Origin of the sequence: Bacillus sp. BP-3 (genome assembly GCF_028401955.1) — a bacterium.
Classification (GTDB): Bacteria; Bacillota; Bacilli; order Bacillales; family Bacillaceae_G; genus Bacillus_A.
Window position 1 is genome coordinate 449,823 of sequence record NZ_JAQOTJ010000001.1, and the last position, 57,149, is coordinate 506,971.

Annotated in this window: 63 protein-coding genes, 1 pseudogene and 1 other annotated feature (2 of these 65 cut by a window edge); of the genes and pseudogenes, 49 read left to right on the forward strand and 15 right to left on the reverse strand. The window is 36.3% G+C overall.

Annotated features, from left to right (window positions below):
- From PLX19_RS02405 to PLX19_RS02470, 14 genes are all read left to right on the forward strand, one after another.
- Positions 1-117: the end of a hypothetical protein gene (locus PLX19_RS02405; protein ID WP_272186902.1), read on the forward strand. It extends 288 nt beyond the left edge of the window; the window shows 117 of its 405 coding nt (coding positions 289-405); its start codon lies off the left edge, out of view; it ends in the stop codon at positions 115-117.
- 118 nt (positions 118-235) lie between these two features.
- On the forward strand, positions 236-703 hold the full coding sequence (locus PLX19_RS02410) for a hypothetical protein (RefSeq protein WP_272186903.1): 468 nt from the start codon (positions 236-238) through the stop codon (positions 701-703).
- 112 nt (positions 704-815) lie between these two features.
- Positions 816-1,037, forward strand: a complete 222-nt coding sequence (locus PLX19_RS02415; RefSeq protein WP_272186904.1) for a hypothetical protein — start codon at positions 816-818, stop codon at positions 1,035-1,037.
- 117 nt (positions 1,038-1,154) lie between these two features.
- Entirely contained in the window at positions 1,155-2,495 is a 1,341-nt protein-coding gene (locus tag PLX19_RS02420; RefSeq protein WP_272186905.1) for a WXG100 family type VII secretion target, read from the forward strand.
- A 24-nt stretch (positions 2,496-2,519) separates the two neighbouring features.
- Positions 2,520-2,972, forward strand: coding sequence for a YrhA family protein (locus PLX19_RS02425; protein WP_272186906.1), 453 nt, complete (start codon positions 2,520-2,522; stop codon positions 2,970-2,972).
- 22 nt (positions 2,973-2,994) lie between these two features.
- Positions 2,995-3,201: a bacteriocin immunity protein gene (locus tag PLX19_RS02430; protein WP_272187006.1), complete on the forward strand. Its 207-nt coding sequence runs from the start codon at positions 2,995-2,997 to the stop codon at positions 3,199-3,201.
- Between the two features lie 277 nt (positions 3,202-3,478).
- Positions 3,479-3,643, forward strand: a complete 165-nt coding sequence (locus PLX19_RS02435) for a hypothetical protein (RefSeq protein ID WP_272186907.1) — start codon at positions 3,479-3,481, stop codon at positions 3,641-3,643.
- A 114-nt stretch (positions 3,644-3,757) separates the two neighbouring features.
- Positions 3,758-4,849, forward strand: a complete 1,092-nt coding sequence (locus PLX19_RS02440) for a hypothetical protein (RefSeq protein ID WP_272186908.1) — start codon at positions 3,758-3,760, stop codon at positions 4,847-4,849.
- 452 nt (positions 4,850-5,301) lie between these two features.
- Positions 5,302-6,819, forward strand: coding sequence for a phage major capsid protein (locus PLX19_RS02445; protein WP_272187007.1), 1,518 nt, complete (start codon positions 5,302-5,304; stop codon positions 6,817-6,819).
- 91 nt (positions 6,820-6,910) lie between these two features.
- Positions 6,911-7,315, forward strand: coding sequence for a phage major tail protein, TP901-1 family (locus PLX19_RS02450; RefSeq protein WP_272186909.1), 405 nt, complete (start codon positions 6,911-6,913; stop codon positions 7,313-7,315).
- Between the two features lie 150 nt (positions 7,316-7,465).
- A complete protein-coding gene (locus PLX19_RS02455; protein ID WP_199667881.1) occupies positions 7,466-7,693 on the forward strand; it encodes a hypothetical protein in 228 nt (75 codons plus the stop codon).
- Positions 7,694-8,887: 1,194 nt separating this feature from the next.
- Positions 8,888-9,085 (forward strand): hypothetical protein, encoded by a 198-nt coding sequence (locus tag PLX19_RS02460; protein WP_272186910.1) that lies wholly within the window; start codon positions 8,888-8,890, stop codon positions 9,083-9,085.
- Between the two features lie 28 nt (positions 9,086-9,113).
- Positions 9,114-9,413 carry a hypothetical protein gene (locus PLX19_RS02465; RefSeq protein ID WP_272186911.1) on the forward strand — a complete coding sequence of 100 codons (300 nt, stop codon included), beginning with the start codon at positions 9,114-9,116 and terminating at the stop codon, positions 9,411-9,413.
- A gap of 16 nt (positions 9,414-9,429) precedes the next feature.
- Positions 9,430-10,416 (forward strand): DNA cytosine methyltransferase, encoded by a 987-nt coding sequence (locus tag PLX19_RS02470; protein ID WP_272186912.1) that lies wholly within the window; start codon positions 9,430-9,432, stop codon positions 10,414-10,416.
- A gap of 29 nt (positions 10,417-10,445) precedes the next feature.
- Here PLX19_RS02470 and PLX19_RS02475 read toward each other — a convergent pair whose 3' ends face one another.
- Positions 10,446-11,198 carry a hypothetical protein gene (locus tag PLX19_RS02475; protein WP_272186913.1) on the reverse strand — a complete coding sequence of 251 codons (753 nt, stop codon included), beginning with the start codon at positions 11,196-11,198 and terminating at the stop codon, positions 10,446-10,448.
- 206 nt (positions 11,199-11,404) lie between these two features.
- Here PLX19_RS02475 and PLX19_RS02480 point away from each other — a divergent pair, with 206 nt between their 5' ends.
- Positions 11,405-12,241: a hypothetical protein gene (locus PLX19_RS02480; protein WP_272186914.1), complete on the forward strand. Its 837-nt coding sequence runs from the start codon at positions 11,405-11,407 to the stop codon at positions 12,239-12,241.
- A gap of 327 nt (positions 12,242-12,568) precedes the next feature.
- Here the strand turns inward: PLX19_RS02480 and PLX19_RS02485 are convergent, their stop codons facing one another.
- Positions 12,569-12,715 carry a YycC family protein gene (locus tag PLX19_RS02485; protein ID WP_081904752.1) on the reverse strand — a complete coding sequence of 49 codons (147 nt, stop codon included), beginning with the start codon at positions 12,713-12,715 and terminating at the stop codon, positions 12,569-12,571.
- A 562-nt stretch (positions 12,716-13,277) separates the two neighbouring features.
- On the opposite strand from PLX19_RS02485, the gene PLX19_RS02490 reads away from it, so the two are divergent.
- Positions 13,278-14,006, forward strand: a complete 729-nt coding sequence (locus PLX19_RS02490; protein WP_272186915.1) for a glycerophosphodiester phosphodiesterase — start codon at positions 13,278-13,280, stop codon at positions 14,004-14,006.
- Positions 14,007-14,244: 238 nt separating this feature from the next.
- On the opposite strand, the gene PLX19_RS02495 is transcribed toward PLX19_RS02490, so the two are convergent.
- Complete coding sequence (locus tag PLX19_RS02495) at positions 14,245-14,478, reverse strand: DUF2627 domain-containing protein (protein WP_272186916.1); 234 nt, start codon at positions 14,476-14,478, stop codon at positions 14,245-14,247.
- 138 nt (positions 14,479-14,616) lie between these two features.
- Between PLX19_RS02495 and PLX19_RS02500 the strand changes: the two genes are divergently transcribed.
- The 18 genes from PLX19_RS02500 (at position 14,617) to PLX19_RS02585 (ending at position 32,190) form a co-directional block, all read left to right on the forward strand.
- Complete coding sequence (locus tag PLX19_RS02500; RefSeq protein WP_272186917.1) at positions 14,617-16,689, forward strand: sigma 54-interacting transcriptional regulator; 2,073 nt, start codon at positions 14,617-14,619, stop codon at positions 16,687-16,689.
- A 197-nt stretch (positions 16,690-16,886) separates the two neighbouring features.
- Positions 16,887-17,786 (forward strand): phosphate butyryltransferase, encoded by a 900-nt coding sequence (yqiS, locus tag PLX19_RS02505; RefSeq protein WP_272186918.1) that lies wholly within the window; start codon positions 16,887-16,889, stop codon positions 17,784-17,786.
- A 104-nt stretch (positions 17,787-17,890) separates the two neighbouring features.
- Positions 17,891-18,991 carry a leucine dehydrogenase gene (locus PLX19_RS02510; protein WP_090913935.1) on the forward strand — a complete coding sequence of 367 codons (1,101 nt, stop codon included), beginning with the start codon at positions 17,891-17,893 and terminating at the stop codon, positions 18,989-18,991.
- An 87-nt stretch (positions 18,992-19,078) separates the two neighbouring features.
- Positions 19,079-20,182, forward strand: coding sequence for a butyrate kinase (gene buk, locus PLX19_RS02515; protein ID WP_272186919.1), 1,104 nt, complete (start codon positions 19,079-19,081; stop codon positions 20,180-20,182).
- Between the two features lie 5 nt (positions 20,183-20,187).
- Positions 20,188-21,609 (forward strand): dihydrolipoyl dehydrogenase, encoded by a 1,422-nt coding sequence (gene lpdA, locus PLX19_RS02520; RefSeq protein ID WP_272186920.1) that lies wholly within the window; start codon positions 20,188-20,190, stop codon positions 21,607-21,609.
- Between the two features lie 81 nt (positions 21,610-21,690).
- Positions 21,691-22,692: a 3-methyl-2-oxobutanoate dehydrogenase subunit alpha gene (gene bfmBAA, locus PLX19_RS02525; protein ID WP_272186921.1), complete on the forward strand. Its 1,002-nt coding sequence runs from the start codon at positions 21,691-21,693 to the stop codon at positions 22,690-22,692.
- Between the two features lie 13 nt (positions 22,693-22,705).
- Positions 22,706-23,689 (forward strand): 3-methyl-2-oxobutanoate dehydrogenase subunit beta, encoded by a 984-nt coding sequence (bfmBAB, locus tag PLX19_RS02530; protein ID WP_035429503.1) that lies wholly within the window; start codon positions 22,706-22,708, stop codon positions 23,687-23,689.
- 15 nt (positions 23,690-23,704) lie between these two features.
- Positions 23,705-25,018 (forward strand): dihydrolipoamide acetyltransferase family protein, encoded by a 1,314-nt coding sequence (locus PLX19_RS02535; RefSeq protein ID WP_272186922.1) that lies wholly within the window; start codon positions 23,705-23,707, stop codon positions 25,016-25,018.
- Between the two features lie 253 nt (positions 25,019-25,271).
- Positions 25,272-25,976, forward strand: coding sequence for a DUF421 domain-containing protein (locus tag PLX19_RS02540; RefSeq protein WP_272186923.1), 705 nt, complete (start codon positions 25,272-25,274; stop codon positions 25,974-25,976).
- 76 nt (positions 25,977-26,052) lie between these two features.
- The gene (locus tag PLX19_RS02545) at positions 26,053-26,514 is read left to right on the forward strand and encodes an NUDIX hydrolase (protein WP_272186924.1); all 462 of its coding nucleotides are present in this window, start codon (positions 26,053-26,055) and stop codon (positions 26,512-26,514) included.
- 140 nt (positions 26,515-26,654) lie between these two features.
- A complete protein-coding gene (locus PLX19_RS02550) occupies positions 26,655-27,062 on the forward strand; it encodes a YjdF family protein (RefSeq protein WP_272186925.1) in 408 nt (135 codons plus the stop codon).
- Between the two features lie 152 nt (positions 27,063-27,214).
- Positions 27,215-27,628: a BrxA/BrxB family bacilliredoxin gene (locus PLX19_RS02555; RefSeq protein ID WP_272187008.1), complete on the forward strand. Its 414-nt coding sequence runs from the start codon at positions 27,215-27,217 to the stop codon at positions 27,626-27,628.
- A 234-nt stretch (positions 27,629-27,862) separates the two neighbouring features.
- On the forward strand, positions 27,863-28,642 hold the full coding sequence (locus tag PLX19_RS02560; protein WP_272186926.1) for a transporter substrate-binding domain-containing protein: 780 nt from the start codon (positions 27,863-27,865) through the stop codon (positions 28,640-28,642).
- Positions 28,643-28,678: 36 nt separating this feature from the next.
- Positions 28,679-29,338, forward strand: coding sequence for an amino acid ABC transporter permease (locus tag PLX19_RS02565; RefSeq protein WP_272186927.1), 660 nt, complete (start codon positions 28,679-28,681; stop codon positions 29,336-29,338).
- Positions 29,331-30,053 carry an amino acid ABC transporter ATP-binding protein gene (locus PLX19_RS02570; RefSeq protein WP_272186928.1) on the forward strand — a complete coding sequence of 241 codons (723 nt, stop codon included), beginning with the start codon at positions 29,331-29,333 and terminating at the stop codon, positions 30,051-30,053. Before PLX19_RS02565 ends, PLX19_RS02570 begins: the two co-directional genes overlap by 8 nt.
- Positions 30,054-30,156: 103 nt before the next feature.
- On the forward strand, positions 30,157-31,125 hold the full coding sequence (locus PLX19_RS02575; protein ID WP_272186929.1) for an aromatic acid exporter family protein: 969 nt from the start codon (positions 30,157-30,159) through the stop codon (positions 31,123-31,125).
- A 17-nt stretch (positions 31,126-31,142) separates the two neighbouring features.
- The gene (locus tag PLX19_RS02580; protein ID WP_272186930.1) at positions 31,143-31,730 is read left to right on the forward strand and encodes a L,D-transpeptidase; all 588 of its coding nucleotides are present in this window, start codon (positions 31,143-31,145) and stop codon (positions 31,728-31,730) included.
- Between the two features lie 220 nt (positions 31,731-31,950).
- A complete protein-coding gene (locus PLX19_RS02585) occupies positions 31,951-32,190 on the forward strand; it encodes a DUF3894 domain-containing protein (protein ID WP_272186931.1) in 240 nt (79 codons plus the stop codon).
- Positions 32,191-32,215: 25 nt separating this feature from the next.
- Here PLX19_RS02585 and prli42 read toward each other — a convergent pair whose 3' ends face one another.
- Positions 32,216-32,308, reverse strand: coding sequence for a stressosome-associated protein Prli42 (gene prli42, locus PLX19_RS02590; protein WP_090914459.1), 93 nt, complete (start codon positions 32,306-32,308; stop codon positions 32,216-32,218).
- 400 nt (positions 32,309-32,708) lie between these two features.
- Here prli42 and PLX19_RS02595 point away from each other — a divergent pair, with 400 nt between their 5' ends.
- Entirely contained in the window at positions 32,709-33,827 is a 1,119-nt protein-coding gene (locus tag PLX19_RS02595; protein WP_272186932.1) for a tripeptidase T, read from the forward strand.
- Positions 33,828-34,099: 272 nt separating this feature from the next.
- On the opposite strand, the gene PLX19_RS02600 is transcribed toward PLX19_RS02595, so the two are convergent.
- The gene (locus tag PLX19_RS02600; RefSeq protein ID WP_272186933.1) at positions 34,100-35,020 is read right to left on the reverse strand and encodes an MBL fold metallo-hydrolase; all 921 of its coding nucleotides are present in this window, start codon (positions 35,018-35,020) and stop codon (positions 34,100-34,102) included.
- Positions 35,021-35,381: 361 nt separating this feature from the next.
- On the opposite strand from PLX19_RS02600, the gene PLX19_RS02605 reads away from it, so the two are divergent.
- On the forward strand, positions 35,382-36,620 hold the full coding sequence (locus PLX19_RS02605) for a DNA polymerase IV (protein ID WP_272186934.1): 1,239 nt from the start codon (positions 35,382-35,384) through the stop codon (positions 36,618-36,620).
- 235 nt (positions 36,621-36,855) lie between these two features.
- Here the strand turns inward: PLX19_RS02605 and PLX19_RS02610 are convergent, their stop codons facing one another.
- On the reverse strand, positions 36,856-37,143 hold the full coding sequence (locus tag PLX19_RS02610; protein WP_272186935.1) for a hypothetical protein: 288 nt from the start codon (positions 37,141-37,143) through the stop codon (positions 36,856-36,858).
- Positions 37,144-37,414: 271 nt separating this feature from the next.
- Positions 37,415-37,663, reverse strand: coding sequence for a DUF3932 family protein (locus PLX19_RS02615; protein ID WP_272186936.1), 249 nt, complete (start codon positions 37,661-37,663; stop codon positions 37,415-37,417).
- Between the two features lie 169 nt (positions 37,664-37,832).
- Between PLX19_RS02615 and rnz the strand changes: the two genes are divergently transcribed.
- From rnz to sdaAA, 3 genes are all read left to right on the forward strand, one after another.
- Positions 37,833-38,756 carry a ribonuclease Z gene (gene rnz, locus PLX19_RS02620; protein ID WP_272186937.1) on the forward strand — a complete coding sequence of 308 codons (924 nt, stop codon included), beginning with the start codon at positions 37,833-37,835 and terminating at the stop codon, positions 38,754-38,756.
- Between the two features lie 362 nt (positions 38,757-39,118).
- Positions 39,119-39,778, forward strand: coding sequence for an L-serine ammonia-lyase, iron-sulfur-dependent subunit beta (sdaAB, locus tag PLX19_RS02625; RefSeq protein ID WP_272186938.1), 660 nt, complete (start codon positions 39,119-39,121; stop codon positions 39,776-39,778).
- Positions 39,779-39,796: 18 nt separating this feature from the next.
- Positions 39,797-40,675, forward strand: a complete 879-nt coding sequence (gene sdaAA, locus PLX19_RS02630; protein WP_272186939.1) for an L-serine ammonia-lyase, iron-sulfur-dependent, subunit alpha — start codon at positions 39,797-39,799, stop codon at positions 40,673-40,675.
- 32 nt (positions 40,676-40,707) lie between these two features.
- On the opposite strand, the gene proI is transcribed toward sdaAA, so the two are convergent.
- The gene (proI, locus tag PLX19_RS02635; RefSeq protein WP_272186940.1) at positions 40,708-41,547 is read right to left on the reverse strand and encodes a pyrroline-5-carboxylate reductase ProI; all 840 of its coding nucleotides are present in this window, start codon (positions 41,545-41,547) and stop codon (positions 40,708-40,710) included.
- A 174-nt stretch (positions 41,548-41,721) separates the two neighbouring features.
- Here proI and PLX19_RS02640 point away from each other — a divergent pair, with 174 nt between their 5' ends.
- Together PLX19_RS02640 and PLX19_RS02645 are read left to right on the forward strand one after the other, a co-directional pair.
- The gene (locus PLX19_RS02640) at positions 41,722-42,672 is read left to right on the forward strand and encodes an MBL fold metallo-hydrolase (protein ID WP_272186941.1); all 951 of its coding nucleotides are present in this window, start codon (positions 41,722-41,724) and stop codon (positions 42,670-42,672) included.
- A 9-nt stretch (positions 42,673-42,681) separates the two neighbouring features.
- Positions 42,682-43,476 carry an SDR family oxidoreductase gene (locus tag PLX19_RS02645; RefSeq protein WP_272186942.1) on the forward strand — a complete coding sequence of 265 codons (795 nt, stop codon included), beginning with the start codon at positions 42,682-42,684 and terminating at the stop codon, positions 43,474-43,476.
- A gap of 165 nt (positions 43,477-43,641) precedes the next feature.
- Here PLX19_RS02645 and PLX19_RS02650 read toward each other — a convergent pair whose 3' ends face one another.
- The 4 genes from PLX19_RS02650 to PLX19_RS02665 all read right to left on the reverse strand — a co-directional run bounded on the left by PLX19_RS02650 (position 43,642) and on the right by PLX19_RS02665 (position 46,531).
- On the reverse strand, positions 43,642-44,907 hold the full coding sequence (locus tag PLX19_RS02650; RefSeq protein ID WP_272186943.1) for an FtsW/RodA/SpoVE family cell cycle protein: 1,266 nt from the start codon (positions 44,905-44,907) through the stop codon (positions 43,642-43,644).
- Positions 44,908-44,914: 7 nt separating this feature from the next.
- Positions 44,915-45,322, reverse strand: coding sequence for a PadR family transcriptional regulator (locus PLX19_RS02655; protein WP_272186944.1), 408 nt, complete (start codon positions 45,320-45,322; stop codon positions 44,915-44,917).
- A 4-nt stretch (positions 45,323-45,326) separates the two neighbouring features.
- Positions 45,327-45,860, reverse strand: coding sequence for a sigma-70 family RNA polymerase sigma factor (locus PLX19_RS02660; protein WP_272186945.1), 534 nt, complete (start codon positions 45,858-45,860; stop codon positions 45,327-45,329).
- Between the two features lie 485 nt (positions 45,861-46,345).
- Positions 46,346-46,531, reverse strand: a complete 186-nt coding sequence (locus tag PLX19_RS02665; protein ID WP_272186946.1) for a YqzH family protein — start codon at positions 46,529-46,531, stop codon at positions 46,346-46,348.
- Between the two features lie 234 nt (positions 46,532-46,765).
- Between PLX19_RS02665 and argC the strand changes: the two genes are divergently transcribed.
- The 7 genes from argC (at position 46,766) to PLX19_RS02700 (ending at position 52,801) form a co-directional block, all read left to right on the forward strand.
- Entirely contained in the window at positions 46,766-47,803 is a 1,038-nt protein-coding gene (argC, locus tag PLX19_RS02670) for an N-acetyl-gamma-glutamyl-phosphate reductase (RefSeq protein ID WP_272186947.1), read from the forward strand.
- Between the two features lie 12 nt (positions 47,804-47,815).
- A complete protein-coding gene (argJ, locus tag PLX19_RS02675; protein WP_272186948.1) occupies positions 47,816-49,039 on the forward strand; it encodes a bifunctional glutamate N-acetyltransferase/amino-acid acetyltransferase ArgJ in 1,224 nt (407 codons plus the stop codon).
- Between the two features lie 11 nt (positions 49,040-49,050).
- Complete coding sequence (argB, locus tag PLX19_RS02680; protein WP_272186949.1) at positions 49,051-49,845, forward strand: acetylglutamate kinase; 795 nt, start codon at positions 49,051-49,053, stop codon at positions 49,843-49,845.
- Positions 49,814-50,968: an acetylornithine transaminase gene (locus PLX19_RS02685; protein ID WP_272186950.1), complete on the forward strand. Its 1,155-nt coding sequence runs from the start codon at positions 49,814-49,816 to the stop codon at positions 50,966-50,968. The genes argB and PLX19_RS02685 overlap by 32 nt, the downstream gene beginning before the upstream one ends.
- 13 nt (positions 50,969-50,981) lie before the next feature.
- Entirely contained in the window at positions 50,982-51,932 is a 951-nt protein-coding gene (gene argF / locus PLX19_RS02690) for an ornithine carbamoyltransferase (RefSeq protein ID WP_272186951.1), read from the forward strand.
- A 104-nt stretch (positions 51,933-52,036) separates the two neighbouring features.
- Positions 52,037-52,588: a DUF2062 domain-containing protein gene (locus PLX19_RS02695; RefSeq protein WP_272186952.1), complete on the forward strand. Its 552-nt coding sequence runs from the start codon at positions 52,037-52,039 to the stop codon at positions 52,586-52,588.
- A 54-nt stretch (positions 52,589-52,642) separates the two neighbouring features.
- Positions 52,643-52,801: a hypothetical protein gene (locus PLX19_RS02700; protein WP_272186953.1), complete on the forward strand. Its 159-nt coding sequence runs from the start codon at positions 52,643-52,645 to the stop codon at positions 52,799-52,801.
- Between the two features lie 24 nt (positions 52,802-52,825).
- On the opposite strand, the gene PLX19_RS02705 is transcribed toward PLX19_RS02700, so the two are convergent.
- Positions 52,826-53,272 carry a MarR family winged helix-turn-helix transcriptional regulator gene (locus tag PLX19_RS02705; RefSeq protein ID WP_272186954.1) on the reverse strand — a complete coding sequence of 149 codons (447 nt, stop codon included), beginning with the start codon at positions 53,270-53,272 and terminating at the stop codon, positions 52,826-52,828.
- Positions 53,273-53,416: 144 nt separating this feature from the next.
- Positions 53,417-54,196 (reverse strand): GDSL-type esterase/lipase family protein, encoded by a 780-nt coding sequence (locus PLX19_RS02710; protein ID WP_272186955.1) that lies wholly within the window; start codon positions 54,194-54,196, stop codon positions 53,417-53,419.
- A gap of 301 nt (positions 54,197-54,497) precedes the next feature.
- On the opposite strand from PLX19_RS02710, the gene PLX19_RS02715 reads away from it, so the two are divergent.
- A complete protein-coding gene (locus tag PLX19_RS02715) occupies positions 54,498-56,696 on the forward strand; it encodes a bifunctional 2',3'-cyclic-nucleotide 2'-phosphodiesterase/3'-nucleotidase (RefSeq protein ID WP_272186956.1) in 2,199 nt (732 codons plus the stop codon).
- Here the strand turns inward: PLX19_RS02715 and PLX19_RS02720 are convergent.
- Positions 56,685-57,023: pseudogene (locus PLX19_RS02720) on the reverse strand (Na+/H+ antiporter NhaC family protein); the annotation flags it as partial. The gene PLX19_RS02715 and the pseudogene PLX19_RS02720 sit on opposite strands and share 12 nt — an antisense overlap.
- Before the next feature lie 10 nt (positions 57,024-57,033).
- Positions 57,034-57,149, reverse strand: a binding site (T-box leader) (it continues 106 nt past the right edge of the window).

The window sequence follows — 57,149 nt, forward strand, 5'->3', positions numbered from 1 at the left end:
AGTATGATTGAAAACTTAGAGAATGAAGAACGTTGGAAATTACTAAATGAGATGTATGATTTGTATTACAATAAAGATGAATCAAGAAAAGGAATTCCATTAGACTTAGATTATTGATCAGGCTATCTAGCCTAATTTTATTTTTTGAAAAAATTTTTTGTGATTTGCTTTACGTTCTTTATCGAGAATATATAATAACCGCAGCAGAAAACAAACTACTGGAGGTTATTCAATCATGGAAACTAAACAAACTATTCAAATTTCAATTTACAATTCTAATCAAGATCGTACTAAACAATTGATAAATTCTGGTTTTGGCTCTTATTACCCACTTTCAGAATATGAATTTGTTTATGAAGCAGAAATTAGCAGTGTGGCAGACTTTATCGCCCTAACTTATCGATTCGATAAATTTGTTAAATACAAAAAGCCAACCGACAAAAATTGGTATAATGCTAAAACTATGGTAAAGCGTTTGTTTAAAAATGAAGTTGTGAATAACAAACCAATAATTAAAATTATTGAAGTTAATTGCTGGAAAGAAAAACGAGAGAAAGAATATCAAAAAAAATTAGCAGCAGAAAAACGTAGAGAAGAACGAGAAGCTCTTGCCACTAAAAAATATTGGGAAGAATTTAGAAGAAATCCACAAATGCCTGAATTTGGTGAAGATACACAAAGCTATGGTTTTGATCGAGCTTAATGCTCGGTCTTTTTTCTAGGAGATAACCCAGTTTTGCTTTATATAAACTGTTGATAAAGAGTACTAAGAAATTACAAGACACTTTATAATAAACGAATAGGAGTTGTTGAAAATGGAAAAACAAATTCTTAAAATGTTAGAGGAAATGCAAAAGGAACAAGCAGAATTTCGAGAAGAAGTAAGAATTGGTTTCTCTGAGGTAAACAGTCGTTTAGACAGAATTGAAAAAAGACTTGATGGCACTGGCTATCAGTCTAAGCAAGTAAGAGTTGAGGACATTAAAAAAAGATTAACAACAGTCGAAAGCGATATCTATCGAATAACAAGAAAATAAAGCTGAAAGCACTGGTTGAAAAACTGAAGGATTCGGTTTTGCTTAATATCCGTACCAACTCTATAAATCTGTTATACTTATACTGGAAGTTTTATACATAAAAAGGGAGGAAATAAATTGGGACAAGTACGCGTTGACCCAGATAAATTAGAAGCGGCCGCAGATTCTATATCAAGAAACAGGCAAGATATAGAAAGAATCATTCAAAGACTTTTGCAAGTTACATTCGAACTGCAAATGTCATGGGAAGGAATAGCACGACAACGCTTTTTTGATGAGTTTTTCTCAAAAAAGAAGAGTATGGACGATTTAGTCCAACTTTTACAACACCTGGAACTCGAATTAAAGAAAACTGCGAAAACATTCCGTGAAGTTGATGAGAAAGCCGCTGGAGATTTTAATCAGATGGGCAAGTTATGGGACGCTTTTCAGCGAGGTGGCGGGAGAGCAGCAGGAGACACTATTTTTGACCCACTTAAAAAAGCATGGAACCAAACATCAGACTTTTTCGGACACTTAGTTGATGATCCAATGGACGCACTGGAAGATGCAAAATATGGGCTTACGGACTTTGTGGAGAGTTATGTTGATGGCAAGAAAGAGAAATTTAAAGATACATACGAATTTATTGGCGACCTATGGAATGATCCCATCGGAACATTGAAAAGTGAGTGGGACGAGGAAGTCCAAGAGATGTACGCTATACGAAATGTTTTGTCTGATTGGTATGTGAAGAACGTAGAATACGGAGATGCAGAAAGCTTCACAGAAGCAACAGCATACGGATTGACTTCTTTTGCAATTGCTGCACTTGTCACAAAAGGTGCTGGTGCTGTAGGCAGTGGCGCGAGATGGGGAAGCAGTTTGTCGTCTATGTCCGAGATTCAGTTAGGAAGTCGTTTAGAACCGGCTTTTGCAGGTGGAAGCTCCTTGGAATATAAACTAGGTAATGTTTATCAAGAAGCTAATAATAAATTATCACCTTATCAATATACAAAAAGCAGCAGCGATGGTGATACTTTTGTTGGGAAATTATATGGTGAGGATGTACACCTGAAGGATGTCAAAGTTGAAGATATTACTTATTCTAAGAGAGCAAGAGAAGAAGCTGAGCAACTTAGAAAAGAGTTCGATAGAAGTGTAAGAAAAGATTTTCTTAACTCTTTAATAAATGACCCTATTAAGCTTGTCGAACTTAAAAAAGCAGGACTAACGGATGCTGATATAGAAAGGATGAAAGAAGGAAACAATCCAAAAGGATGGCAGGTACATCATAATTTTCCTCTGGATGATGGAGGAACAAATGACTTTGAAAATTTGACTTTAATACAAAATCATCCATATCATAAAGCGATAACTAATACACAACGTACGTTAACTAAACACTTAGAACCCGGAGATAGTGTAGACATAAGCTGGCCTATCCCAAAACACAATATTTATCCTAAAGGGGAATAAACAAAATTAGAAAGAGGTTTTTATATGTGGAAAAATTTGATTTTAGAAATTGAAAAAATAGAGAAAAGATTTAATGATAAATTGAATACACCAGCAACAAATACTGAAGTTCAGAAATTAAAAGAACATATGAAAAAGAATTTTAATGTTGACTTGCCGAGTGAATATGAGGAATTTCTTAAAACTGTGAATGGCTTAGATTTTAATGGACTGGTACTTTACGGAGTTGATTCTTCTTTATTAGAAAAAGAAAAAGATGAACAAGTTTGCGGACTTATAGAAACCAATGAGATTTGGTATGAAAATGAATTTCAAAAAGAGTATCTTTTCCTTGGGGATTCAAACATAGCATGGTTCTGTAAAAACTTATCTGATGGCACTTATCTAGAACTGGACAAACCATCTGGTACAGTAATGAATACATATAATGATTGCAATACAATGCTTGTGGAAGCATTAAAAATAACTCTCCTCTAAAAAGCGCATTAAAATGAACAGAATGACGAAAGAAGAACTTATTGAACTTGTAGAAAAAATTTATGATCTTGATTTACCTGAAGATGAACACAGTAAATATGTTCATCAATTTAATAACTCTGGTGTACCTCACCCTGCTCCAAGTGACTTAATCTTTTGGAACGATGAAGAGTTGACTCCAGAAGAAGTAGTAGAGATAGTATGGAATTACAAAGAAGAAGAAAAGTAGAATAATATATGAATGATAAGATGGCTCCCTTGTGGGGCCTTTTTTGTTTTCTTCTCATACATTTCCCCCATTTTTGAAATGAAATTCTCATTTTATGATATGGTTTCAGGCGAAGCTTAATCGCTTAAATGGTACTATTTTAGAAAATATTTCAAAAAATCCCTTCGTTTGATTTACGTTTTTTATAAGGCAGATAAAATACATACAGATAATTGAAGCGCTTGCGGAATTGTAGGCGTTTTTAGTTTGGTCAAAAACGTTCAAAGGAGACATCCAAATGAGAAAAAAACGTATATTCAAAAAATCATTCGCAATTACACTTATGCAAATGGGTTGCAGCTTAGTGAAAGTTGAACCAAACAAATACAACAAAAATCTAGAAGTTTACTCATTTGAAGATAATGAAATGCTTAGAAAAGCTTTAGATACATTGATGAATTAACGAAAGTATTCCACTCCACTTACCAATATATTATTAATATTAACTGGTAACTCAACTGGAATACTTTCGTGTATAACATGCTAACCAAATTAAACACGAGAGGAAATTGCAACCATGCTAAATAAACAGTACTACTCATTCGAAGATCTTGAAAATATTATGAACGTTCAATTTACAAAAAAGAACAACAGAGTGAAACTCCTAAAAAGAAATATTGAACCTTACTATGAATTTGAGATGGTAAAAGAAGGACGAGCCCAAGTTGGATTAAATATTCTTTCTTATAAAGAACCAGAAAAATCTGAGTTCATCAAATTATGTGAACAGATTGCTGGAAAAGAAGTGAAGTTCCCAAAAGAAGAAACTGCTGAGAAGCTTATAAAAGTTCTCCTGGAAGATGACTATACAATCAACAATTACGATGATATTGGTTGGGAAGTCCCAAATAGATTAGAAAGGCATACAATCAGTAAATACATTGAGCTTTTTAGAGAATACAATATTCTTCCAAAGAAGTTGGATGAAATTGAACGTATTTCTTTTGATAAAGAAACAGGTGAATTATTCTCAAAATCAATTGACCCTAATAAATACACTTACTACAAAGTTTTTAATGCTACTGAATTCAGAGAAGAAATTACTAAAGAAGAATGGCTTGAGATGCATGAGTTCATCAGAGAAACCTACGAAGAAAATCTGAACGATCAATTAGAATTATGTAAAGGCGATTCAGAAGCAATTAAAAAAGTAAAGAAGTTTGCTAGGGATGAAGCTCATAAAGCTTGTGTATATGAATATGGAGGGGTTCCAAGAAAATCTATTTCAAAAGCTCTTACAAAAGAAGCTTATAAATTATTCTTACAATATTTTAAAAAGGATGATGAAACTTTTGGAGTAGTGAAAAAATATTATAATGCTGATGAAGCAAAAGAAAGAGAACAAGAGAGAAGTTTCTGGAATCACTCTTCTCATAGTCTTCCTACTGGCTGGGCATGGAAAGTTGAAGAGAAAGCAAAAAATTTTACAGGAGCAGTAGTAGTTAAGTATAACGATGAAGCAAAAAGAATGGTTGCTGTTAATGATGGAGAGATAATAAATTTTGATGTTTTAAAAGGAACAAGATATAAAACTCCAGCTGAAGCAGTTTGGATAATGGCTCAGTCCAAAGATGAATATGATATTAAAATTTTAGAAGTATTTGTTTAAATGGAATTTGAAAAAATCTTTAGGAAAATTGTTTAAAGAGCAAACTCGTACAGAATCCTTGCTTTGTATATATTATTTATTGAGAGAATTGTTTCAATAAGCAATATTTCGTCTAAAATCTTCTAGTTATATATATTATAGTATAGAGAGACGTTTGCTCCGAGCGTCTCTTTTTCAATTTCAGCAGTTGAGTTTGAAAGTTTTGTAAAGCTTTTAAGGTTCATTGGGGAGTTGGTTAATCCTATTTCCACCTCCTCCTTCTTCTTTTTACAATTGTCATCTAGGGCTACTTCAAGTAGCTACTAATAATATAAAATGACAGAATGAGTTCTATCGTTTCCTATCGATTTTTTCTTGTTGAAGAGGCGTATCCTTCGGGATACGTCTTTTTATTTTTGCCATTTTTCAGGTTTGCTTCGGCAAGCAAATTTTATATGGGAGTGAAAGAGATTATGAAAATGGAACTACGTGTTGCTAGTGCCAAGTTGGATGCTAACCAAGATGGTTCATTGAAAGTGTCCGGCTATGTTAACAAGACTGAACAGTTGAGTGAAGTTTTAGGTGGCACAAAAAGATTCGTTGAAAAGATAGCTAGAGGTGCATTCACCCAAGCAATTAAGAATGCAAAAGAAATCAGTTTTTTAGCAGAGCATGATTCGAAAAAAATCTTATCTAGTACCCGAAATGGAAGCTTACAACTTCGAGAAGACAGTCAAGGTTTATACATGGAAGCAACAATTGTTCCTACAAGTTATGGAACAGATACTTATGAACTAATCAAATCTGGAATCTTTCAAAACATGAGTTTTGGTTTTCGTACAATTCGTGATTCATGGAAGTCTCTTGGAAATGGTCTCCATGAAAGAACTATTGAAGAGATGGAATTGTTTGAAGTCTCTGTTGTTAAAAATCCTGCTTATTCTCAATCAACGATATTCGCTAGGGGTATTGATTTAGTAGAAGAAGTTGAGATTCCGAATTTAGCAGAAAACAAAAAGAAAGAGGAGAAACACAAAATGGAAAAAACAAAATTTAGATATGGTAGTTATAAAAATGAAGTAGAAGTTCGAAAAGAAACAGAAATTCGTGAGTTCAATGATAGCTTTCGTAACTTACAACTTACTTCTGGAAATGAAGCGGTGATTCCGACCGCAGTTGCGGACATTATTGTTGAAAAGTTAGAAGAAACTTCTCCAATTTTCCAACGTGCTCGTAAGATTCCATCTGCAAGCGGTTCAGTAAAGATTCCAAGAGAAACTGCTGTTGGAGTTGGTATGTTCGTGGGCGAAGCGCAGAACTTATTAGAAGAATCAATGTCTCTTGGAGAAATTTCTTTGAATCAACGGCGTGCAGGAGCCTACATTGCTCTTACAAATCAGCTAATTAATGATGCGGCAACAAACATGCATGAGTATGTTCCAAACTTACTTGCAAAACGTACTTTCAAAGCAATTGAAAAATCAATCCTTCGTGGTACTGCTGCTGAAGAATTCCGGGGGATTGTTCCTGATGTCACGATTGAAAAGAAAACTTTATCTGTTGCAGCTACCGATGCTCAGTTACTAGATACATTGTTAGACATTGTTCTTAACGTACATCCCGAGTATCTTCAAAAATCTCAGTTCATTATGTCTAGACCATTCTACAATCGAGTTGCTAAGTTGAAGGATGCTTCGGGTCACTTTTATGTGCAGAACGGAATCGTCAATGGCAAACCAACTTATACTTTGTTCGGATTAGAAGTAGTTATCACTAATTCTTTAGATGCTGGTGATGTTGGACAAGTTCCGTGTATTCTGGGGAGTCTTGAAGATGGATACGCTGTACTTGTTAAGAACGGTCCTAAAATGACTATGGTTCAAGATACTGACCATGCGCTTCGTGGTTCAGTTGGTTTCTTGTTCGATGTTTATCTTGATGGAGCAGTTTATAATCCAGATGCGTTCACTAAATTAGAAATCATTGCGTAGTTTTATGTGAAATATTTCACAAATAAAGAAGTCGGAATTTTCGTATTTTGACTTCTTTTTATTTTAAAAAATCGAAACGAGGTAATTATGAATGAAAATTTCTGGTATGAAAGTAAAACTTTATATAGAGGATGCTACAACTGGAAAAGTACTCGGAGGGCAGAGGAATGCGACCCTTTCTCGTTCTGCAGAAACAATTGATGCTACGTCCAAAGACACCCTGGGATTCTGGAAAGAAAGCTTACAAGGATTTAAGGAATGGAGCATCGATGCAGACGGCTGTTTCATCGAATCTGATGCGGCTTACGGTCTTTTAGAAACAGCTTTCTTAAATTCAGAAAACGTTAACGTTTATATCGAATTACCTTCTGGAACTAAGTACACAGGAAACTGTACTATCACTGATTTCTCGTTGGAATTTCCTTATGACGACTTAGTTACGTACAGTATCTCGTTGCAGGGGTCAGGTGCATTAACAGTTACAGCTGGAGCTTAATATTAGATAAGGCTAGGAGTTATATGCTCTTAGCCTTAATCTTTATCTGATATTTATAAGCTGCTGTTTTTTCACAGACAGTAATACAGGTGCAGCTAATTTTAGGCTGATTGCAGTAGCACAATTAAACGATAGAGAGGAGAAATACTAATGAGTGTTCATAACAAGCTATATCACTTAATACAAGTGCGAGAGTATTTAAACTCAACACAGTATAGAGAAGCGGCAGCATCAATCATTGCTCAAGACTTAGTTGGGAAGATACAGGAGAGAGAGATTGAAGTTAAGAGAACAGTTGTATTAGATCGTACTAATCTACAGTTACGCTCGATGAAGTTGCCGGACGTCTCATACGGGTTTATACGTAAGTTCCTTTGATGATGAAGATGTAGATGCAGTAGATGATGATGCAACAGTCGTAGCAACAGTGGTGTTGTTGTTGATGTAGTGAAGTGATTGAGTAGTGAAAGTGTTTGTGAAATGATAAAGAGATTGTAGTGAGATAGTGGTGAGAAAGTACAAACTAAAGTGAGCGAGCTTGTGGCACACCGCCTACCTCGTTTGAAAAAAAGCTAAAATCTCATGTAATAACGCGGAAATATACATTTTTATCATCGGGACCTAAACTCCAAATGGTGGTGAACTCAATTTACATTTTTTACAACATTTAACAAGTTAATAATGGAGGATATATGTCTAGGCTAACAATTGAACAAACAAAAAGTATAAAGTGCAAATGTACTCCGAAAGAAATCTCCCATAAAGATGACTTCATTACTCATCTTTCCTACAATCTAAGATTGAAAAGAAAACAGCCTTATTTATCATACGGTTCAATGGTTGAACTCTTCATAGAAGAAGCGGACATTTCATATTTGTAAGCTCACCAAATGGACGCTTACAAACTCAAGAGAATTTATCGTGAGCTTTGTAAGAAAGAAGAAGTTCCTGAGAATAAATTTACAATGAAATATCATGTAGATGGGATAATTACTATTGGAGGATTTTAGATGTTGAAGCAGTACAATATCATTCTACAAGGAAAGCTTATTTACGTTACAGCAGAAAGCTTTGAGCAAGCTGAAAAGTTGGCTCAATTAATTGTAAAACAGTTTGAAAACAAAGAATAACTTGGTCATATCTAAAAAAGGATATGGCCATCTTATTTTTTTGCCTTTTTTATGCCTTCTACGTCGTATCGAGTAATAATACTACACATAAAGTCATTTCTAATTTTTTCACAGGCTTAATCTCCAACAATCAATTATTTAAAAGTTTTTAAGTAGAAGATGGAAAAATATGCTGAATTGATTACTCGATTATGTGGTGATTGGTTCAAATGGAAGATTTGTTTCGTTGAAAGACAAAGGGTATGTTTGAGACGATTGCTGCAACAGTTGCCCCAAGTAATTAACATGTTAAAAAAAGTATAGCAAGAGCAAGATTTTTCTGCAATATGATATATTGAAGCCCTGACATTTAATTGTTGGGGCTTTTTTATACGAACATACGTGTTGAAACATTATGTTACATAATGTATAATTTATGTAACATGATAAATAGGGTGATGTAATGAGCAACTATACAACCGTTCGCATTGATAATGAAACAATGAAAAAACTAGAAGATATTGTTAATTCTTTACAAGAAAGGAATATAGGGAAAATTTCAAAAGCACTCGCTATAAAATACATTGTTGAGTGTGAATATGAGCGTATTTTAGTTAGTGAAGAGAAAGATAAATATTTAGTAACTAAGAAGACACGGTAATTTTAATACTTGAGTAGGAGGAACATAGTTGATTTCAGATAAGAAGGATTTTGTTAAGAAAAATTGGGGTAGTCTTACATTAGATGAAATATGTAAACATCTATCAATAAATCTTTACCAATTACTAGAGATTTCTTATGAACTAAATCTCCATCGGAAGAAGACTCCAGATGTAAAAAGGAGATGGACAGAAGAAGAAGACAGATTCTTAAAAGAATATTCGAATCGAATAAATATTAGAGAAGCGTGTAATTTACTCTATCGTTCAAGATATGCAACTTATCAAAGGATAAAATTTTTGAATCTTTATGAGATGGTTGGTAAATAATATAGGTGGTGTTTTTATGAGTAGTTTTACTTTTATAGATTTATTTGCAGGGATGGGTGGAATTCGAATTCCTTTTGATAGGCTGGATGGAAATTGCGTGTTTAGTTCGGAATGGGACAAATTTGCACAGCAGACATATGAAGCTAACTTTGGAGAAGTACCGCACGGCGATATATGTGAAATTTCAACAGAAGATATACCCGACCATGATATTTTGTTAGGAGGGTTTCCTTGCCAAGCATTTTCTGTCATGGGAAATCGATTAGGTTTTGCTGATACTCGTGGAACTTTATTTTTTGAAATCGAGAGAATCTTAAAAGCAAAAAAACCTCGAGCTTTTCTTTTAGAGAATGTTAAGCAATTAAGAGGTCACGATAAAGGACGAACATTACAAGTTATTCTAAGTAAATTAGATGAACTTGGTTATAAAGTTAAGTACGAGATTTTAAATGCTCTTAATTTCGGATTACCACAAAAACGTGAACGAATTATAATTGTTGGTTTTCTAGATCATTCAATTGAATTTGAATTTCCAAAGGTTTCGAATATTAAGGTTGATCTTGCTGATATTTTAGAACCAGACGAATTAGTCGATAAGAAATATTTTGCTTCAGAGGAAATTGTGAAAAGTCGGCTAGAAAAAGTACAAGGCAAGTACATTCCAGTTCCAGCTATATGGCATGAGAACAAAGCTGGGGATGTTGGAGTAAATGAATTTTCTTGTGCTTTAAGGGCAGGTGCCTCCTATAATTACTTGTTGGTTAATGGAAAGAGAAGACTTACACCGAGGGAGTTGTTAAGGCTACAAGGTTTCCCAGAAGATTATAAAATTGTAGTATCTGACCAACAAATTAGAAAGCAAACAGGTAATAGTGTATCAATTCCTGTAATACAAGCGGTAGCTAATGAAATGTTGAAATGTATGAGGGAACATAATCTATTATGTGATAATCGAATAAATACTCAGAAAAACAATGAAGAACAACTAACTTTAGTTATATAGAAAAAGCCACTGTAATGAGTGGCTTTTCTTTATTTCCCTCTTAAAACCTCTAACCATGAAGAATCAAAATTGATTGAAGCTAATACATCTTCTTTTTTCACAGGCTCTGGATTCTTTGTTATTCGAATCGAAAGATGATTCTCTGGGACTGGTTCAATAATTGTAAATTGAGAACCATGGGGTTGCCAAGTAAAACAATGTTCTTGGGTAGCCTTAGAGTAACCTTGTAAGTTACCTCGTGGGTTCCAATCAAAGAAATATAACTCTGGATCGTACCTTATAGTGTCGTATTCAAAAACAACTAATTCTCGTAAGTCCTGAGATTTAATAAGGACAACTGTACGTACATGTTTATGATGTTGTCTAATAGCGGAAACCCTTTCATTCCAGATTTCAAGAACTTGTGCTCCTAAAGGATCGGGTGCAATATCTGTAATTTTTTGAGCACCAAAAGAATAAATAGGAGAGTTTCTTCCCGAAATAAGTCTTACTTTTTTAGTTTTAAATGGGGAAGTTGCTTTAATGGTTTTAGCACCCCAAGCACATTGATCTAAAACAACATCGTCTAATCCAACGTTAGATGGTTTCCAAGTTGCTCCAATACAATTAGCAAAAATAACCTCCCAGTCTTTTCCCTCTAATTCAGGAGTTCCTCTTGTTGCAAGAAGGTATACAACGTCCTCGCATAATTTTATTGCGAAGTCTTTTGGAAAATCATTTAATGGATAAGGTGGTTTTACTTTGTTTACGTTTCGTAACCTCGGTGATACATGGTCTGACAAAGGTATCCCTCCTAACTTTAATAATATACCATCTTTTATTATATTGTATTTATGTACCAATTTATAGATTTTTTGAAAACGGATGCGAGCATACCTTAAATAATTTAAATAAAATATCAATTTTATTACTAACATCTTTACAAGTAAAAATGATGCGGCCATATCTTCACAATAGATATGGCCGCCTTATTTTTGTCTGTCTATTGATGCTAGAAGAGTTATGGGTTGATTTTATGGTGCCTACCAAAAAAACGGATTCTCAGATTGTTTTGTATTACCTTTTAAGAGAGTGGTTAATATATTTATATTTTAAATTGATAAAATGTAACAGGGAGCATTCTGGAACTTGTGGTGATTTCTTTATTTTTCACACCTCTTTACAAATAAATTTAATCGGATATAAGGGTAACGAGGTGATTTTTATGTATTACGTATATATTCATAAACATAAACGGACAGGAGAAGTAATGTATTGTGGAAAAGGTTCTAATTCACGTTATTGTAACTATAACAGCCGAAGTGATGAACATTTAAAATTGATGAAGCAACAGCAATTAGAATACATTATTTTAAATTATTTCAAAGAAGAACAAAAGGCTTATATATATGAAGAAAAAATTACACAGGAATACAAACAAAAAAATCAATGTAAATTTAATATTAGTATAGGAAGAAAAACGAGTAAAGAAACAAAAGTTAAACTATCTCAAGTTCTAAGTGGAAAGAAAAGAACTAAGGAGACAAAAGAAAGAATGAAGAGAAATCATGCAAGACCTCTAGCTAAGACTGTATTAATGTACAAGAATGGCATTTTGATTAAAACTTTTAGAAGTTCAAGGGAAGCTGGAACATATGCTGTGGAAAATGGTATTTGTTCGTATGGTTGGTGTGGAAGAAGTTTGAAGACAGGAGAAGTAACAAAACCAACACGAGAATTTCCTATTGGGGGCTATCGTTTTGTGTACCAAGATGATAAAATTGTAGTTAAAGAAAGAGCGATGAATTATATTGATAATCCGATAAATTCTTGCTCATTGATGTGAAAAGTAATGAAGTTGATGTTGATATATCAAGAAGTTGTTCGGTTTGCTTACTTTTACATAGCAATCAGTTCAGAATTCATCGCGATGGTGGCGGATAAGTTAAGGCTTGAACATAAAGCGAGTTAAAAATAACAGTAGGAATTAATGAGTAGTTTTGCTTATGAAAGAAAAGTGAGCATAACGCTTGCTTAATCAATAAATGATTGATATACAAACCGATGAACATTCTTTTTGGGAGTTTTAGATAACTGTCATGAAAGGAATGTTCATTTTTTGTTTTAGCAAATTAAAGCGTTATAAGAAAAGTCCTGTACACAACAGGACTGCCTATTCTTTCTCTTGATTTTGTTTTTCTAATTCAACGAGTTTTTGAATTAAAATATGCTGAGGCATATGCATAAGCTGTTCAAGTGGAACACCGAGAGCTTTTGATAACTTAATAGCTGTCTCTGGTGAAAGTTGTAATGGTCTCATAAAAGTACCTCCTTTTTGTATAGTATAACATAAAGTGAAATGAGCATAAGTAGAGAGGGGGTGATGATAACAGGTCGTATGATTATGTAAATGCAAATTGAAAAAACGACATAAATGAGCAACTGGTTACGAGTAGAAGCCTGCCGCATGCATTTTGTATTCTACATAGCAGCGATTTATATCTTGAAAAATATATAGTTTGATTTACAACCTGTAATGATTTTTTGTTAACTTTTAAAGTGAGATAAAGTGAAACTTTAATCAGTAGGGGGTTTTTTCATCCCCGCTGATTATTAGCCCTCACCAATCGGGCGCATGCCAGCAGTTTATCTCCCGCCTAACTTCTTAAGAAAAGCGGAAGCGGCTCGCTCAGAATCGCAGGACGCCCAAGCATAAGGCGGAGAGGTACTTTTTTCCTCGTCCAAGGGGACGGAACGACCGGAGGTTCTAGCTGCTAGAGCTGGACAACAAAGAAATGTGGAAATGGACAATGATTTCGCCGAATTTGGAGGTGGGAGTATTTCCTGCCCGCGAATAGAGGGATAAAATTTGAGGTGAGAAGATGACGCTTATTTTTGGGCACCGCGGAGCTGCTGGGACATATCCGGAAAATACGATGGTTTCTTTTCGGGCGGCAGAGAAATTTGGGGCTGATGGGATTGAATTAGATGTACAGTTCACAAAAGATAACAAAATTGTTGTCATTCATGATGAGACTGTAAATCGAACGACTAATGGAAAGGGGCCTGTTCGAAATTATGTATATGCAGATTTACGTGCGTTAGATGCGAGTTATACATTTTATGATAAGGTCGGTGCGCAGCACGTTCCTTTGTTGGAAGAAGTGTTAGAGTGGCTGAAAACAAACAACCTTTTTCTGAATATTGAATTTAAGAATAATAAAGTGCCGTACCTTGGTTTAGAAGAAGAGGTAATTACTCTTATTCGAAAATATAGTATGGAGGAGCGAACGATTCTATCTTCTTTTAATCATTATAGTATGAAAAAGTGTCATAGGATGGCTCCTGATATTGAAACGGCAATTTTATACAAGGATGGATTGCATAGCCCGTGGGCTTACGCGAAAAAGATGGGAGCGAGTGCTATTCATCCGAACTACCGGTATATTTCGGATGGAATTGTAGAGTTAACGATGGAAAATGGTGTATTTGTGCGTCCGTATACAATTAATGATGAAGAAGCAATAAGGAAATTTTTAAAGATGAATGTGACGGCTGTTATTACAGACTATCCAGAGTGTGTGAAAAAGATAATGCAAGGTGTAAAATGAGTCCTTTCTTTATGAGGGGGCTCGTTTTTTTATGGGAAACAATACTGAGACTTAAAGAGAAGAAAAAAAGAGAATTGGGAGAAAAACACCCGCTGATGGAAGTTTCACTTTATCCCGCTATTCGTGGGCGGTAAGGCCTCGCCTCAAGATGGAGAGAAGCGGAAAATAACCGTCCGTAAAAGCCGATTGGTTCAACTAACCATTCGAAGGAAAAGCACCTTCGAATGGAAGTTTCACTTTATCTTCGAAATCGAGCTTGTACTTTATTTCGTTTTCGGTCGCGATATAAAACGAAGCCGCCAAAGATATAAAAACCAATTGCGAAACACAGTACTCCAATTACAAATTGTAACCATAATGCAGGGATTGGAGAGAAGAGAATACCGAAAACGGTATCTCTCATCAGTTTAATGCCTACTACAGCTAGTGAAATAGGGATAACTGCTAATAGGAGAGCGAGATAACGTTGCATAAGGAAGTCTCCTTTTCTGATTATTTTGTATATACAAAATCATGTGATAATTTATGTTCGTTTGTCAAGGGGTTTTGGAAGAAGTAAGATAGAGGTGTGAAAAATTTTGCAGAGATGCTGCGGGAGGATTGGTAGCATATGAAACAAAGGGCATTAATTATTGGAGCGGGTGCTGGAGGAAGTGCGATTTTAGGTCTATTGCAAAAATCAAATATATTTGAAGTAGTTGCAATTGTGGATATTAATGAAAAAGCAAAGGGAATTCAACTTGCAAAGAGTCTTTATATTTCTACCGGAAGTAACTGGGAAGTGTTTATACGTGAGGATATTGATGTCATTTTTGATATGACAGGTGATTATAGTGTGTATGAACAAATTTTGGTGAAGAAACAAGAAGATGTGCTGCTTGTCCCAGGGGATGTTGCGAATATCGTTGTAAAGCTTGCGCATGAAAAAGAAATGTTGATTGGGAAATTAAAAGATCAAACGCAGCAGCGGGATCTTATTTTAAATTCGACGCACGATGGTATGATTGTTGTTGATAAAGAAGGGCAAGTATTGTTGTTCAATAAAAGTGCGGAACGGATGACGGGATATAAAAGAGAAGAAGTTGTTGATAAATATATTTTAGAAGTGATCCCAACAAGTAAGTTGCTTCGGATTATTCGTACGAAGCAAATTGAGATTAATCAAGAATTAACATTAGATAATGGGAAGAAAATTATTTCAACACGTATTCCGATTTTAAATGAAGTTGGAGAGGTGCAAGGGGCCTTTGCGGTTTTTAAAGATATTACTGAAATTGTAAATTTAGCCGAAGAGGTAACGGATTTAAAAGAAATTCAAACGTTGTTAGAAGCGATTATTCATTCTTCTGAAGAAGCAATTTCTGTTGTCGATGAGCAAGGGCGAGGGCTTGTCATTAACCCGGCTTATACAAAATTAACGGGTCTTTCAGAGGAAGATATTATTGGTAAGCCAGCGACAACGGATATTGTAGAAGGAGAAAGTATGCATATGAAAGTGCTACGGACGCGTAGGGCAGTACGTGGTATTCATATGAAAATTGGGCAAAAGAAGAGGGATGTTATTGTAAACGTAGCTCCAGTTATTGTTGATGGGATTTTAAAGGGGAGTGTCGGGGTAATTCGCGACGTATCCGAGATTCAAAAATTAACAAATGAATTAAATAGGGCAAGACAAATTATTCGTACGTTAGAAGCAAAGTATTCATTCGACGATATCGTTGGAACGTCAGAAGGAATTGTGGCAGCGATTGAACAAGCGAAATTAGGGGCGAATACACCAGCGACGGTACTGCTGCGCGGGGAATCAGGAACTGGAAAAGAATTGTTTGCGCACGCCATTCATAATGGCAGCAATCGGAAGTACAATAAGTTTGTTCGTGTAAACTGTGCAGCAATCTCTGAATCGTTATTAGAGAGTGAACTGTTTGGTTATGAAGAAGGTGCGTTTTCCGGAGCGCGTCGCGGGGGAAAACGTGGTTTTTTTGAAGAAGCGAACAATGGGAGTATTTTCTTAGATGAAATAGGGGAATTGTCTGCGAATACACAAGCGAAGTTACTTCGTGTGTTGCAAGAGAAGGAAATCGTGAGAGTTGGAGATACGAAGCCGATTCCAATTAATGTTCGAGTTATTGCTGCAACGCATGTGAATTTAGAAAAGGCAATTTTAGATGGTGATTTTCGGGAAGATTTATATTATCGGTTAAATAAAATTCCGATTCATATTCCATCACTTGGTCAGCGTAAAGAGGATATTGGTGAAATTGCTGAGCGATTAATTCAAAAGATTAATCAAGATTATGGACGTAATGTTGAGGGATTAACGGAATCAGCGGTGCAGTATTTACAATCATATGATTGGCCGGGAAATGTTCGTGAGCTTGAAAATATTTTAGGACGAGCGATTATTTTTATGAATTATAACGAAATGTATATTGATGTACATCATTTGCCACCGTTACATCATGAGGACCAACATGAACTTATAGGGAGTAATTTACTTCCTGAATTAGAAGAAAGACCTCTTGAGGATTTAGTGGCTGAATTTGAGGGGAATATTATTCATGAGTATTTGTCTAGATTTAATGGGAACAAAACAAAAACAGCACAAGCGCTAGGGATTTCGGTTCGAAATTTATATTATAAGCTAGAAAAGTATGAGTGTGCAAAAAATAGCACGCAATAATTTGCATACCACGCAATAATTTGCGCGGTATGCATAATACGACAGTATTAGACAGAATTTTTTGTGTAGTTACAAAATGTTGATTTTTCTACGTTTTGAATGCGTTTTCAAAAATATTTAAATGAAATTAAAAAGTTGGCACGATATTTGCTTTAATATATAAGCGAGGGACGACGAGGAAGGGTTGATTACAAAATATGAAGTTACAAACTTTAATTGATCAAGCGGCAAAGCAACCGAAAAAAACAGTTGCTGTTGCAGTAGCTGAAGATCATGAAGTAATTGAAGCCGTTACAATGGCTGTACAATTACAGTTAGCTCAATTTCGTCTATATGGAAATCAAGAAACAATTCTTAGTATGTTACAAGAGCATGGATTAGGACCTTCAGAACATATTGAAGTAATCTCTACTACATCTAACGCAGAAGCTGCTGAATTAGCGGTAAAAGCTGTAAGTGGTGGAGAAGCGGATGTACTTATGAAGGGCAATATTCCAACAGCTAATATTTTGAAAGCAGTATTAAATAAAGAGTGGGGTCTTCGTAAAGGCGGTGTGTTATCACACGTTGCAGCTTTTGAAGTACCGAATTACGATCGCTTTATCATCTTAACAGATGCAGCGATGAATATCGCTCCAGATGTACAGCAAAAAGCGGCGATTGCACAAAATGCAGTTGAAGTTGCCCAGGCAATAGGAGTAGAAGTACCGAAAGTAGCTCCAATTGCTGCTGTAGAAGTTGTAAATCCTGCAATGCAAGCAACGATTGATGCAGCTATGTTAACGCAAATGAATCGTCGAGGACAAATTAAAAATTGTATCATTGACGGACCACTTGCTTTAGATATTGCTGTTTCACAAATTGCAGCGGAGCATAAAGGAATTCAAAGCGATGTAGCTGGTAAAGCAGATATTTTACTCGTCCCAACAATTGAAGCTGGAAATGTATTATATAAATCGCTTGTATATTTTGCGGATGCAAAAGTAGGAGCGATTATCGCTGGAGCGAAGGCGCCGATTGTGTTAACATCTCGCGCTGATTCAGCAGAAACAAAAGTGCATTCATTAGCATTAGCAGTTGCGACTGCTTCTAAATAAACTTTCTTGCAATACATGTTTTATTTTCATTAATGATTAAGGAAATGAATCCGGTATAACGGACTAAAATGGAAAATGGTAAACATATCAAGGGGGAAATTACAATGACATTAGAAATCTTCAAATACTTAGAAACTTACGATTACGAGCAAGTTGTGTTCTGTCAAGATAAAGAATCAGGATTAAAAGCAATTATTGCAATTCATGACACAACTCTTGGACCAGCTCTTGGCGGAACAAGAATGTGGACATATGATTCTGAAGAAGCTGCAATTGAAGATGCTCTTCGTCTTGCAAAAGGTATGACATATAAAAACGCAGCAGCTGGTTTAAACTTAGGCGGTGCAAAAACAGTTATTATCGGCGATCCACGCAAAGATAAGAGCGAAGCAATGTTCCGCGCATTAGGACGTTACATTCAAGGATTAAATGGTCGTTACATCACAGCTGAAGATGTTGGTACAACTGTAGATGATATGGACATTATTCATGAAGAAACAGATTTCGTAACAGGTATTTCACCTTCATTCGGTTCTTCTGGTAACCCATCTCCAGTAACTGCTTACGGCGTATACGTTGGTATGAAAGCAGCTGCAAAAGAAGCGTTTGGTACAGATAGCTTAGAAGGTAAAGTAATTGCTGTTCAAGGTGTAGGAAATGTGGCTTATCACCTATGCAAACACCTACATGCAGAAGGGGCAAAATTAATTGTTACAGATATTAATAAAGAAGCTGTACAACGTGCTGTAGAAGAATTTGGTGCAACTGCTGTTGAGCCAAATGAAATTTACGGTGTAGAATGTGACATTTATGCACCATGTGCACTAGGAGCAACAGTAAACGACGAAACAATTCCACAATTAAAAGCGAAAGTAATTGCTGGTTCTGCAAATAACCAATTAAAAGAAGATCGTCACGGTGATATCGTTCATGAAATGGGTATCGTGTATGCACCAGATTATGTTATTAACGCGGGCGGCGTAATTAACGTAGCGGACGAGTTATACGGATACAATAGAGAGCGTGCATTAAAACGTGTAGAAGCAATTTATGACACAATTGAAAAAGTAATCTCAATTTCAAAACGTGATGGTGTGCCAACATATGTGGCAGCGGATCGTCTTGCTGAAGAGCGCATCGCAAGCTTAAAAAATACGCGCAGCACATTTTTAAGTAACGGCCATAACATTTTAAGCCGTCGCTAATTCATAGAAAAAATAAATGTGAAAGCAGTAGCAGCTTCATTTAGCAGTTGCTACTGTCTTTCTAAATAAATGCTGGAGGGAGCAGTCTTGTCCGTGAATCGAATTCTTGTCATTAATCCTGGTAGCACATCTACGAAGATTGGTGTTTTTGATAATGAAAGACCTGTTTTAGAAGAAACAATTCGTCATGACGAAGAACAGATTGGGAAATATAAGCGTATCATTGATCAATATGAATTTCGTAAGCAAACTATTTTAGAGGTTCTGCATTCTCATGGCATTAATATTTCTAAATTAAATGCTGTATGTGGTCGCGGCGGACTACTTCGTCCGATTGAAGGCGGTACGTATACGGTAAACGAAGCAATGCTAGAAGATTTGAAGAATGGTTATAGTGGTCATCATGCTTCTAATTTAGGTGGAATTTTAGCATATGAAATTGCTTCTGGACTTAACATTCCAGCGTTTATTGTCGATCCAGTAGTTGTAGATGAAATGGAAGATATCGCTCGTATAAGTGGGATAGCTGGCATGGAGCGAAGAAGTATTTTTCATGCGCTAAACCAAAAAGCAGTAGCTCGTAAAGTTGCAAAAAAACTTGATCGTAAATATGAAGATTTACATTTAATCATTGCACATATGGGTGGCGGTATTTCGATTGGTTCTCATAAAGAAGGAAAAGTTATTGATGTAAATAACGGTTTAAATGGAGAAGGACCATTCAGCCCAGAGCGTGCAGGAACGGTTCCAGTAGGTCAGCTTGTGGAAATGTGTTTCTCTGGTGACTATTACCGTGATGAAATGATGAAAAAAATCGTTGGACAAGGTGGCTTAGTAAGCTTACTTGGTACAAATGATGCAATTAAAGTAGAGAAAATGGTAGAACAAGGCGATCCTGAAGCAACGCTTGTTTATACAGCAATGGCATATCAAGTTGCAAAAGAGATTGGTGCGGCAAGTGCAGTTCTTCATGGCAAAGTAGATGCCATTGTTTTAACGGGTGGGCTTGCATATAGTAAAATTCTTGTTGATGAAATTAAAGAACGTGTTCATTGGATTGCAGATGTTATTGTGCATCCGGGTGAAGATGAATTACAAGCATTAGCAGAAGGTGCACTTCGTGTACTTCGTGATGAAGAAACTGCAAAAGAATATGCTGTACGTGAAAAAGAAACAGTAGCTAGGGGTTGAGTGATATGGCAAAAGAATACGATTTAGTCATCGTTGGCGGTGGCACAGGCGGATATGTCGCTGCTATTCGTGCATCACAATTAGGATTAACAACAGCGCTTGTTGAAAAAGAGAACCTAGGTGGTACTTGCTTACACAAAGGATGTATTCCTAGTAAAGCATTACTTCGCAGTGCTGAAGTCTTCGCAACTGCAAAAAAAGGTGAAGAATTCGGCGTTGTAACGAGCAATGTAGAATTAAATTTTGCGAAAGTACAAGAACGTAAAGAAAAAATCGTTAGCCAACTTCATAAAGGTGTTCAGCATTTAATGAAGCAAGGGAAAATCGATGTATACGAAGGAATTGGTCGTATTCTGGGCCCATCTATTTTCTCACCGATGCCAGGTACGATTTCTGTTGAATTAGCAAGCGGAGAAGAGAATGAAATGCTTATTCCGAAAAATGTAATCATTGCAACAGGATCACGTCCAAATTCTTTACCAGGACTTGAACTTGATGGTGAATATGTCATGTCATCTGATCACGCCCTAAAAATGGAAACGCTTCCTAAATCTATCATTATTGTTGGTGGAGGGGTAATTGGTATTGAGTGGGCATCTATGCTTGCTGATTTCGGCGTGGAAGTAACTGTACTTGAATATGCAAAATACGTTCTACCGCTTGAAGATCAAGATGTTTCTAAGGAAATGCAACGCTTGCTTAAGAAAAAAGGCATTAAAGTTGTAACTGGTGCAAAAGTATTGCCAGAAACATTAGTGAAAGATAACGGTGTAACGATTCAAGCTGAATTGAATGGTGAAAATAAAGAATTTAAAGCTGAAAAAATGCTTGTATCTGTTGGAAGACAAGCAAACACACAAAATATCGGCTTAGAAAATACAGATATCGTTGTTGAAAAAGGTTATATTCAAACGAATGAATATTATCAAACGAAAGAATCGCACATTTATGCGATTGGCGATGTAATTGGTGGCTTGCAGCTTGCTCATGTTGCTTCTCATGAAGGAATTGTAGCGGTTGAACACATTGCTAGAAAAGAACCAATGCCAATTGATTACTCGATGGTATCTAAATGTGTATATAGCAGCCCGGAAGTTGCTTCTGTCGGTTTAACAGAGCAAGAAGCGAAAGAAAAAGGTTATAAATTAAAAGTAGGTAAATTCTCATTCCGTGCAATCGGTAAAGCGCTTGTATATGGAGAATCTGATGGTTTTGTGAAACTTGTTGTTGATGAAGAAACAAATGATATTCTTGGTGTTCATATGATTGGACCGCACGTAACTGATATGATCTCAGAAGCGGGTCTTGCAAGAGTATTAGACGCAACGCCTTGGGAAGTTGCACATACAATTCATCCACATCCATCATTATCAGAAGCAATTGGTGAAGCTGCGTTAGCAGTTGATGGAAAAGCGTTACACGGGTAAAAGTGAACCATTAAGAATGGATAGTATATCGCTCTTGCTTTATAATAGAGCGGGGTAAAAAGGATTTAGGAGGGTGTTAAAATGGCTGAAGTAAAAGCAAAACGCCATGAAGAGCTTGGGTTAAGCGATGAGCAAGTATTAGAAATGTATCGCACGATGTTACTCGCACGTAAAATTGACGAGCGTATGTGGTTATTAAACCGTGCAGGGAAAATCCCGTTTGTAATTTCTTGTCAAGGGCAAGAAGCTGCACAGGTAGGAGCAGCGTTTGCACTTGATCGTGAAAAAGACTACGCTCTGCCTTATTATCGTGATATGGGTGTCGTGTTAGCATTTGGTATGACAGCAAGAGAGCTTATGTTATCCGGATTTGCAAAAGCAGAAGATCCAAACTCTGGCGGACGTCAAATGCCTGGACACTTTGGACAAAAGAAAAATCGCATCGTAACAGGTTCGTCACCAGTTACAACGCAAGTACCACATGCAGTAGGTATTGCGTTAGCAGGAAAGATGGAAGGGAAAGATTTAGTAACATTTGTTACATTTGGTGAAGGTTCTTCCAACCAAGGTGATTTCCATGAAGGTGCAAACTTTGCTGGGGTACACAAATTACCTGTTATTTTCATGTGTGAAAATAATAAATATGCAATCTCGATCCCTGTTGAAAAACAATTAGCATGTAAAAATGTATCTGACCGTGCAATCGGTTATGGTATGCCAGGATATACAGTAGACGGAAATGACCCGCTTGAAGTATATAAAGCTGTAAAAGAGGCAGCTGATCGCGGACGCCGTGGTGAAGGTCCAACATTAATTGAAACTGTATCTTATCGTTTAACAGCACACTCTAGTGATGACGATGATCGTGTTTACCGTGACCGAGAAGAAGTAGAAGAAGCAAAGAAAAAAGATCCAATCTATACATTTGCAAATTATTTAAAAGAAGTAGGCATTTTATCAGAGGAATCTGAAAAACAAATGTTAGATGATATAATGCATATCGTAAATGAAGCAACAGAATATGCAGAAAATGCTCCGTATGCAGATGCAGAGTCTGCATTAAAGCATGTATACGCGGAATAAGGGGGAACGTTTCATGGCTGTAATGTCTTATATTGACGCGATTACATTAGCAATGCGCGAAGAAATGGAACGCGATGAGAAAGTATTTGTATTAGGAGAAGACGTTGGTAAAAAAGGCGGCGTATTTAAAGCGACAAACGGATTGTATGATCAATTTGGTGAGATGCGCGCACTTGATACACCACTTGCAGAATCTGCAATTGCTGGGGTAGCAATTGGTGCAGCGATGTATGGAATGCGCCCAATTGCAGAAATGCAATTTGCTGATTTCATTATGCCAGCGGTGAACCAAATTGTTTCCGAAGCAGCAAAAATTCGTTATCGCTCTAACAATGATTGGACTTGTCCGGTAACAATCCGTGCACCATTTGGCGGCGGTGTTCATGGTGCATTGTATCATTCTCAGTCTGTAGAAGCGCTTTTTGCGAACCAACCTGGTTTAAAAATTGTAATTCCTTCTACACCATATGATGCAAAAGGTTTATTAAAAGCAGCAATTCGTGATGAAGATCCAGTATTGTTCTTTGAACATAAACGTGCATATCGCTTAATTAAAGGTGAAGTGCCGGAAGATGATTATGTATTACCAATTGGAAAAGCAGACGTAAAACGTGAAGGTGACGACATTACTGTTATCACATACGGATTATGTGTACACTTTGCTCTTCAAGCTGCTGAAAAATTAGCACAAGATGGCATCTCTGCTCACGTTCTTGATTTACGTACTGTATATCCGTTAGATAAGGAAGCAATTATTGAAGCAGCTTCAAAAACAGGTAAAGTTCTTCTTGTAACGGAAGATAATAAAGAAGGAAGCATTATGAGTGAAGTAGCGGCAATTATCGCAGAAAATTGCTTATTTGATCTTGATGCACCAATTGCTCGTCTTGCAGGTCCAGACGTTCCAGCAATGCCATATGCACCAACAATGGAGAAATTCTTTATGGTGAATCCAGATAAAGTGGAAAAAGCAATGCGTGAACTTGCGGAATTTTAATCGGGGGGACTATACATGGCTGTAGAAAAAATTACAATGCCTCAGCTTGGGGAGAGTGTAACAGAGGGTACAATTAGTAAATGGCTTGTTTCTGTTGGTGATCACGTAAATAAATATGATCCGCTTGCAGAAGTAATGACAGATAAAGTAAACGCAGAAGTACCTTCCTCTTTCAGCGGGGTTGTTACAGAATTAATCGCTGGCGAAGGTGATACACTAGCTGTCGGTGAAGTGATTTGTATGATTCAAGTTGAAGGGGCAAATGAAGTAGCTGCAACAGCTGTAGAAGAGAAAACGAAAGAGGCGCCAAAAGCAGAGGTAGTTGCACCGCTATCCGTACCGAAAGCAAAGCAACCAACTGATGGTAAACCACGTTTTTCACCAGCTGTATTAAAGCTTGCAGGTGAACATAATATTGACCTAGATGCAGTAGTAGGTACAGGAGCAAATGGTCGTATTACGCGTAAAGATATTTTAACATTAGTTGAATCTGGCAATATTCCACAAGCAGGTGCGAAGAAAGAAGCTGCACCAATTACACAAGAAGCACCAAAAGCAGCAGCTACACCAGCACCAGCAGCACCAAAAGTAGAAGCGGTAAAACCGGTATCTGTACCAACAATGCCAGGAGATATTGAAATCCCAGTGACTGGTGTTCGTAAAGCAATTGCTGCAAACATGCTGCGCAGTAAGCATGAAGCACCACACGCGTGGATGATGATTGAAGTGGATGTAACAGATCTTGTTTCATACCGTAATTCAATTAAAGGTGAATTTAAAAAGCGTGAAGGCTTTAATTTAACATTCTTCGCATTCTTCGTAAAAGCTGTTGCACAGGCTTTAAAAGAATACCCACAAATTAATTCTATGTGGGCTGGCGATAAAATTGTTCAGAAGAAAGATATTAACCTTTCTATCGCCGTTGCAACTGACGATGAATTATTCGTTCCAGTTATTAAGCATGCTGATGAGAAAACAATTAAAGGTATCGCTCGTGAAATTACTGAACTTGCAACAAAAGTACGTACGAAATCATTAAAAGCTGACGAAATGCAAGGTGGAACATTTACGATTAATAACACAGGGTCATTTGGTTCTGTTCAATCTATGGGTATTATTAACTATCCACAAGCAGCAATTTTACAAGTAGAATCTATCGTGAAACGTCCAGTAATTATGGATAACGGTATGTTCGGTGCACGTGATATGGTTAACTTATGCCTATCTCTTGACCACCGCGTATTAGACGGATTCATTTGCGGTAAGTTCTTAGGACGCGTAAAAGAAATTCTTGAAAATACATCTGCAGATAATACTTCTGTATATTAATGATAAAAAAGCTCGCCAATTGGCGGGCTTTTTTTTGTGTATATAAATTCACTTTAATTTTGGGTCATATAAGTTACTGCATGCAGAATACAACATACCCTGCACTCGCCCATCTAAAAAAGAGGTTTTTAGATGTCATTTTCCTCCTTTTTATATACTGAGTTACAGTTGAAACTTTATAATGTTTTTTACATAGACAATATAATTAAACACAAACTAAAAGGAGGAATTTAATTAAGGGGTGCCATCTATTATGTATATGCACATATTTGAAGGCGCAAAGCATCTTTCGAGTTTCGAGTGGGTGCTCCGTGCTATAGTGGCATATATGTTTTTAATTATTGTGGCAAAAGCGATGGGACAACGCTCTATTGCCCAGCTTCGTTTTTTAGATCTTATTCTCGTGCTATTATTAGAGGGAAATCTAACGAATGCATTGTCTGATGAAAAAGTAGGTCTTTTGGGTTCTATGATTACATCGTTTATTCTCGTCATACTTCATATAGTAAGTTCTATTTTGACATTAAAGTGGGATCGGTGGAGACGGTTTTTAGAGCCTGCACCAATTATTCTTATACATAATGGTTCCGTTCAGTTTAATAATTTAAAGAAAGCGCGGATTACAGTCGAGTATTTATTTTCCGAGCTAAGATTGCAAGGTATTACAGATATTCAAACAGTAAAACTAGCTTTATGGGAAGCAAGTGGGGTTGTTTCTGTATTTCAATATGCGGCACATGAAACAGTGTCTCGAAAAGATATGAAAATATACGTAGAACAATCACCTATTACATTTATCTTAATAAAGAATGGGAATATTCAAAAGGATGTTCTCGCTTTAATAGAAAAAACAGAGGAGTGGGTAAACGACGAGTTAAAGCAGAAAGTGCCGATTCAATCGATTCAATTAGCAACGATAGATGAAAAGGGACAAATAAATATTTTGCTTAAAAAGTAAAAAAATGATCATTTTTCCATTTTATACATATGATACAATGGTGTGGACAAGGAAATAAAAAGAAAGGTTTGTTGAAATGGGATATGTGGAGGAATTACGGAAAGTAGTTGGTCATCGCCCGTTAATTTTAGTCGGTTCAGTTGTTCTTGTATTGAATAAAGATGGGGAAGTGTTATTACAACAAAGACAAGAACCGCATGGAAAATGGGGCCTTCCTGGTGGATTAATGGAGCTGCGGGAGTCACCAGAAGAAACTGCATACCGTGAAGTATATGAAGAGACAGGCGTTCATGTGAAGAATTTGCAGCTTATTAATGTGTTCTCAGGTGCAAACCATTTTGTGAAACTAGAAAACGGTGACGAGTTTCAAGCAGTAACGACTGCCTATTATACGCATGATTATGAAGGAGAACCTACTGTAAACAAAGAGGAAGCAATACAATTAAAGTTTTTTTCGATTACAGAATTACCAGAGTATATTGTAGGATCGCATAAAAGAATGGTTGAAGTATATACAGAAATGATACAGAATAAGTAAAAAATGTAATATAATAGTGATGGAGATGCAAAAATACAGTTCCGGTTGGTAGTCCGGACGCATAATTTTTTTTATGTCAATAACCTTCCCCTCCGGGATGTCCAGCATTTCTGAATATGCTTGTAAAGGAGGGACTGTCAGTGAAATTGACAGTATATCATGACGGTCAGTATTTTGTAGGAATGATTGAGCGAGAAGAAAAAGGGAAGTTGTATGCAGTACGGCACATTTTTGGTGCTGAACCGTCTGATGAAGAAGTGTTTTTGTTTGTAAATGATACGTTATTACCGTATTTTAATCGTTATGCGAAATGCGGAGTAGAAATGAAACAGCAAAAGCGTCCGAAAAATGTAAAACGCATGATTCGGCAAGCAGCAAGGGAATTAAAAACTTCAAAGTTTACGAAAGCACAAGAAGCTATTCAGTTATCGTATGAAGTGCAAAAAAAAGAGAAGCAAGTGCAATCGAAAGAAATGCGAGAAATGGAAAAGCGGAAAAAACGTGCCTTAAAAGTGCAAAAAGCGAAACAGAAACATCGTGGTCATTAAGAAAAACGTCTTCGAGCAAGGTCTCGAAGACGTTTTTTAGTGAAACATGGCTACAAAGCAAGTAAGTTTACTTGTATTTTAGAAATGGTTATTGGTAAGATACAGATAGAGATATGTGAGGAGGGAAAGCTTTGATTAACTTTAACTTTTTTATGAATGACGTTGTTCGTCAAGCACGTGAAGAAATCGTAGCAGCTGGTTATACAGAATTAACAACGCCGGAAGCTGTAGATGAAGCATTGCAAAAGAAAGGTACAACACTTGTAATGATAAATTCTGTATGCGGCTGTGCAGGGGGAATTGCGCGTCCAGCAGCAGCTCATTCTATTCATTATGATAAACGTCCAGATTACCTAGTTACTGTGTTTGCAGGTCAAGATAAAGAGGCAACAGCACGTGCTCGTGAATATTTTGAGGGATATCCACCATCTTCTCCATCGTTTGCACTATTGAAAGATGGAAAGATTGTAACGATGGTTGAGCGTCATGAGATTGAAGGTCATGACCCAATGCAAGTTATCGCGAAATTACAATCGTACTTTGAAGAACATTGTGATGAAATGTAATATACGTTTTTAGAACCGTTAAGAATATAATCTTAACGGTTCTTTTTTATGTATAATACAAGTTTTTTATGCATATAATTATGCAGTGTATATTAATTAATTTCTGTTATGGAAAGAAAAATAAATTTATTTTTATTTTATTTATTGCATAAAAATCAATATGTTGCTACAATACATTCATCGAATAAAAATTCTATAAAACAAATAAATATACATTAACTAGGAGGGAAAGTAATGAAGAAGTTTTTATCAATTTCAGTTGCACTTATTTTAATCATGAGTATATTCACTGCTTGTAGTAAGGGTGGAAATGCAGGAAGTGAAAATAAAAAGAAAGTGTTAGTTATGGGAACGTCTGCAGATTACAAACCGTATGAATATGTCGATGCAAAAAAGAGTGAAGATATTATCGGTTTCGATATCGATGTTATGAACTATATTAGTAAAGAATTAGGTTATAAAGTAAAAATTAAAGATATGGATTTTGGTGGACTGTTAGCATCATTAGAGGCTGGAAAAGTTGACTTTGTTATGGCGGGAATGACGCCGACAGCAGAGCGTAAGAAAAATGCTGATTTTACAGATATTTATTTTGTTGCTAAAAATGTAATCATCTCTAAACAAGGTGCAAATATTAGAACATTGCAAGATCTACAAGGGAAAAAAGTAGGAGTGCAAACAGGATCTATCCAAGAAGAAAAGGCGAAAGATTTACAAAAACAAGTATCGTTCCAATCTGAAGGACGTGATCGTGTACCAGAACTTATTCAAGAAATTCAAGCAGGGCGTTTTGATGCAATTATTTTAGAAGATACAGTAGCAAAAGGATATTTAGAAAAAAATAAAGAGTTAAACAGTGTGGAAATTCCAGAAGCTGCAGATGAAGCTGGTTCAGCGATTGCGCTTCCGAAAAATAGTGATAAGACAGCGGAGTTTAATAAAGTAATTAAGAAAATGAAAGAAAATGGAGAAATGGATAAATTAGTGAAGAAATGGTTTGGCGGCGCGAAATAAGCCGCCTTTCCTTCTTCTAGGGAGGATTGACTTAGGATGAACTTGGATTTTTCGCAAATAACGCCTTCAATACCATATATATTAAAGGGCTTAGAAGTTACATTAAAAATTGTTGTTGTTGCTTCTTTGCTTGGTTTTGCGCTAGGGACGCTATTAGCGCTTTGTAAAATTGCTAGGATAAAAGTTTTAAGTATAATTGCTGATTTTTATACATCCCTTTTTCGCGGTACACCTCTTGTACTACAATTAATGCTTATTTATTACGGTCTTCCGCAAATTACAGGTTATGATATTTCGGCATTTTTAGCAGCAGTGTTAGCATTTAGCTTAAATTCAGGTGCATACATGTCAGAAGTGATTCGTGCGGGAATTCAGGCAGTTGATAAAGGACAAACAGAAGCGGCAATGGCACTTGGTATCCCATATGGTAAGATGATGCGAAATATAATTTTACCACAAGCATTAAAAAATATTTTACCTGCATTAGTAAATGAATTTGTTACATTAACGAAAGAGTCCGCGGTTGTTACTGTAATCGGTGCAACAGACTTAATGCGCCGTGCGTATATTGTTGGGGGCGAGACATTGTCTTATTTTGAACCGCTTTTATTTGTCGGTATGATTTATTACATTCTTGTTATTATTCTTACATTCATTGGGAAAGCAGTTGAAGGGAGAATGAAGAAAAGTGATTAAAATAAATGACCTTCACAAATCATTTGGAAATAATGAAGTATTAAAAGGGATCACAACAACAATTGGACAAGGTGAAGTGGTCGCAATTATTGGGCCGTCTGGATCAGGGAAATCAACGTTTTTACGTTGCATGAATTTATTAGAAGAACCATCTGGCGGACAAATTTGGATTGATGATCAGGATGTAACGAATCCGGATACAAATATTATGGAAGTTCGTCAGCATGTTGGAATGGTGTTTCAACATTTTCACTTATTTCCTCATATGACAGTGCTAGAAAATATAACGTATGCTCCTCTTACTGTAAAAGGTACTGCGAAGGAAGAAGCAATAAAAAAAGCTGAAGAATTATTAGAAAAAGTTGGATTACTTGAGAAAAAGGATGCTTATCCAAATCGCCTTTCGGGTGGACAAAAACAGCGTGTTGCAATTGCAAGAGCATTAGCGATGGAACCGGACGTTATGCTATTTGATGAACCGACTTCAGCACTAGATCCAGAAATGGTAAAAGAAGTATTAGAAGTTATGAAATCTCTTGCAACGACAGGAATGACAATGGCAATCGTTACGCACGAAATGGGTTTTGCAAAAGAAGTAGCCGATCGTGTTCTCTTTTTAGATGGTGGGAAACTTGTAGAAGATGCGAAGCCAGAGGAATTTTTTACAACTCCGGAAAGCAAACGTGCTCAAGAATTTTTGCGAAAAATGTTGTAACATGTAAACGTTACGTGAATAATAAGGGAAAAAGGATGACATTTTGTCATCCTTTTCTTTATACTTATGTTGAAAGTAGTTCGTACATAATAGGAGCGTTAACATGTTTAAAATTGGATATCGAACAGTGAAAACAGCAGTTGGAACTGCCTTGGCTGTGTGGATTGCTCAATTACTTCATTTGGAATTTAGTAGCACGGCCGGAATTCTTGTCATTTTATGTGTACAAAATACAAAAAGAAAATCATTAGAAGTATCTATCCATCGCTTTGTAGCTTGTTTACTTTCTATGGTGTTTGCTTTTTTTATTTTTGAATCGATAGGCTATACACCGTTAACACTTGGAATTTTATTACTTTTGTTTATTCCAAGTGCAGTTATGCTTAAGATTCAAGAGGGGATTGTTACAAGCTCTGTTATTGTTTTTCATTTATATTCACTGCAAAAAATTACATGGCCCATTGTTGGAAATGAGATTGCAATTTTAACGGTTGGAATTAGTGTTGCTTTGCTAATTAATTTGTATATGCCAAGCGTTGAAGGTGAGCTAAAAGAGTATCAACAAAAAGTGGAATTTAATTTTAAGACGATTCTATTTGAAATGGCTGCCTATTTAAGAAATCGTGAAAGTGTGTGGAATGGAAAAGAGCTTATTGAAACAGAAACATTACTTGAGAAGGCAAAAGAGTTGTCTTTTATAAAGCTGGAAAATCAGTTTATGCGTGAAGATGATTATTACTATCGTTATTTTCAAATGCGTCAGCAACAGTTCGAAATTTTAGAAAGAGTTATGCCGCTAGTTGCTTCGTTATCTTGGTCATATGAACAAGCGGGTATGGTGGCGGATGTAATTGAAAATGTCGGGAATGGCATTCGCCCAGAAAGTACAGGGGTTATATCATTAAGACAGCTTCAAGAGATGCGAGAAATCTTTCGAGAAATGCCGCTTCCAGAAACACGAGAAGAATTTGAAACGCGTGCTAAGCTCGTTCAGCTCGTCTATGAAATAGAGCAATTTTTACTCATTAAAAGTCGATTTATAGGGAAATATAACATTAAAGAATTAATATAAGAAGGACGGAATGAGGTATGTCATATCTTCTTTCATTCATATTATGTATTTCCCTATCACCCCTTTGGCCGCTCGGTGATAATCCGCGTGTTGGCGATCCGCTTATTATCGTCAATAAACAAACGAACCAACTTGCATATATTCAGGATGGAAAGATACAAAATACATTTCCGGTCGCAACAGGTAAAACGAATGATTTAACGCCAGAAGGTACATTTGATGTTGTGATGAAGGTGAAAAATCCGTATTATATTGCGAAGAATATCCCAGGTGGTTCACCGGCAAATCCGCTCGGTTCAAGATGGATAGGTTTTAATGCCAGGGGTACTGATGGTAGTAAATATGGGATACACGGAACAAATCAGCCAAGCTCCATTGGCAAGTATGTTTCGCAAGGGTGTATTCGAATGCATAAACAAGATGTAGAGTATTTGTACGATCGTATTCCGATTGGTACAAAAGTATGGATTGTGAAATCAAAAAAATCATTTGAGCAGCTTGCGAAAGAAAAGGGTGCAATTGCTTACGAAGAAAGCCAGCAGTATCTGTTGGCTTTTTATTATATTATATCTTGTCTTGACATGTGTTCATATAACATGCGTTAATGATGATAACATAAAGTGAAACTTCCCTCAGTGGGGGGAGCTTCATCCCCACAATGAGGATTAGTTGAACCAACCGGGCTTTTACAGGCAGTTTCTTCCTTGTTTCTCTCTGAAGTCTTACTGCCCGTTAAAGCGGGATAAAGTGAAATTTTCATCAGGAGAACTGGTACTACTCGTGAATACAGTATAAATAAAGATTATGTAAAAAGGAGTTGCTGTTATGTATACGAATCTTAGACTACCATACATTCAGTTCTTAATTGGTGCTCTTGCAATTATTACTTTCATATTGGCAACTTTTAATATATGTCCATTTTCATTAGCTGTCTTTTCTATTGCTCTTCTTAATTTTACTTTTGCACTAAGTGCTTATTATGAGCAACAATATCCAAACTTTGTTCTCTCACTAGGAATGGGAATTGCATTTAGTATTGCAGGACTTATTATTATGGCAACATAAAAGGGGGAGAATATTCCCCCTTTTTTTACCAAAACATGCTTATGCCAGTAAGCAGTGTTGTAACAAGCATTGAAATTAACATGACATAAACCATAATTTTTTGCATTTTTTTACTCATACATAGATCCTCCTTGCGAATCTTTTCAATCTTATTGTATATACAAACGAAATTTGGTACAAGGGTCTATTATGAGACATTTTCTACATAAGTTCATTTTAACCTTTCAACATATAGGTCTTTGCTATGTAGCAATAAAACAAGATTTGTACTTGCGTTCTCCTTTTGTTTTAATCCTTGCATGTGGCAGAAAAAGGTTCTGACCCCTTCTATGTACAACCAAATGCTCTTGCTCCCTTAAAAAGAGTTTTTTAATCTGTAAAATTTGAATTCAATTAGCAGAGATAAAGAAAGCTTCAACTAATTAAAATTTCACTTTATATATCTTCTCCTTCGAAACTTTTACAGAATTCTGTTATAATAGTCATTGTTACATACATAACGCAGGAGGCGTATTCTCATGATTAATCAAGAACGTTTAGTGAATGAATTTATGGAACTTGTGCAAGTGGACTCTGAAACAAAATACGAAGCTGAGATTTGCAAAGTGTTAAAAGAAAAATTCTCTTCTTTAGGCGTTGAAGTATTTGAAGATGATACAATGGGTGTGACTGGTCACGGGGCTGGTAACTTAGTTTGTACATTACCAGCAACAAAAGAAGGCGTAGATACAATCTACTTTACTTCTCATATGGATACAGTTGTTCCTGGTAAAGGAATTAAGCCTTCAATTCAAGATGGTTATATCGTATCTGACGGTACAACAATTTTAGGTGCTGATGATAAAGCTGGACTTGCATCTATGTTTGAAGCAATTCGCGTGTTAAAAGAGAAGAATATAACGCACGGAAAAATAGAATTTATCATTACAGTTGGTGAAGAATCTGGTCTTGTTGGTGCAAAAGCATTAGATCGTGAACGCATTACAGCGAAATATGGTTATGCATTAGATAGCGATGGAAAAGTTGGAGAAATCGTTGTTGCAGCACCAACGCAAGCGAAAGTAAATGCAATTATTCGCGGGAAAACAGCTCACGCTGGTGTAGCACCAGAAAAAGGTGTATCTGCAATTACAATTGCAGCAAAATCTATTGCAAAAATGCCACTTGGCCGCATTGATTCTGAAACAACTGCGAATATCGGTCGTTTTGAAGGTGGTACACAAACAAATATCGTTTGTGACTATGTAGAAATCTTTGCTGAAGCACGTTCTTTAGTAGACGAAAAAATGCAAGAGCAAGTTCGCAAAATGAAAGAAGCATTTGAATCTACTGCTAAAGAAATGGGCGGGGAAGCAGAAGTAGAAGTAAAAGTAATGTACCCAGGATTTAAATTTGCTGATGGCGACCACGTTGTAGAAGTTGCAAAACGTGCTGCTGAAAAAATCGGCCGTACACCATCTCTTCACCAAAGCGGTGGCGGTAGCGATGCAAACGTAATTGCGGGTCACGGTATTCCAACAGTAAACTTAGCAGTTGGTTATGAAGAAATTCATACAACAAACGAAAAAATACCTGTTGAAGAACTAGTGAAAACAGCAGAGATGGTTGTTGCAATTATTGAAGAAGTAGCGAAGTAATCAAAGAATCGACCAAGTTGAAACGCATGGGTGAAATTACCCATGCGTTTTTTTATTGCTTTACGTAAATGGTTTTTAGCCATATAAATACAAGCTGAAAAAACGACATATAAACCCCTTTCAAGAGCAGTTGGTCATGCATAGTAGCGGTCACAGGGCCTTTTCCTGCCACGTACGAAGTTTTAAAACAAAGGAGGCAGACAAGTGCAGACCAATTTGTTTCTCTATAGCAACGGCATTTACGTCGAAAAAATAAAATGGATGTATATAGCTTAACAATGCAAAAGCTCTTTTAGTGTTTTTATATTTTGGTGATAGATTTGCGGAGACGGCCAATTTTTGTAGTCGTTAGGCAATTGAAGCGTTTCGATCTCGTTTTTTTCTTGCACAATGGAAGTTAAGTTATGTATATAATCGATTACTTGTAAGAAATTGATATTTGTACCAACCGAACCATGACCTGGTATTGCTATATCAATATCCATCTTTTCAACCTCTTTTAAAATCTGAATCCATCTTTGTGGATTTGATTCTTCGAAAAATGTGGGATGACAATCAACAAATAATAAATCACCCATGAATATCACTCTATCCTCTGGAATATACAACATAGCATCGCAAAGGGAATGTCCCCCTCCTAATGTGAAAAGCTTTGCGCTACGTTTCGTCCCACGGAACATAACTCCATCTTTAAGAGTTTGTTGTGGTAACGTTAACTCTAGTGTAGGTAATGAGATTTCTAACTCACTTAAAAAGTTAATTTGATCTTCTAAGTTCCTATCATAAGTTTGCGTTAATTGGTCCTTTAAAGATCGAATATAATTTCTTAGGCCATCAATATCATTTTTTTGTTTACTGATTCGTGATGGATGAGCGATTTTCATTTCGTCATATGTCATTTGGCTTGAAATAATGGTGCTACCCTTAAACGTTTGGTTCCCTCGAATATGGTCTCCGTGCCAATGACTGTTGATTACCCACGTAACGGGCTGATTTGCTATCGTTTCTGCTGCGTATTTTAAATCCAGAGAAGCTTGTTGTGTATTAAATGTATCAAAAACAATAGTTGTACCCCCTAAATCAATAAATCCAGCATTTGCTGCAGCACCGCCACCTTCTTTTACAATTGCCGCATATATCCCGTTACGAATTTTTTCGAGCTTAAAATGTTTGCTATTAAATTCTTTATTCATTTTCTTCTCTCCTTAAGAGTGTTCGTTATTTTGATTCTATTGCCTTTACAAGACGGATAAACCAGTATAGAAAAATCTATGGAAGAATGTACAGAGTTGAAAATGACAATAAAGATGAAAGAAGTACGTGGGTATCAACGCCTATGATTGGAAGTAGGAAATAAATGAGTAACAAAAATAAAATGGCTAGTAAAGTTAGATAAAGAGGTTTTAGATGTGTAGTCATTTTTTCTCTTTGACCTCCTTGTAATTTCAATGTTGACATACTTCTATATAGTAACGATTTCATTCTTTCAAATATTGATTTTTTTATAAGTTTTTTGGTAAAATAAGAACAAATGTTCCTTTGGTGGTGAGAAAGATGCGTGAAATGTATCCGAAAAATGGTCGTGTCATTTTGCATGTTGATATGAATTGTTTTTATGCATCTGTTGAAATTGCCCGTGATGCATCGTTGCAAGGAAAACCATTAGCGATAGCCGGTAATGTGAAAGAACGAAAAGGTATTATTGTAACGTGTAGTTATGAAGCAAGAGCGAAAGGAGTTCGTGCAACAATGCCTGTTTGGGAAGCGAAGCGGTTATGCCCAGAACTCATTGTAAAGCATCCAAACTTTGAGTTATATAGGGAGGCTTCTTTTGCGTTGTTTCAAATTCTGGCACGGTTTACAGAAAAAATTCAACCTGTTTCAATTGATGAAGGATATTTGGATATAACAGATTGCTACGGGCTTGGTTCGCCTCTAGAAATTGCTCAAATGATTCAACAAACATTACTTGCAGAATTACAGCTTCCGTGCAGCATTGGGATTGCTCCGAACTTATTTCTAGCCAAAACTGCCTCTGATATGAAGAAGCCGCTAGGTATTACAGTACTTCGTAAACGTGATATACAAGATATGCTATGGCCGCTTCCAGTTGGAAAAATGCATGGAATTGGAAGGAAAACAGCAGAAAAGTTAAAAGGTGTACATATACATACGATTGGAGATTTAGCTACTGGAAAAGCTTCTATTATTCGTTCTGTAATCGGAAATCATGGATTGGATTTACAAAAGCGTGCAAATGGTATCGATAATAGAGAAGTTGACCCAAGTCAAATGGGGCAGTATAAAACGATCGGAAATTCTATAACGCTGCCAAAAGATGTAGACGAGGAGCAGGAGGTGTTAAGTACGTTAGAGCACTTGTCTCAATCTGTTAGTCGAAGATTACAAAAACGTACGCTTGTTGCATATAATATTCAAATTACGATTAAATACTATAATCGCCGAACGATTACGCGGAGTAAAATGTTAGATAATGCAATTTGGGAATGGGCCGATATTTTTCAGGCGACAATACGGTTATGGAAAAAACATTGGGATGGTGATCCTGTTCGATTACTTGGAATTACTGCTTGTGAATTAGAATGGAAAACAGAAGCGATTAAGCAGCTTGATTTATTTTCATTTGAAGAAGATGCGAAGGCAGAACCGCTTTTGACAGTGATGGAGCAATTAAATAATAAATATGGAGAGAAGGTTATTCAGCACGGTAGTCAATTGTTTCGGCAACAGGAGAGAACATTTCAACAAAAATTAGAGAATAAATTCACGTGAAAAGTTCGTATGTACGTATACATAAGTTGAAAAACGACATAAAAACCCTTTTCTTTTTATAGGAGGACGAGAGCATCTGGCGGTGCATAGAAGCGATGTATATGTCGGAAAATTAAAATGCATTTATATAAAACAAAATCTCGCAGGTGGTATCTTCTGCGAGATTTTTAGTACGCTTGTTCTTCTTAAGAAATGTAATAAATTTTTTATTCGTGTTTGGTTAATATTAGTTATACTAGTATTTTTTTTTGTTATTTGGAGTTATTTCATTAGCAATTTCCATATTAGCCAAATTTAAATTTGTTGGCATGGTTGTCCTATTTTTCAGGCCTCGGAATAACAGCTGGAATGATCTCATCATATTGAACTTTCGGCTTGCTGCTACCCCAAAAACTGTTCCTATACCTAGTAAAGAAATCCAAATCCAATTTCTATTATTTCGTCTAGTTCCAAACAATTGAAACACTCGCTGCGTTCCTCTTCCAAAATTGAATAATGATGTAAACCAATTTAAAATATTCATGTTCGACTCCTTGTGAAAAAATTAGAGATGGATAATTAACTCCATTCCCTATGGTTTATATTGTTGATATTTATAGGGATTTATGATGGGAACTTATGTTAATCATTTATATTCCACTTGCCTAAATATTTTTTCGAAAATGAAAAAAGGTAACGGGGGCAGCATCAATGGTTTTTGTATAATTGATTTGTGTGTCTAAGTACTGCATTTCATCGATATTTCCTATTCATATAAACATAAAAAGGCATCGGAAGCCGATACCTTTTTATGTTTATATAGAATGATTTTCGTAAATTACAATGTCTGTATTGGTTGGAGTAGAGATGCGTTGTGCATAATATGTGACGGAAGAAGGGATATATGCTGGTATGGGTTGAACTGTATGCAATGCTATATATTTATGAATTAATTCTTTTAATGTAGACCACTGTAATTCTGATGGTGTTTCAGAAATAAATAAACTTACCCAACGATCAAAAGAAGAGGAGACGTCAGTTTGTAAACGAAATGCTTCTTTCATTGTTTTAGCCACCTTCTATAAATGATAGTATTATTTTACTACAAGACACGAATGGATGTTAGTGTTTGTTTTATATAAACATTCAAATTTCATACGGGGTTAATTTGCCATTTTTGTTTATATTTCGTAAGATAACAATAGAGATTATGAAATGCTTGGAGGATGCAACGTGGAATTTGTGTTTTTAGGAACAGGAGCTGGTGTTCCTGCAAAGGGAAGAAATGTATCAGCGATAGCTTTGCAATTATTGGAAGAGAGAGGTGCAACGTGGTTATTTGATTGCGGCGAGGCAACGCAGCATCAAATTTTACATACATCAGTGCGTCCGCGTCGCATTGAAAAAATATTTATTACACACTTACATGGTGATCACATTTTTGGATTACCTGGCTTACTAGGAAGCCGTTCTTTTCAAGGAGGAACAACGCCGTTAACTGTATATGGACCAAAAGGGATTAAACAGTTTGTTGAAGTTGCCTTGGCAGTGAGTACAACACATGTGAAATATCCACTTGAGATTATTGAAATTACCGAAGAAGGTACTGTATATGAAGATAAGCAATTTCTTGTGGAAACGAAGCGATTGTCGCACGGTATTGAATGCTTTGGTTATCGCATTGTAGAAAAAGATATTCCAGGGCATCTTCTTGTAGATAGATTATTCGAAGAAGGGGTTAAACCAGGGCCACTCTTTAAGCGATTAAAAGATGGGGAAACGGTAGAGCTTGAGGATGGACGTGTACTTTGTGGACAGGATTTTATCGGGCCACCACAAAAAGGAAGAATTATTACAATCTTAGGAGATACACGTTATTGTGAAGCGAGTATTCAATTAGCACAAGATGCTGATGTACTTGTGCATGAAGCGACGTTCGGTGCGGAAGATTCACAGCAGGCTCACGATTATTATCATTCTACAACCGAACAAGCGGCAAATATTGCGCTGCAAGCAAATGTGAAACAAATGATTTTAACTCATATTAGTTCTCGTTATCAAGGGGAAACGTGTACAATCCTTCTCGAAGAAGCCAGGGAAGTATTTCCAAATACGGAAATTGCAGCGGATTTAAAACATTTTCTCGTATCAAGATAATGAAAAGAACAATGATAGAGGTATCAAATACATCTGTCATTGTTTTTTTTATTTTAAGAATAAAATCCTTCCTTAATTTGAAATATTAAAAAATTTAAATTCTGTCAAAAAAGAGATATAATGAAAGCGTATTCATTTTTGCTGTACAGTATAAGTTTATACTTTGTTGGCTTTTGTAAAAAATGTAGTAAATCAAAAAGTGACAAGAGAGCTCTTATATATTATGATAGCTGATGGTGTGTATCAGTTTATTAAGTGGATTCTATAAATTTATTCGTACATATAGAAAAGCAAAGAAAGCAGCAACTTAATAGATTATTAGTAAGTAACTTTTTCATAATGAAGATTTAGGGGGAACTGTTATGAAATATCGTTCAGTTTTTGACATTATTGGTCCAGTTATGATCGGACCATCTAGTTCGCATACAGCAGGTGCAGCAAGAATGGGGCAAGTTGCTCGTCAGCTGTTTCGTCATGAACCTGAGAAAATTATCATTTCGTTATACGGTTCGTTTGCGAAAACATATCGAGGTCATGGAACTGATGTAGCACTTGTTGGGGGAATATTAGGATTCGAAACGGATGATCCTCGTATTCCACAAGCGCTTGAAATTGCAAAGGAGCGCGGAATTGACGTTACGTTTATTGAAGAAGAAGCGCAAGCAGTCCATCCAAATACAGCGAAACTTCGTTTGTATAAAGGTGAGGATGAAATTGAAGTTGTTGCTTGTTCAATTGGCGGCGGGAAAATTGAAGTTGTGGAGCTCAATGGATTTGATTTGCAATTAACAGGTACAAGTCCGGCGCTTCTAATTGTAAATAATGACCGTTTCGGAACAATTGCTTCTGTTACATCTATTCTTGCGAAGCACGAAATTAATATTAGTATGATGAGTGTTTCACGTAAGGAAAAAGGAAGAAAAGCGTTAATGGTTATTGAAACGGATGAGTTGTTAGCAGATAAAATTATTGATGAAATTAAAGCGCAGCAAAATATTTGCCAAGTAACAATTATGGACTAATAGCAGGGGGGAAACAACATGTTTCGGAATGTAGCGGAACTAGTTGCACAAGCAGAAGAGAAAAATGTGAAAATCGCAGAGATTATGATTCAGTGTGAAATGGAAACAAGAAACCTTTCTCGTGAAGAAGTAATCGCTGGTATGGAAAAAAACTTAGTTGTAATGGAAAAAGCAGTTGAGCGCGGAATTCAAGGTGTGAAATCTCCGACTGGACTTACTGGTGGAGATGCAGTGAAAGTACAGGCGTATATGAAAAGTGGAAAAGGTTTGTCCGGGGATACAATTTTAGATGCAGTAAGTAAAGCTGTCGCAACGAATGAAGTAAATGCTGCAATGGGGATTATTTGTGCAACGCCAACAGCTGGTTCTGCGGGGACGGTACCAGGTGTACTATTTGCATTAAAAGAAAAATTAAACCCTACGCGTGAAGAAATGATTGAATTTCTATTTACAGCTGGTGCATTTGGTATGGTTGTAGCGAACAATGCTTGCATTGCCGGGGCAGCTGGTGGGTGTCAAGCGGAAGTCGGTTCAGCAAGTGGGATGGCGGCTGCAGCTGCTGTTGAAATGGCTGGAGGTACACAAAAGCAAGCAGCAACAGCAATGAGTATTGCACTTAAAAATATGCTTGGGTTAGTATGCGATCCTGTTGCAGGGCTTGTAGAAGTACCATGTGTAAAACGTAACGCAGCTGGTGCATCAAATGCGATGATTGCAGCTGATTTATCATTAGCTGGTGTAACGAGTATCATCCCGTGTGATGAAGTTATTGAAGCAATGTATCGCATCGGACAAACGATGCCAAGTGCGCTTCGTGAAACAGCAGAAGGCGGTCTTGCTGCAACGCCGACAGGACGTCGTTTGCAGGAAGAAATTTTTGGAAAGAAAAGTGAATAAGAGAAAAACCTTGCTTATGCAGCAAGGTTTTTTTATTGTTTATTTACAAACTTCTCTAACGTTTCACCAAGCTCGTGAGAACGTTTTGTTGCTTCTGTTATACATTGAATAAGTGCTTCCTGAAATTGAAAGCTTTTCAATACTTCAATGCCAGCTTCTGTCGTTCCTCCTGGCGATGTAATTTCTTTTCTTAATATAGAAGGATGCTTTTCGTTTGTTTTTAACATCTCTGCGGCGCCAATCATTGTTTGGAGAATTAGTGATTTTGCAACAGTTTCCTCTAAGCCGATTTGTTTTGCTGCGTTTTCCATTGCTTCCACAACGTAATAAATATAAGCTGGACCGCTGCCTGATAAAGCAGTAACAGCATGCATATGCTTTTCTTCTACAACAGACACAAGGCCAATTGTTTCAAAAAGCGTTTTTGCGAGCATAATATGTTCTTCTTTTGCATGAATAGAAGGAGAAATGGCAGTAGCGGATTTTAAAATTGCTGATGATGTATTTGGCATTGCCCTAATAATAGGAACATTTTTTTTCAGTAAATTGACAATGGATGTCGTAGATACGCCGGCTAGTAATGAAATGATTAGTTGATTGTTTGTAATATAATCTCGTAATGGAGTAAGAGCTTCCACGACATCTTTTGGTTTCATTGCCAAAAATATAATATCAGCGTGAGCAATTAGCTCTTTTTTATCATGGGTACCATGTACACCGTAACGGTGATGCAACTCTTCTAGTCTTGTTTTATTAGAGTGGTTACTAACAGCAATTTGTTCTCCTTTTACAACTTGGGCTTGTAATAATCCAGCAATTGTAGCTTCGGCAATTGAGCCTGCACCGACAAAAGCGATTTTTTGTAATGACATGATGTGTCCCCCTTTTACTATGCATATGAGAATAACTTACTTAAATTTACATACATTCGGCTTTTCGTAGAAAACCCCTTCTTTTTATCTGAAAATAATGACAAATTTTCTTGTTAGATGTAAACTGAAGGAAGATTCATTTTTTGAAACGGAGAAACAGAGGGGGCATATAGTATGACAGTTATTCATAGATTGGAAATTCCTGTTCCGTTTGCGGTAGAAATCGTTAATGTTTTTTTAGTGGAGGGAGAAACACTTACATTAATTGATACAGGAACGAATACAGAAGAAGCGAGACTTGCATTAGAGAAGCAACTACATGCACTAGGATATAAGGTAGAAGATATTGAAACAGTTGTGCTGACACACCACCATGCAGATCATTGCGGATTATTGGATATATTCTCTAGTCAAACAAACATTGTGGGCCATCCGTGGAATGAACCGTGGATTACACAGGATCCGCAATTTCTAAAGCGATATCATCAATTCTTCTTAGAAGAATCTAGACAATTTGGAGTTCCAGAAACATTTTTAAAACAAAGTGCATCGTTAATGAAAACAATGATTTACTCTTGTAAACGTTCACTTACACATACGGTAAGAGAAGGAGATAGCATTGCTTCGTTGCCGGAATTTACAGTGATTGAAACGCCAGGGCATGCGTCTACCCATATTTCTTTATACCGCGAAAAGGATGGATTGTTAATTGGAGGTGATGCCTTAATTGGACATATTTCTTCTAATCCAATTCTAGAACCACCATATGAAGGAGAAACAGAACGAGCGAAACCGATGCTGCAGTATAATGAAACATTAAAGCGCTTAGCTAATATGAATATTTCACGTGTTTTACCAGGGCATGGGGAAGATGTTACTGATGTGAAAAAATTAGTAAATGAGCGTCTACAAAAACAAGAGGCGCGTGCTCTTAAAGTGTTAAATTTATTAAAGGAACAACCGATGACAGCATTTGAAGTATGCGTCAAACTATTTCCGGTGCTATATGAAAAGCAGTTACCGCTTATAATCTCTGAAACAGTTGGACAATTAGACTTTTTAGCATATAATCAACAGGTGATGATTGATAAGTCATCAGAGAAATGGATTTACTATGCAAAGTAGGTGACAGCCATGAATAGGCGTTTACAAGATAAAGTAATCGTCATAACAGGAGCTTCAAGCGGAATTGGGGAAGAGTTAGCGATGCAAGCAGCAGAGCGCGGTGCAATCCCTGTACTAATCGCTCGTACAGAAGAAAAGTTACGGGCGCTCAAACAAAAAATTGAAACCATGTATCGTACTTCTTGTCATTATTATGTTTTGGATGTAAGTAATGAAGAAGAAGTGGAACTTGTTTTTACACAATTGCTTCAAGATATAGGACGTATTGATATATTAGTCAATAATGCTGGTTTTGGTGTGTTTAAAACGTTTGTTGATGCATCCGTACAAGAAGTTAAAGATATGTTTGATGTAAATGTATTCGGTTTAGTAGCGTGTACGAAAGCAGTTTTACCTTATATGATCGAACAAAATAGTGGCCATATTGTGAATATTGCTTCACTAGCAGGGAAAATTGCAACGCCGAAATCAAGTGCATATGCAGCAACGAAACATGCGGTGTTAGGGTTTACAAATAGCTTGCGTATGGAACTTGCAAATACAAACATTACTGTAACAGCAGTTAATCCGGGGCCAATTGATACAAACTTCCATACGATAGCTGATGAATCTGGTACATACGTAAAAAGTGTCCAGCATTACATATTGAAACCATATTATGTAGCGCAGCAAATTGTAAAAGCGATTGAAACAAAAAAACGTGAAGTGAATTTACCGAAATGGATGAGTTTAGGACCAATTGTCTTTTCCTTATTTCCTGGTTTATTCGAACGTGTTGCTGGAAAATCATTAAGTAAAAAATAGGGAATTCTCTATTTGAGAATCTCCTATTTTTTGTTGATTAAATCTTCTATGGATGATACTAATTCAGTATTTTCTTTGTAATAATATCCGTTAATTTTAGAAGTCGTGAAACTACCTACTTGTTCGTTTTTGTTAAATTAATTTAAAGAAATTTTGGATTCAATTCTAAATGAAACTACTTGATATCAAATTTTTACGTCGATACACACTTAACACGATACCCATTAAAAACGCATGAAACAGAGTTGGTATCAATCCGTAGCTAATAAAAGGCAAGGATATAGAAGCAATCGGTAATAAACCTATGATCATGCCAACGTTATAAATGAACTGAACTACAAAAAGAGTCATTCCACCAACAAGAAGCAATTTACCATAATGATCATTTATTTTATAAGATATGACCATTATCCTTGCTACAAAAAGAGAAAGAATCAAGACAAGGATAAGTGCAAACAAATAACCATAATAGTAAGTCAAACTTGCAAACACAAAATCAGTATGTGCAGCCTGAATGAACCCCATTTTTCCAGTTGCACCAAACCACCCCGCTGACGACATTAACTCTTTTAAACGTAAATACATATAACCTGGACCGTCTGCGTAATTTTCTGGGTTTAAAAACCCTAAAATTCTAGCCAAATGGGGGCCCTTTACTGAGGGGCGAAAAAACAATTCACCGATGATAGATAAACAAATTGGTACAACTGTAATTATCAGTGCCTTTTTCTTACCTAACTTACTCCACCAAAGCATAACAAATACCATCATGATATAGATAAAGGTTGTTGAAAGACTTGGTATAGTTAAGAATAGACACAAAGAAAACAAGTACAAAATCCCAAGATGCCAAACCTTTAACCTACTATTATTAAAAAAAGAAGCCCAAGCTAGAAAAAAAAATGGTACAGCCATTAAACATCCAATTGTAATGGGACCAATTTTTATTAACGATTCTCCATACATTGAAGTGTTTGGAAAATAGCTTATCATTAACAGAATGAGTACTCCGATTGTGTAAAACAGCCATCCCATTCTCTCTAATTTCCGATAATCAATCATCATCATTCCAAAAGCCGTCGCAACACCGAGAATAACGAATATCACTTTATTGATTAGTAAATCATTCGTATGTCCAAGAGCTACAACTGGCAAGAAACCTAGCCCCAAAGCAGTCACTAATAAAATAATAATCAACCAATCAACCTTTGGCTTATGAAGTTTGTTAAGTTCTTGACCAAGTTTGATTGGACTTCCCATTTGTTCAACTGCCTTGTCTTCAGCAACTTTCTCACTTAACCCTTTCTCTATCCACATATTCTTCGCCTGTTTCAAGTGAAAATCTAGTTCAGTTGCCACGAGGTTCTTCGCTTCTTTTGATTTAATATGATTGGTAACTTCTTTTAAAAAACGATCCTCTTTTTTATTCAAATTTGTCTCACCCCTGTACTAATCCTTTTAATATAAATCGTGCCTTTGTAGAATTTTTTTCTGCCTTTCGTAGCATCTTTCTTCCCTTATCATTTAATTGATAATATTTAGCTCCTGAATGATCCCAACTTGATTGGATAAAATGATTCTGTTCTAGACGATGTAATAAGGTGTACAAAAAGCCTTCATTTCCTTCGAATTTTTGAATCCCTCTCCCCCGTAATAGCTGCGCTAATTCATATCCTGTTTTTTCATGAATGAGAAGTTGTAAAACTGCTAAAAGGGTATCTTCTTCATTTTCGCATGGTTTATTGATTTTTTCGTAAACCTGCTTTCGATACTGATCAGAAAAACTCAAATGTTTAAAAGTTGTATTTTCCATTGATTTTCGTAGGCCCTTTAATCGATCTTCCATTTGATTATTCCTCCAATCTTTTCTTCAAGAGTTCCTTGGCTCTTTTCAGTCTTGTTTTTATCGTGTTTTCCTTCACTTCTATTACCATAGCAATATCTTTGATTGGCAATTCTTCAAAATAAAAGAGATAAATCACTTCTCGATATTTTATTGGCAAATTCATTACTGCAGAAGCCAGCCTACGATCCTCATCATTTTGAATAACTTTCTGTTCAACACTTTCTTTTTGAACCCCAGTATACGTAGATTCATTTTCTGCGACGATTACCTTTTTGTTATACCAACTTTTTATATAGTCCTTACAATGATTAATGGCAATTTTCCACAACCATGTTCTTAACTTCGATTTTCCCTTGTATGTATGAAGAGATTTATAACATTTAACAAATATATCTTGGGTTAAGTCCTCAGAGACCTCTTTATTATTTACATATGAATAAACAAGCTGTAAGATCTCCTGTCCATACTTGTTCATTATCTCATCTATAAGGGCCTCTTTATCTTCTATTTCAAATACCTCTGCTGTTAATTCATCCACATCAGTTCCTCCTTCCAATTTATTAGACGACGTACTCCATTAAAAAGTTTTTTAATTCCTAAAAAAAACGGTTGGCAATGTCCATACCGTTTTGTTAAAACTATCTTTATTCCAAGTTTAATTTTGCTTTACTAAAAATAAATCTCTTATTTTAACAAAGGCATATCCCTTTTGGTTTTCTAAATAATTCTCTACCCTAATTTCTTATTTTACTCCATGAAATTCATTATCCTGCCACCGTTCGTTTAATAAGACTTACTCAATGGAATGACCCGATTATTGAACAAAGAAATACTCTACAAAATGGGTCTTTTTATCAAACTTTTTTACAAATTATCAAACTTTATTTTAAATTAACAATTAGAAGGGAGTGGAAGAAGATAGGTAGGGAATAACTGCTGGCATGTGCCCGATTGTGCGGGATTTTCATTAGTGGGGGATGAAAAAACACTGATGGAAGTTTCAATTTATAAATTTCACACTCTTTACGATAACGTAATGTATTCATACACGACATCTTCTACAGCCTCATATAAATCAATTTCCGCATTGTTAGAAATAATACTTTGAATACGTTCTATGAGCATTTCGTAGTCTTCTTGTGAAGTTGGCGTACATTGATATTGTTGAAAACTTTTTGTAATCATTTTTTCGATTAATTTTTCACTCATGATTTTTCTCACCTATATGTGTATATGTATTGTTTTTATTGTACTTGAATTTGATAAGAAAATCTCTACATCTTCGTTTGTGCATAAAAATTCATTTGTTATAAAAGTTTTATTAGTAAAATGACCTTGTAATGTTATTTTTTTATTGTTTATAAATTTATAAATATTTAATTGACTCTATAAATATACAATACTATAATCGTATTTAAATCTAAAAGGTAATGAGGAGGAATTATGAAAGCGGCAATTATTGGAGCGACTGGATACGGGGGGCTTGAGCTTTTACGATTATTAACACATCACCAAAGCTTTACAGTGACATCGTTACATTCTTTTTCGCAAATTGGAGAGGTTATGACAACACCATATCCTCATTTATCTACTTTTGTTTCTCATACATTAGCCGAGGTAGATGTTGAAGGGATTGCGAAAGAAGCGGATCTTGTATTTTTAGCAACGCCGGCTGGGGTGTCAGCAAATTTAACTCCGAGTTTACTAGAGGCTGGTGTAAGAGTAATTGATTTATCAGGAGATTTTCGAATTCGAAAACCGGCTATATATGAAGAGTGGTATAAAAAAACAGCCGCCAAAGAAGAAATATTACAACAAGCAGTGTACGGATTAACGGAGTGGAAAAAAAGCGAAATCGCAACTGCAAATTTAATTGCAAATCCAGGATGTTATGCAACAGGGGCTTTGCTGGCGGCAGCTCCATTAGTAAAAAACGGAATCATTGCAGTGGATTCCCTTATTATTGATGCGAAATCGGGAGTTTCTGGAGCAGGAAAGACACCGACAAATATGACGCACTTCCCGGAAATTCACGATAATTTATTTATTTATAAAGTAAATGAACATCAGCATATCCCGGAAATTGAGCAAATTTTGCAAGAATGGGATGAGAACATGAAACCAATCACGTTTAGCACACATCTGATTCCGATTACGAGAGGGATTATGGTCACGCTTTATGCAAAGGCGAAGCAGGAGATAACAGATGCTGTGCTTCAGCAAGTTTATGAGGAAAGTTATTGTCATTCACCGTTTGTAAGAATACGAGAAAAGGGAGTTTTTCCAAGTCCGAAAGAAGTAAGGGGATCTAACTTTTGTGACATCGGAACGGCTTATGATAAACGAACGGGACGAATTACGATTGTAGCAGTCATTGATAATGTAATGAAGGGTGCAGCTGGGCAAGCTGTGCAAAATGCAAATATATTAGCAGGGGTGGAAGAGACGGAGAACTTACACTTTATGCCGTTGTATCCGTAAGGGGGAGAAAGCATGATTGAAACAGTAATATGTACGAAGATAGAAAACGGTTCAATTGTAACACCAAAAGGATTTGCCGCGATTGGGATTCATGCAGGGTTAAGAAAAGAGAAAAAAGATATGGGAGCAATCGTATGTGAAGTACCGGCGAGCTGTGGGGCTGTTTATACGCAAAATCAATTTCAAGCAGCTCCTATTATTGTTACGAAAGAGAGTATTGCCGCTAAGCAAAAATTACAGGCTATTGTTGTGAATAGTGCAAATGCGAATTCTTGCACAGGTGCAAAAGGACTGCAGGATGCATATGAAATGCGTGCATTAGCTGCTAAGCAGTTTCATGTAGAGGAGAAGTACGTTGCGGTAGCGTCTACAGGGGTCATTGGAGAGCCTCTACCAATGGAGAAAGTACGAAGTGGTATTTCTTCGTTCCAACCCTCAACAGAAGTAGAGATTGCGACATCGTTTTATGAAGCAATTTTGACGACAGATTTAGTTGCGAAACAATCATGTTACAAGTTTTCGATTGAGGGGAAAGAGGTTGCAATTGCCGGAGCTGCGAAAGGATCGGGGATGATTCATCCAAATATGGCAACGATGCTCGGGTTTATTACGACTGATGTGAATATAGAAAGTGAAACATTACAAAGAGCTTTATCGCAAATTACAAATCATACATTTAATCAAATTACCGTCGATGGAGATACCTCTACAAATGATATGGTACTTGTTATGGCTAGCGGGTTATCCAATACAACTGCAATATGCGAAGAACATCCTGAATGGGAGAAGTTTATACTCGCACTTGGAAAGGTATGTGAAGATTTAGCAAAGCAAATTGCAAAAGATGGAGAGGGAGCGACAAAGTTAATTGAAGTAAATGTGCATGGTTCGCGAACTGTGGAAGAAGCAAATATGATCGCGAAGCAAATTGTTGGCTCCAATCTTGTGAAAGCTGCTGTATACGGTGAGGATGCAAACTGGGGGAGAATTATTAGCGCACTTGGACAAAGTGGCATTGTGATTGAACCACATACGGTTGATATTTCTATTCAGTCGATTGTGGTGTTAAAGAATAGTGAACCTCAATGTTTTTCAGAAGAGGAGATGAAACAAATGCTGCAACAAGAAGAGCTTGTTATTGATGTATATCTACATATAGGCAAGTCAAGCGGAAGAGCATGGGGATGCGACTTAAGTTATGAATATATAAAAATTAATGCTTGTTATCACACGTAAGGAGAGAAGAGATGAGAGAACGTATTGTAATAAAATGCGGCGGCAGTATGTTGGCTCGTTTAGGTGAAACATTTTTTCAATGTATGAAACAAATTGCGCAAATGTATGATGTGATTGTTGTTCATGGCGGCGGGCCTGAAATTGATGCGATGCTAAATAAATTAAGTATTCCGATTGAAAAGAAAGATGGACTGCGTGTAACAACAGCAGAGGTAATGAAAATTGTGCAAATGGTGTTATGCGGCAGCACAAATAAGACATTTGTTTCAAAATTAAATGAGCAAAAACTTGAAGCGATTGGACTATCCGGCTGTGATGGAAGGTTACTGCAAGTTGCTCCGCTAGAAGCGGAACTTGGTTTTGTTGGTGAAGTGAAATTTGTTCGAAAGGCGTTATTACAATGTTTGTTAGCAAATCAGTTTATTCCTGTTGTTGCACCTGTTGGAGTAATGGATGGACAGTTATATAACGTGAATGCAGATACAGCAGCAGCGGCGATTGCGACAGCAATCAATGCGGGGAAATTAATTTTTATTACAGATGTAGATGGCATTATAGATAAGAAGAAGCTCATTGAGAAAGCAAATGAACGGCAGCTTCTCGAGCTTATAAATAAGGGAACGATTATAGGTGGGATGATTCCGAAAGTGAAAGCTGCATTGACATCATTAGAACTAGGGGTAAAGGATGTTGTAATTGTGAATGGTACACAATGTTTTTTGACAAATGAAGGAGAGTGGATTGGAACAACAATAACAAAAGGGGGGAGAAGTAGTGGGAAAGCATATTTTTCCAACATACAGTAGACGAAATATTGAAATTGTGAACGGGAGCGGCACAAAGGTAACTGATAAACAAGGAAAGCAATATTTAGATTTTACTTCCGGCATCGCGGTATGTAATTTAGGACATTGTCATCCAGCGGTGGTAAATGCTGTAGAAGAGCAATTACAAACGATATGGCACATTTCCAATTTATTTCCTCATACCGTACAAGAAGAAGTTGCTAAGTTATTAACAGAAGGTCGCCAGTTACACTATGCATTTTTTTGTAATAGCGGAGCGGAAGCAAATGAGGCAGCGCTGAAGTTAGCACGTAAGTATACAGAGAAATCAGTTGTGATTACGTGTAAACAATCATTTCACGGACGAACTTTTGCAACGATGAGTGCAACAGGACAATCTAAAATTCATGATGGATTTGGACCACTTCTTCCAAGTTTTCTACACATTCCTTTTAATGATATTACTGCGTTTCAAGAAGCGATGAATGAAGAAGTTGCAGCAGTTATGGTGGAAGTTGTACAAGGAGAAGGTGGTGTTTTTCCAGCAGATGTTCCATTTTTGCGTAAAATTGAGAAGTTGTGTCATACAAACGGTGCACTTTTCATCGTCGATGAAGTACAGACCGGAATTGGAAGAACAGGGACGCTATTTGCATATGAACAAATGGGAATATTACCTGATGTTGTCACGGTTGCAAAAGCGCTTGGAAATGGTATTCCAGTTGGAGCGATGCTGAGTAAAAAAGAGTTAGGATCCGTTTTTTCTCCAGGAACACACGGCTCGACGTTTGGTGGGAATTTTATTGCGATGGCAGCTGCAAAAGAAGTATTACAAATTATTTCACGGCCTTCTTTCTTGCAAGAAGTACAAGAAAAAGGAGCGTATTTTTTACGGAAATTACAAGAAGAGTTCCAGGATATGGAGTGGATTATTGATATTCGGGGGAAAGGACTCATGATTGGAGTTGTTTGCAACGGGGAAGTCAGTGCGATGGTAGCGGCGTTAGAGAAAGAAGGCCTTCTCGTTTTGCAAGCTGGACCTAATGTACTGCGTATATTACCGCCGCTTATTGTAACGAAAGCTGAAATAGATGAAGCAGTGCATATGATGAATCGTGTATGTAAACAAGCATTGCTAAAATAGAGGAGGAATTTGTATGAAAACAGTTTCTGTACCAAAACTGCAAACAAAGGATATTTTAACATTAGAAGAATTATCACAAGAAGAAATCCTTGCAATTATTGAGTTTGCGATGTATGTAAAAAAAGAAAAAACGTTGCCACTCTTAGACAGAAAAATTTTAGGATTAATCTTTGATAAACACTCTACTCGTACACGTGTATCTTTTGAAGCTGGAATGATTCAGCTTGGAGGGTATGGTATGTTTTTAAACGGCAAAGAACTGCAACTTGGAAGAGGAGAAAGTATTGCGGATACGGCAAAAGTGCTATCACAATATATAGATGGGATTATGATTCGAACGTTTTCACATGCGGAAGTAGAAGAATTAGCAAAGGAAGCGACAATTCCCATTATTAATGGATTAACAGATGATCATCATCCGTGTCAAGCATTGGCAGATTTAATGACGATTTATGAAGAAGCAAAGACATTTAAAAATATTAAGCTAGCTTACGTTGGTGATGGAAATAATGTTTGTCATTCACTGCTCCTTGCGAGTGCGAAAGTAGGGATGAACATTACAGTTGCAACGCCTCTAGGATATGAAGCGAATGAAGAAATCGTGAAGCGTGCAATTGAAATTGCAAAGGAAACAGGAGCTAAAATTCAGATTACATATAATGCAAAAGAGGCTGTCAAAGAAGCGGATTTTATTTATACGGATGTTTGGATGAGTATGGGGCAAGAAGACAATAGAGAGAAATATAAATTGTTTCAGCCATATCAAGTGAATGGGCAACTTGTCCAAGAAGCAAAATCAACTTATCGTTTCTTACATTGTCTCCCAGCTCATCGCGAAGAAGAAGTCACCTCAGAAATCATTGATGGTCCACAATCCATTGTGTTTCAACAAGCGGGAAATCGCCTGCATGTACAAAAGACATTATTAGTCAGTTTATTACAAGATGAACAACCTTCTTCATAATAGAAGGTTGTTTTTGGTTCGAAATGTCTTATCTAGATTTCGCATTTTCTCTTTACATACTTTATAATAGTAAGAAACAGAAAAATATAAGAGAGATGATGTAGATGCGAGTAAATAAGAAAACATATTCATTCTTTCAGCGTATTTGGCGAGGGATGAAGTTAAATTATTATAAATTATTGCGTGCACCAGAAGGCGCGAAAATTGTATCGCGAGGATTTGCTGTTGGATTTGGAATGGAGATGTTAGTTATTCATACAGCTTCGCTCGTATATCTTATTTTTTATCCACTTGTTCGATTACTGAAAGGTTCATTTCCTGCAGCTGTGATCGGTAATATTATTGGGAAAATAACATTTTTACCTGTCCTTCTCATTCCTTTTGCGCATGCATTAGGAAAACTCATTTATCCTTTTGAAGTAAAAAAAATACCGCTTCACCATTATACAATAGGAGATTTTTTTTCAAGTAATGGACTAACAATATTAAGAAGTCTGTTACAAAGTGAAGTATATGTAATAATAGGTATGACGATTATAGGAGTTGGACTCGGCATAATTGCCTATTTTGTTATGCACTATTTATACGAGAAAAACCGCAAATTACGATTGACGAAAAGAAAGAAACAAATAAAAAGACCAATTGCACAACTATAATGAATGCACATCAAATTTCCTTTTTGAATATGCTTCTAAAAAGGAGGAAAGTTGATGTTTTTTTCTTATTATGATCCTAGGTACTACCCGCATGTTGTATATTATCCTGTTTCTTATGTAAGACAGACTGTTCAACCATCACAAGAAAGTAAACCATATTTAACTACTTGGCCGTATTCAAATGTATATTACGGAAACTATTATGAGACATAAAGCTGCTTCTAGTTAGAAGCAGCTTTATATATTGGCTTTCATAATTAAATTTTGGATAGTTTGCAATGAATGGGTTAACTGCTCCCGATCGTTTGCTGATAATGTTTGTAAATTCTCTTTTAGTTTTTTTAAAAGGAATTGTTTGTATTGATTGACTAATGATGTTCCTTCGGCTGTAAGAGACATTAAAATAACACGTCGATCTTTTTCGCTATAATGGCGCTCTACAAGCTCTTCTTGAATGAGTTTATTTAGCAATGGTGTCATATTCGGCCTTGAAATAGCTAATCGTTTACCGATTTCTGAAACTGCTAATGTATCTCGCTCATGCAATAACAATAATACCTGCGTATGTGATGGCGGCATATGTCGCTCAGAAGAGAACTCTCCAGGAAGCATAAACTTGCGATAAAAAAGAGGCACTAGCGAAAGGAGATGATCAACGATGCGTTCCCACTCACGTGAATCCATATAACAGGCCCCCCCTTCTGTTCTTATTGTAACAAAAAAACATAATGTTATAAAAATAGAATGATTCTTTTGTGAATAAAAGGTGGAAAACCGTCTGTAAGGACCCGATTGGTTCAACTAACCATAAGTAGGAACCCCACCTACTTATGGAAGTTTCACTTTATATGATAACACTTGTTTTGCGAATGATTCTGCGATTATTTCATATCCTTTATCATTTGGATGAACTTGATCATACAGTAAATCTTTTTGATCATTTGGTAATAATTTGCGAATCGGTAAGACGAGTGAAGGTTGATTTTCTTTTGAAATCGAATATATTGTTTTGTTCCAATTGTCTAAGAAAACATTTGCGTAAGAAGCAATGGAATCATCTAATTTTAATGGGTTATAGAGCTCAGATAAAATGATGAGTGCATTCGGATTAGCGGAACGAATCGTTTTTACAATGTTTTGTAAATCTTGTTCAAAATGATCTTTTTCTTCATTTAATAATTTCATTCCTTCTATAATACCGACATTTCGATTGATGTGTAAAACGTTATTCCCGCCAATGCTAATTGTAATCATATGAGCTTCTTTTATTTTTTGCTTTATTTCTTCGGTTTGCACCATTTGCAGTAACCGGTCTGTTGTTAAGCCATTTATTGCAAGGTTGTCGACTATAATTTGTTTTTGTAATTGTGTTTCTAATGTATGAGAAGCAACTTGTACATACCCACCTTGTGTAGATCCATAACCTTTTGCAAGAGAATCACCTAAGACAAGATGATGAAGCATCGCATCTGTTTGTGTATCAATCCAGTGCGGAACGGTTGCTGTAGAAGGTTCTTTTTGAATATTTGTCTCATGATTCTTGTCATAATACAAAAATGCAATGATAAGAAGGAGGAGACAAACTGTAGATAAAAGAAGTTTTTTCATTATGTTATCCTCCTTATAAATGGTTATTTTATCATATTCATAATGAGAAGCAATGGAATATATGTTACGTCTTCACGAAAATTTTACAATGTTTTTACAGAAATTTTGTAGAAGTACGTCAAAATTTGTTGACGATATTAACGCCTGTTCGTTATGATAAATTCCAGATGGGGTAAATTTATCCAACTTGCAAAAGAAGTAGGACAACTAACGTCTTGTCAATTTGGATGATTAAGAAGTAGGGACACTGATCCCATCGTATATTTTATAATTAGGGATTATGCTATAAGGGGGATTTTTTGTGAAGAAATCAACAAAAACGTTAGCTGGTGCTACACTTGCATTGGGTGTTATTGCTCCACAAGTATGGATTACGCCTGCATATGCAGAGGAAAGTAATGTGAAACTAAGAATATTAGAAACATCTGATATTCACGTAAATTTAATGAACTATGATTACTATCAAACAAAAACAGATAATAAAGTAGGATTAGTTCAAACAGCAACGCTTGTTAATCAAGCACGTGGAGAGGTAAAAAACTCTGTTTTATTTGATGATGGAGATGCATTGCAAGGAACGCCGCTTGGCGATTATGTGGCAAATAAAATAAAAAAAGAAGATCCAAGCTATGTGCATCCGTTATATCGTATGATGAATTTAATGAAGTATGATGTCATTTCTCTTGGAAATCATGAATTTAACTACGGTTTAGATTATTTAAAAAAAGTGACTAGCGAAACACAGTTTCCTGTAATTAACTCGAATGTATATGATGCAAAAACTGGTGAAAATTATTTCAAACCATATCATGTTTTTGAAAAAGAAGTAAAAGATGAGGCTGGACAAACGCAGAAAATAAAAATTGGAGTCATGGGCTTTGTACCACCGCAAATTATGGGATGGGATAAAGCGAATTTAGAAGGAAAAGTAATAGCAAAAGATATTGTAGAAACAGCAAAAGAAATGGTGCCGAAAATGCAAGCAGAAGGCGCAGATGTTATCGTTGCGTTAGCTCATTCGGGTGTTGATAAAAGCGGTTACAATTCTGGAATGGAGAATTCATCCTATTATTTAGCAACAGAAGTTCCTGGTGTTGACGCAGTACTTATGGGGCATTCTCACGCAGTAGTAACGGACAAGTATAATGGTGTTCCGGTTGTAATGCCAGGTGTTTTCGGAAATAATTTAGGTATGATTGATATGGAATTAAAGCAAGTGAACGGAAAATGGGAAGTACAAAAAGATAAATCGAACCCTGCTGTTCGTCCAATTGCAGATAGTAAAGGAAATGCTTTAGTAGAATCAGACCAAAAATTAGTAGACGAGATAAAGGATGATCATGAAGGAACAATTAAATATGTAAATACACCAGTTGGTGAAACGAAAGCGCCAATTAATAGTTACTTTGCGCTTGTACAAGATGATCCATCTGTTCAAATCGTAACGAATGCACAAAAGTGGTATACAGAGCAGAAGATGAAGGGTACGAAATTTGAAGGGCTGCCAATTTTATCAGCAGGTGCACCATTTAAAGCAGGTGGACGTAACGGCGCTACATATTATACAGATATTCCAGCAGGGACGCTTGCAATTAAAAACGTTGCGGACTTATACGTATATCCAAACACATTATATGCAGTAAAAGTAAATGGTGCTCAATTGAAAGATTGGTTAGAAATGTCTGCTGGTCAATTTAATCAAATCGATCCAAAGAACACAGATGAGCAAAAACTAGTGAATATTAACTATCCAACATACAATTTTGATGTATTAGATGGCGTGAAATATGAAATTGATGTAACGCAGCCTGCTAAGTATGACAAAGATGGAAAAGTTGTAAATGAAGCTGCAAATCGTATTGTGAACTTAACGTTTGATGGAAAGCCGGTATCGGATAGCCAAGAGTTTGTTGTAGCAACGAATAATTATCGTGGTAGCAGTAAAACATTCCCAGGTGTAAGCAAAGGAGAAGTGATTTTACAGTCTCCTGATGAAACACGTCAAATTATTGTAGAGTATATGAAACAAATCAAAACAATTAACCCGACGGCAGATAAAAACTGGGCATTTAAACCAATTGTTGGCGAGAAATTGAATGTTACATTTGATTCTTCTCCGAACGCACAAAAATTTATAACAAAAGACGGCAATATTTCTTACGTTGGCCCATCAGAAAATGAATTTGCAAAATATGCAATTGATGTAACGAAAAAAGATGAACCAACTGGTGGAGATAAGCCAAATGGCGGCAATAATGGAACGAATCAACCGCCAACGCCAACAGATAATAATAATGGCGGAGATCAGCCGAAAACAACAGAAGATAATAAAAACGGCGAAGAGAAGCCGACAGCAGCAGATTCAGGTAAAGAGCAAACGAAAACAGACAACAACTTGCCAAACACAGGGGCGAATGTGTTCACGACATTAGGGGCAGGTCTTGCGTTTATTGGTGCAGGTGCGATAGCGTTATTGAGAAGAAAGAAATTAAATAAATAATAAAAAAAGTCCACTGCAAAGCAGCGGACTTTTTTCTTTATGTTCTTTATTCCATGAAAGGCCAAAGCCTGTGAATCCAACAAATAAAGTGATGATTGCACAAAGTAAACAGAAAACGGTGTATGGCAAGTAACTCATTGTTGGTACGTTTAGGACATTTGAGAGAAACACACCACTAACTCCCCACGGTACAAGCGGATTAATCACTGTACCAGCATCCTCTAATACACATGATAGATCGCGGTGCTTTAAGCCTAGTTCATCGTATTTTTCTGCAAATGCTTGACTTGGTAAGATATATTGTTCACCCGGAAAGAAGTTAACGCCCCTGCAATCATGCAGGAACGAAAATAGCGCGGTATCACCCTGAATTGTGAAATAAAAAACATTTCACCACTTTGCAGACATAACGGTCTATAACCGTCTTTCATTACTCCAACTGTTTCGTAAAAG

Excerpts from the sequence above, each read along its gene's own strand:
- PLX19_RS02410 (WP_272186903.1), top strand. The coding sequence starts at position 236 with ATGGAAACTAAACAAACTATTCAAATTTCAATTTACAATTCTAATCAA.
- PLX19_RS02415 (WP_272186904.1), top strand. The coding sequence starts at position 816 with ATGGAAAAACAAATTCTTAAAATGTTAGAGGAAATGCAAAAGGAACAA.
- PLX19_RS02425 (WP_272186906.1), top strand. The coding sequence starts at position 2,520 with ATGTGGAAAAATTTGATTTTAGAAATTGAAAAAATAGAGAAAAGATTT.
- PLX19_RS02430 (WP_272187006.1), top strand. The coding sequence starts at position 2,995 with ATGACGAAAGAAGAACTTATTGAACTTGTAGAAAAAATTTATGATCTT.
- PLX19_RS02435 (WP_272186907.1), top strand. The coding sequence starts at position 3,479 with ATGAGAAAAAAACGTATATTCAAAAAATCATTCGCAATTACACTTATG.
- PLX19_RS02440 (WP_272186908.1), top strand. The coding sequence starts at position 3,758 with ATGCTAAATAAACAGTACTACTCATTCGAAGATCTTGAAAATATTATG.
- PLX19_RS02445 (WP_272187007.1), top strand. The coding sequence starts at position 5,302 with ATGAAAATGGAACTACGTGTTGCTAGTGCCAAGTTGGATGCTAACCAA.
- PLX19_RS02450 (WP_272186909.1), top strand. The coding sequence starts at position 6,911 with ATGAAAATTTCTGGTATGAAAGTAAAACTTTATATAGAGGATGCTACA.
- PLX19_RS02455 (WP_199667881.1), top strand. The coding sequence starts at position 7,466 with ATGAGTGTTCATAACAAGCTATATCACTTAATACAAGTGCGAGAGTAT.
- PLX19_RS02460 (WP_272186910.1), top strand. The coding sequence starts at position 8,888 with ATGAGCAACTATACAACCGTTCGCATTGATAATGAAACAATGAAAAAA.
- PLX19_RS02470 (WP_272186912.1), top strand. The coding sequence starts at position 9,430 with ATGAGTAGTTTTACTTTTATAGATTTATTTGCAGGGATGGGTGGAATT.
- PLX19_RS02480 (WP_272186914.1), top strand. The coding sequence starts at position 11,405 with ATGCTAGAAGAGTTATGGGTTGATTTTATGGTGCCTACCAAAAAAACG.
- PLX19_RS02485 (WP_081904752.1), bottom strand. The coding sequence starts at position 12,715 with ATGAGACCATTACAACTTTCACCAGAGACAGCTATTAAGTTATCAAAA.
- PLX19_RS02490 (WP_272186915.1), top strand. The coding sequence starts at position 13,278 with ATGACGCTTATTTTTGGGCACCGCGGAGCTGCTGGGACATATCCGGAA.
- PLX19_RS02495 (WP_272186916.1), bottom strand. The coding sequence starts at position 14,478 with ATGCAACGTTATCTCGCTCTCCTATTAGCAGTTATCCCTATTTCACTA.
- PLX19_RS02500 (WP_272186917.1), top strand. The coding sequence starts at position 14,617 with ATGAAACAAAGGGCATTAATTATTGGAGCGGGTGCTGGAGGAAGTGCG.
- yqiS (WP_272186918.1), top strand. The coding sequence starts at position 16,887 with ATGAAGTTACAAACTTTAATTGATCAAGCGGCAAAGCAACCGAAAAAA.
- PLX19_RS02510 (WP_090913935.1), top strand. The coding sequence starts at position 17,891 with ATGACATTAGAAATCTTCAAATACTTAGAAACTTACGATTACGAGCAA.
- lpdA (WP_272186920.1), top strand. The coding sequence starts at position 20,188 with ATGGCAAAAGAATACGATTTAGTCATCGTTGGCGGTGGCACAGGCGGA.
- bfmBAA (WP_272186921.1), top strand. The coding sequence starts at position 21,691 with ATGGCTGAAGTAAAAGCAAAACGCCATGAAGAGCTTGGGTTAAGCGAT.
- bfmBAB (WP_035429503.1), top strand. The coding sequence starts at position 22,706 with ATGGCTGTAATGTCTTATATTGACGCGATTACATTAGCAATGCGCGAA.
- PLX19_RS02535 (WP_272186922.1), top strand. The coding sequence starts at position 23,705 with ATGGCTGTAGAAAAAATTACAATGCCTCAGCTTGGGGAGAGTGTAACA.
- PLX19_RS02540 (WP_272186923.1), top strand. The coding sequence starts at position 25,272 with ATGTATATGCACATATTTGAAGGCGCAAAGCATCTTTCGAGTTTCGAG.
- PLX19_RS02545 (WP_272186924.1), top strand. The coding sequence starts at position 26,053 with ATGGGATATGTGGAGGAATTACGGAAAGTAGTTGGTCATCGCCCGTTA.
- PLX19_RS02555 (WP_272187008.1), top strand. The coding sequence starts at position 27,215 with ATGAATGACGTTGTTCGTCAAGCACGTGAAGAAATCGTAGCAGCTGGT.
- PLX19_RS02560 (WP_272186926.1), top strand. The coding sequence starts at position 27,863 with ATGAAGAAGTTTTTATCAATTTCAGTTGCACTTATTTTAATCATGAGT.
- PLX19_RS02565 (WP_272186927.1), top strand. The coding sequence starts at position 28,679 with ATGAACTTGGATTTTTCGCAAATAACGCCTTCAATACCATATATATTA.
- PLX19_RS02575 (WP_272186929.1), top strand. The coding sequence starts at position 30,157 with ATGTTTAAAATTGGATATCGAACAGTGAAAACAGCAGTTGGAACTGCC.
- PLX19_RS02580 (WP_272186930.1), top strand. The coding sequence starts at position 31,143 with ATGTCATATCTTCTTTCATTCATATTATGTATTTCCCTATCACCCCTT.
- PLX19_RS02585 (WP_272186931.1), top strand. The coding sequence starts at position 31,951 with ATGTATACGAATCTTAGACTACCATACATTCAGTTCTTAATTGGTGCT.
- prli42 (WP_090914459.1), bottom strand. The coding sequence starts at position 32,308 with ATGAGTAAAAAAATGCAAAAAATTATGGTTTATGTCATGTTAATTTCA.
- PLX19_RS02595 (WP_272186932.1), top strand. The coding sequence starts at position 32,709 with ATGATTAATCAAGAACGTTTAGTGAATGAATTTATGGAACTTGTGCAA.
- PLX19_RS02600 (WP_272186933.1), bottom strand. The coding sequence starts at position 35,020 with ATGAATAAAGAATTTAATAGCAAACATTTTAAGCTCGAAAAAATTCGT.
- PLX19_RS02605 (WP_272186934.1), top strand. The coding sequence starts at position 35,382 with ATGCGTGAAATGTATCCGAAAAATGGTCGTGTCATTTTGCATGTTGAT.
- PLX19_RS02610 (WP_272186935.1), bottom strand. The coding sequence starts at position 37,143 with ATGAATATTTTAAATTGGTTTACATCATTATTCAATTTTGGAAGAGGA.
- PLX19_RS02615 (WP_272186936.1), bottom strand. The coding sequence starts at position 37,663 with ATGAAAGAAGCATTTCGTTTACAAACTGACGTCTCCTCTTCTTTTGAT.
- sdaAB (WP_272186938.1), top strand. The coding sequence starts at position 39,119 with ATGAAATATCGTTCAGTTTTTGACATTATTGGTCCAGTTATGATCGGA.
- sdaAA (WP_272186939.1), top strand. The coding sequence starts at position 39,797 with ATGTTTCGGAATGTAGCGGAACTAGTTGCACAAGCAGAAGAGAAAAAT.
- proI (WP_272186940.1), bottom strand. The coding sequence starts at position 41,547 with ATGTCATTACAAAAAATCGCTTTTGTCGGTGCAGGCTCAATTGCCGAA.
- PLX19_RS02640 (WP_272186941.1), top strand. The coding sequence starts at position 41,722 with ATGACAGTTATTCATAGATTGGAAATTCCTGTTCCGTTTGCGGTAGAA.
- PLX19_RS02645 (WP_272186942.1), top strand. The coding sequence starts at position 42,682 with ATGAATAGGCGTTTACAAGATAAAGTAATCGTCATAACAGGAGCTTCA.
- PLX19_RS02655 (WP_272186944.1), bottom strand. The coding sequence starts at position 45,322 with ATGGAAGATCGATTAAAGGGCCTACGAAAATCAATGGAAAATACAACT.
- PLX19_RS02665 (WP_272186946.1), bottom strand. The coding sequence starts at position 46,531 with ATGAGTGAAAAATTAATCGAAAAAATGATTACAAAAAGTTTTCAACAA.
- argC (WP_272186947.1), top strand. The coding sequence starts at position 46,766 with ATGAAAGCGGCAATTATTGGAGCGACTGGATACGGGGGGCTTGAGCTT.
- argJ (WP_272186948.1), top strand. The coding sequence starts at position 47,816 with ATGATTGAAACAGTAATATGTACGAAGATAGAAAACGGTTCAATTGTA.
- argB (WP_272186949.1), top strand. The coding sequence starts at position 49,051 with ATGAGAGAACGTATTGTAATAAAATGCGGCGGCAGTATGTTGGCTCGT.
- argF (WP_272186951.1), top strand. The coding sequence starts at position 50,982 with ATGAAAACAGTTTCTGTACCAAAACTGCAAACAAAGGATATTTTAACA.
- PLX19_RS02695 (WP_272186952.1), top strand. The coding sequence starts at position 52,037 with ATGCGAGTAAATAAGAAAACATATTCATTCTTTCAGCGTATTTGGCGA.
- PLX19_RS02700 (WP_272186953.1), top strand. The coding sequence starts at position 52,643 with ATGTTTTTTTCTTATTATGATCCTAGGTACTACCCGCATGTTGTATAT.
- PLX19_RS02705 (WP_272186954.1), bottom strand. The coding sequence starts at position 53,272 with ATGGATTCACGTGAGTGGGAACGCATCGTTGATCATCTCCTTTCGCTA.
- PLX19_RS02710 (WP_272186955.1), bottom strand. The coding sequence starts at position 54,196 with ATGAAAAAACTTCTTTTATCTACAGTTTGTCTCCTCCTTCTTATCATT.